Annotated in this window: 51 protein-coding genes and 2 pseudogenes (1 of these 53 running past the window's edge); 40 read left to right on the forward strand and 13 right to left on the reverse strand. The window is 63.9% G+C overall.

Annotated features, from left to right (window positions below):
• From RLDS_RS31645 to RLDS_RS0127625, 25 genes are all read left to right on the forward strand, one after another.
• Nucleotides 1–513 (forward strand): MFS transporter (locus RLDS_RS31645; RefSeq protein ID WP_021224519.1); only part of this gene is annotated, 513 nt, incomplete at its 5' end.
• 79 nt (nucleotides 514–592) lie between these two features.
• Nucleotides 593–1,801, forward strand: coding sequence for a hypothetical protein (locus tag RLDS_RS31650; RefSeq protein ID WP_009824059.1), 1,209 nt, complete (start codon nucleotides 593–595; stop codon nucleotides 1,799–1,801).
• Nucleotides 1,802–2,009: 208 nt separating this feature from the next.
• Nucleotides 2,010–4,532: a nitrite reductase large subunit NirB gene (gene nirB / locus RLDS_RS31655; RefSeq protein ID WP_009824060.1), complete on the forward strand. Its 2,523-nt coding sequence runs from the start codon at nucleotides 2,010–2,012 to the stop codon at nucleotides 4,530–4,532.
• Between the two features lie 5 nt (nucleotides 4,533–4,537).
• On the forward strand, nucleotides 4,538–4,873 hold the full coding sequence (gene nirD, locus RLDS_RS31660) for a nitrite reductase small subunit NirD (protein ID WP_021224520.1): 336 nt from the start codon (nucleotides 4,538–4,540) through the stop codon (nucleotides 4,871–4,873).
• Nucleotides 4,873–7,482: a nitrate reductase gene (locus RLDS_RS31665; protein ID WP_009824062.1), complete on the forward strand. Its 2,610-nt coding sequence runs from the start codon at nucleotides 4,873–4,875 to the stop codon at nucleotides 7,480–7,482. Before nirD ends, RLDS_RS31665 begins: the two co-directional genes overlap by 1 nt.
• Nucleotides 7,469–8,257: a uroporphyrinogen-III C-methyltransferase gene (gene cobA, locus RLDS_RS31670; RefSeq protein WP_009824063.1), complete on the forward strand. Its 789-nt coding sequence runs from the start codon at nucleotides 7,469–7,471 to the stop codon at nucleotides 8,255–8,257. The genes RLDS_RS31665 and cobA overlap by 14 nt, the downstream gene beginning before the upstream one ends.
• Before the next feature lie 9 nt (nucleotides 8,258–8,266).
• Nucleotides 8,267–9,484 carry a molybdopterin molybdotransferase MoeA gene (locus RLDS_RS31675; RefSeq protein WP_009824064.1) on the forward strand — a complete coding sequence of 406 codons (1,218 nt, stop codon included), beginning with the start codon at nucleotides 8,267–8,269 and terminating at the stop codon, nucleotides 9,482–9,484.
• A gap of 1 nt (nucleotide 9,485) precedes the next feature.
• Nucleotides 9,486–10,007: a molybdenum cofactor guanylyltransferase gene (locus tag RLDS_RS31680; RefSeq protein WP_009824065.1), complete on the forward strand. Its 522-nt coding sequence runs from the start codon at nucleotides 9,486–9,488 to the stop codon at nucleotides 10,005–10,007.
• A 420-nt stretch (nucleotides 10,008–10,427) separates the two neighbouring features.
• Complete coding sequence (locus tag RLDS_RS31685; protein ID WP_021224521.1) at nucleotides 10,428–10,853, forward strand: MASE1 domain-containing protein; 426 nt, start codon at nucleotides 10,428–10,430, stop codon at nucleotides 10,851–10,853.
• Between the two features lie 36 nt (nucleotides 10,854–10,889).
• A complete protein-coding gene (locus tag RLDS_RS31690; RefSeq protein ID WP_021224522.1) occupies nucleotides 10,890–11,168 on the forward strand; it encodes a hypothetical protein in 279 nt (92 codons plus the stop codon).
• Nucleotides 11,169–11,257: 89 nt separating this feature from the next.
• Complete coding sequence (locus RLDS_RS31695; protein ID WP_021224523.1) at nucleotides 11,258–11,674, forward strand: PaaI family thioesterase; 417 nt, start codon at nucleotides 11,258–11,260, stop codon at nucleotides 11,672–11,674.
• Nucleotides 11,675–12,029: 355 nt separating this feature from the next.
• Nucleotides 12,030–14,069, forward strand: coding sequence for a conjugal transfer protein TraG (locus tag RLDS_RS31700; RefSeq protein WP_021224524.1), 2,040 nt, complete (start codon nucleotides 12,030–12,032; stop codon nucleotides 14,067–14,069).
• Between the two features lie 14 nt (nucleotides 14,070–14,083).
• Nucleotides 14,084–14,485: a ribbon-helix-helix domain-containing protein gene (locus tag RLDS_RS31705; RefSeq protein ID WP_021224525.1), complete on the forward strand. Its 402-nt coding sequence runs from the start codon at nucleotides 14,084–14,086 to the stop codon at nucleotides 14,483–14,485.
• A complete protein-coding gene (gene trbB, locus RLDS_RS31710) occupies nucleotides 14,482–15,459 on the forward strand; it encodes a P-type conjugative transfer ATPase TrbB (RefSeq protein ID WP_021224526.1) in 978 nt (325 codons plus the stop codon). Before RLDS_RS31705 ends, trbB begins: the two co-directional genes overlap by 4 nt.
• 3 nt (nucleotides 15,460–15,462) lie before the next feature.
• Entirely contained in the window at nucleotides 15,463–15,792 is a 330-nt protein-coding gene (locus tag RLDS_RS31715; RefSeq protein WP_021224527.1) for a TrbC/VirB2 family protein, read from the forward strand.
• A complete protein-coding gene (locus tag RLDS_RS31720; RefSeq protein WP_021224528.1) occupies nucleotides 15,792–16,094 on the forward strand; it encodes a VirB3 family type IV secretion system protein in 303 nt (100 codons plus the stop codon). Before RLDS_RS31715 ends, RLDS_RS31720 begins: the two co-directional genes overlap by 1 nt.
• Nucleotides 16,088–18,580, forward strand: a complete 2,493-nt coding sequence (trbE, locus tag RLDS_RS31725; protein ID WP_021224529.1) for a conjugal transfer protein TrbE — start codon at nucleotides 16,088–16,090, stop codon at nucleotides 18,578–18,580. The genes RLDS_RS31720 and trbE overlap by 7 nt, the downstream gene beginning before the upstream one ends.
• Entirely contained in the window at nucleotides 18,577–19,299 is a 723-nt protein-coding gene (gene trbJ, locus RLDS_RS31730; RefSeq protein ID WP_021224530.1) for a P-type conjugative transfer protein TrbJ, read from the forward strand. The genes trbE and trbJ overlap by 4 nt, the downstream gene beginning before the upstream one ends.
• Before the next feature lie 11 nt (nucleotides 19,300–19,310).
• A complete protein-coding gene (gene trbL, locus RLDS_RS31735; RefSeq protein WP_021224531.1) occupies nucleotides 19,311–20,645 on the forward strand; it encodes a P-type conjugative transfer protein TrbL in 1,335 nt (444 codons plus the stop codon).
• Nucleotides 20,646–20,650: 5 nt separating this feature from the next.
• Nucleotides 20,651–21,499, forward strand: a complete 849-nt coding sequence (gene trbF, locus RLDS_RS31740) for a conjugal transfer protein TrbF (protein WP_021224532.1) — start codon at nucleotides 20,651–20,653, stop codon at nucleotides 21,497–21,499.
• On the forward strand, nucleotides 21,496–22,473 hold the full coding sequence (trbG, locus tag RLDS_RS31745; protein ID WP_021224533.1) for a P-type conjugative transfer protein TrbG: 978 nt from the start codon (nucleotides 21,496–21,498) through the stop codon (nucleotides 22,471–22,473). The genes trbF and trbG overlap by 4 nt, the downstream gene beginning before the upstream one ends.
• Nucleotides 22,470–23,771, forward strand: coding sequence for a TrbI/VirB10 family protein (locus tag RLDS_RS31750; protein WP_021224534.1), 1,302 nt, complete (start codon nucleotides 22,470–22,472; stop codon nucleotides 23,769–23,771). Before trbG ends, RLDS_RS31750 begins: the two co-directional genes overlap by 4 nt.
• A 12-nt stretch (nucleotides 23,772–23,783) precedes the next feature.
• Nucleotides 23,784–24,005 (forward strand): DUF2274 domain-containing protein, encoded by a 222-nt coding sequence (locus RLDS_RS31755; protein WP_021224535.1) that lies wholly within the window; start codon nucleotides 23,784–23,786, stop codon nucleotides 24,003–24,005.
• Nucleotides 24,002–24,361, forward strand: a complete 360-nt coding sequence (locus tag RLDS_RS31760; RefSeq protein ID WP_021224536.1) for a DUF736 family protein — start codon at nucleotides 24,002–24,004, stop codon at nucleotides 24,359–24,361. The genes RLDS_RS31755 and RLDS_RS31760 overlap by 4 nt, the downstream gene beginning before the upstream one ends.
• The gene (locus tag RLDS_RS0127625) at nucleotides 24,354–24,575 is read left to right on the forward strand and encodes a helix-turn-helix transcriptional regulator (RefSeq protein ID WP_031297364.1); all 222 of its coding nucleotides are present in this window, start codon (nucleotides 24,354–24,356) and stop codon (nucleotides 24,573–24,575) included. Before RLDS_RS31760 ends, RLDS_RS0127625 begins: the two co-directional genes overlap by 8 nt.
• Before the next feature lie 46 nt (nucleotides 24,576–24,621).
• Here RLDS_RS0127625 and RLDS_RS31765 read toward each other — a convergent pair whose 3' ends face one another.
• A complete protein-coding gene (locus RLDS_RS31765) occupies nucleotides 24,622–25,089 on the reverse strand; it encodes a Gfo/Idh/MocA family oxidoreductase (RefSeq protein WP_236616786.1) in 468 nt (155 codons plus the stop codon).
• A 25-nt stretch (nucleotides 25,090–25,114) separates the two neighbouring features.
• Entirely contained in the window at nucleotides 25,115–26,515 is a 1,401-nt protein-coding gene (locus RLDS_RS31770) for an aldehyde dehydrogenase (RefSeq protein ID WP_021224539.1), read from the reverse strand.
• A 127-nt stretch (nucleotides 26,516–26,642) separates the two neighbouring features.
• Here RLDS_RS31770 and RLDS_RS31775 point away from each other — a divergent pair, with 127 nt between their 5' ends.
• The 6 genes from RLDS_RS31775 to RLDS_RS55065 all read left to right on the forward strand — a co-directional run bounded on the left by RLDS_RS31775 (nucleotide 26,643) and on the right by RLDS_RS55065 (nucleotide 35,184).
• Complete coding sequence (locus RLDS_RS31775; RefSeq protein WP_021224540.1) at nucleotides 26,643–29,501, forward strand: TonB-dependent receptor domain-containing protein; 2,859 nt, start codon at nucleotides 26,643–26,645, stop codon at nucleotides 29,499–29,501.
• A gap of 81 nt (nucleotides 29,502–29,582) precedes the next feature.
• Nucleotides 29,583–30,497, forward strand: coding sequence for a hypothetical protein (locus tag RLDS_RS31780; RefSeq protein ID WP_021224541.1), 915 nt, complete (start codon nucleotides 29,583–29,585; stop codon nucleotides 30,495–30,497).
• A 49-nt stretch (nucleotides 30,498–30,546) separates the two neighbouring features.
• Entirely contained in the window at nucleotides 30,547–31,473 is a 927-nt protein-coding gene (locus RLDS_RS31785; protein WP_021224542.1) for a ketopantoate reductase family protein, read from the forward strand.
• A gap of 38 nt (nucleotides 31,474–31,511) precedes the next feature.
• A complete protein-coding gene (locus RLDS_RS31790) occupies nucleotides 31,512–33,212 on the forward strand; it encodes a thiamine pyrophosphate-requiring protein (RefSeq protein WP_021224543.1) in 1,701 nt (566 codons plus the stop codon).
• A complete protein-coding gene (locus RLDS_RS31795) occupies nucleotides 33,209–34,585 on the forward strand; it encodes an MFS transporter (RefSeq protein ID WP_021224544.1) in 1,377 nt (458 codons plus the stop codon). Before RLDS_RS31790 ends, RLDS_RS31795 begins: the two co-directional genes overlap by 4 nt.
• Before the next feature lie 104 nt (nucleotides 34,586–34,689).
• The gene (locus tag RLDS_RS55065; protein ID WP_084514635.1) at nucleotides 34,690–35,184 is read left to right on the forward strand and encodes a MarR family winged helix-turn-helix transcriptional regulator; all 495 of its coding nucleotides are present in this window, start codon (nucleotides 34,690–34,692) and stop codon (nucleotides 35,182–35,184) included.
• A gap of 343 nt (nucleotides 35,185–35,527) precedes the next feature.
• Here RLDS_RS55065 and RLDS_RS56840 read toward each other — a convergent pair whose 3' ends face one another.
• Nucleotides 35,528–35,977, reverse strand: coding sequence for a plasmid pRiA4b ORF-3 family protein (locus RLDS_RS56840; protein ID WP_236616787.1), 450 nt, complete (start codon nucleotides 35,975–35,977; stop codon nucleotides 35,528–35,530).
• Nucleotides 35,978–36,408: 431 nt separating this feature from the next.
• Nucleotides 36,409–39,750, reverse strand: a complete 3,342-nt coding sequence (locus tag RLDS_RS31805) for an autotransporter domain-containing protein (RefSeq protein ID WP_031297370.1) — start codon at nucleotides 39,748–39,750, stop codon at nucleotides 36,409–36,411.
• A 321-nt stretch (nucleotides 39,751–40,071) separates the two neighbouring features.
• On the opposite strand from RLDS_RS31805, the pseudogene RLDS_RS55070 reads away from it, so the two are divergent.
• A pseudogene (locus tag RLDS_RS55070) lies at nucleotides 40,072–40,509 on the forward strand (Ppx/GppA phosphatase family protein); the annotation flags it as partial.
• Here RLDS_RS55070 and RLDS_RS31810 read toward each other — a convergent pair.
• Nucleotides 40,502–40,703 (reverse strand): annotated as a pseudogene (locus RLDS_RS31810) (GcrA family cell cycle regulator); the annotation flags it as partial. The pseudogenes RLDS_RS55070 and RLDS_RS31810 sit on opposite strands and share 8 nt — an antisense overlap.
• Before the next feature lie 118 nt (nucleotides 40,704–40,821).
• On the opposite strand from RLDS_RS31810, the gene RLDS_RS31815 reads away from it, so the two are divergent.
• Entirely contained in the window at nucleotides 40,822–41,670 is an 849-nt protein-coding gene (locus RLDS_RS31815; RefSeq protein WP_021224549.1) for an ABC transporter permease, read from the forward strand.
• 3 nt (nucleotides 41,671–41,673) lie between these two features.
• Here the strand turns inward: RLDS_RS31815 and RLDS_RS57165 are convergent, their stop codons facing one another.
• Both RLDS_RS57165 and RLDS_RS31820 read right to left on the reverse strand, forming a co-directional pair.
• Entirely contained in the window at nucleotides 41,674–41,796 is a 123-nt protein-coding gene (locus RLDS_RS57165) for a hypothetical protein (RefSeq protein WP_021224550.1), read from the reverse strand.
• Nucleotides 41,796–43,115, reverse strand: a complete 1,320-nt coding sequence (locus RLDS_RS31820; protein ID WP_031297371.1) for a UDP-glucose dehydrogenase family protein — start codon at nucleotides 43,113–43,115, stop codon at nucleotides 41,796–41,798. The genes RLDS_RS57165 and RLDS_RS31820 overlap by 1 nt, the downstream gene beginning before the upstream one ends.
• 168 nt (nucleotides 43,116–43,283) lie before the next feature.
• Between RLDS_RS31820 and wecB the strand changes: the two genes are divergently transcribed.
• Nucleotides 43,284–44,396, forward strand: a complete 1,113-nt coding sequence (gene wecB / locus RLDS_RS31825; RefSeq protein WP_031297372.1) for a non-hydrolyzing UDP-N-acetylglucosamine 2-epimerase — start codon at nucleotides 43,284–43,286, stop codon at nucleotides 44,394–44,396.
• Nucleotides 44,397–44,434: 38 nt separating this feature from the next.
• Here wecB and purQ read toward each other — a convergent pair whose 3' ends face one another.
• The 6 genes from purQ to sppA form a co-directional block, all read right to left on the reverse strand.
• On the reverse strand, nucleotides 44,435–45,109 hold the full coding sequence (purQ, locus tag RLDS_RS31830) for a phosphoribosylformylglycinamidine synthase subunit PurQ (RefSeq protein WP_021224553.1): 675 nt from the start codon (nucleotides 45,107–45,109) through the stop codon (nucleotides 44,435–44,437).
• A 3-nt stretch (nucleotides 45,110–45,112) separates the two neighbouring features.
• Nucleotides 45,113–45,346, reverse strand: a complete 234-nt coding sequence (gene purS, locus RLDS_RS31835) for a phosphoribosylformylglycinamidine synthase subunit PurS (protein WP_021224554.1) — start codon at nucleotides 45,344–45,346, stop codon at nucleotides 45,113–45,115.
• Nucleotides 45,347–45,470: 124 nt separating this feature from the next.
• A complete protein-coding gene (locus RLDS_RS31840; RefSeq protein WP_236616788.1) occupies nucleotides 45,471–47,522 on the reverse strand; it encodes a GumC family protein in 2,052 nt (683 codons plus the stop codon).
• Nucleotides 47,523–47,596: 74 nt separating this feature from the next.
• On the reverse strand, nucleotides 47,597–48,298 hold the full coding sequence (locus tag RLDS_RS31845) for a polysaccharide biosynthesis/export family protein (RefSeq protein WP_052034067.1): 702 nt from the start codon (nucleotides 48,296–48,298) through the stop codon (nucleotides 47,597–47,599).
• A gap of 123 nt (nucleotides 48,299–48,421) precedes the next feature.
• Nucleotides 48,422–49,717, reverse strand: coding sequence for a UDP-N-acetyl-D-mannosamine dehydrogenase (wecC, locus tag RLDS_RS31850; RefSeq protein ID WP_031297373.1), 1,296 nt, complete (start codon nucleotides 49,715–49,717; stop codon nucleotides 48,422–48,424).
• Between the two features lie 104 nt (nucleotides 49,718–49,821).
• The gene (gene sppA / locus RLDS_RS31855; RefSeq protein WP_021224558.1) at nucleotides 49,822–51,705 is read right to left on the reverse strand and encodes a signal peptide peptidase SppA; all 1,884 of its coding nucleotides are present in this window, start codon (nucleotides 51,703–51,705) and stop codon (nucleotides 49,822–49,824) included.
• 169 nt (nucleotides 51,706–51,874) lie between these two features.
• Between sppA and gpmA the strand changes: the two genes are divergently transcribed.
• The 6 genes from gpmA to ileS form a co-directional block, all read left to right on the forward strand.
• A complete protein-coding gene (gene gpmA, locus RLDS_RS31860) occupies nucleotides 51,875–52,561 on the forward strand; it encodes a 2,3-diphosphoglycerate-dependent phosphoglycerate mutase (RefSeq protein WP_021224559.1) in 687 nt (228 codons plus the stop codon).
• Nucleotides 52,562–52,651: 90 nt separating this feature from the next.
• Complete coding sequence (gene purE / locus RLDS_RS31865) at nucleotides 52,652–53,137, forward strand: 5-(carboxyamino)imidazole ribonucleotide mutase (RefSeq protein ID WP_021224560.1); 486 nt, start codon at nucleotides 52,652–52,654, stop codon at nucleotides 53,135–53,137.
• Nucleotides 53,138–53,159: 22 nt separating this feature from the next.
• The gene (locus RLDS_RS31870; RefSeq protein WP_021224561.1) at nucleotides 53,160–54,230 is read left to right on the forward strand and encodes a 5-(carboxyamino)imidazole ribonucleotide synthase; all 1,071 of its coding nucleotides are present in this window, start codon (nucleotides 53,160–53,162) and stop codon (nucleotides 54,228–54,230) included.
• Complete coding sequence (locus RLDS_RS31875) at nucleotides 54,227–54,715, forward strand: dihydrofolate reductase (RefSeq protein ID WP_021224562.1); 489 nt, start codon at nucleotides 54,227–54,229, stop codon at nucleotides 54,713–54,715. The genes RLDS_RS31870 and RLDS_RS31875 overlap by 4 nt, the downstream gene beginning before the upstream one ends.
• 61 nt (nucleotides 54,716–54,776) lie before the next feature.
• Nucleotides 54,777–55,703, forward strand: coding sequence for a bifunctional riboflavin kinase/FAD synthetase (locus tag RLDS_RS31880; RefSeq protein ID WP_021224563.1), 927 nt, complete (start codon nucleotides 54,777–54,779; stop codon nucleotides 55,701–55,703).
• Between the two features lie 163 nt (nucleotides 55,704–55,866).
• Nucleotides 55,867–57,671, forward strand: the 5' portion of a protein-coding gene (ileS, locus tag RLDS_RS31885) for an isoleucine--tRNA ligase (protein ID WP_021224564.1). The gene runs 1,123 nt beyond the window's last position; the window shows 1,805 of its 2,928 coding nt (coding positions 1–1,805); the start codon lies at nucleotides 55,867–55,869; its stop codon lies beyond the right edge, outside the window.

Below are 57,671 nucleotides of genomic sequence, written 5' to 3' on the forward strand. Positions count from 1 at the left end.
GCCGCCAGCCTGCCCATCTATTTCACCGACCAGTTCGGCCTGACGCCGATCGTTGCGGGTTATTGCACCGCAGGCTGCGTTTTCGCCGGATCGCTGGTGCGGCCGTTGGGCGGCGCGCTTGCTGACCGGATCGGCGGGGTCAAGGCGCTGACGATCGTCTATATCGTCGCGGCACTGGCGCTGGCGGGCGTGGGCTATGCCACGACTTTGGCCGGTGCGCTTGGCCTGTTCGTCCTCGCCATGCTGGCGCTGGGCACGGGTAACGGCTCGGTCTTCCAGCTCGTCCCGCAGCGTTTTCAGCCGGAAATCGGGGTGATGACGGGTCTGGTGGGCATGGCCGGCGGGATCGGCGGCTTCTACCTCGCCAGCTCGCTGGGTCTGGCAAAGCAGATCACCGGCAGCTTCGCGCCCGGCTTCCTGATCTTCGCCGGACTTGCGGTTCTGGCGGTGCTGGGCCTGACGGCGGTGAAGGCCCGGTGGCGCGCGACCTGGAGCACCGGAGCGCGCATCTGACGATCTGAAACCGGGGGCGGCGCAGCTTTTGCCGCCCCCGGTTTCATCGCTTCACCATTCGTCCGGGGGGACGCATCCCATGAAGGTTTTTATCGTAACCGCGGCCGCGCTGGTCGTCGCACGCCCCGCTTGCGCCCAGACAATTGCCCTGAAGCCGCTCGCGGAAGCACGACTGCGCTACGAGCATGTCGATCAGGATGGCTTGCCGCAAGAGAAGGCCGATGCCCTTACGGTCCGCGCCCGCGCCGGACTTACCGCGAGCAGCGGCGCGCTGTCCGCCTCCATCGTCGGGCAAGGGACGCTGGCGATCGTCGATCATTATTATGACGGCCTCAATGGCGCGCCGACACGGCCGATCGTCGCCGATCCGGAAAATGTCGCGCTCTACATCGCGCAGCTTCAATATAAGACGAAGGCGGTCGCCCTGACGGCGGGACGCCAGAAGATCGTGCTCGATGACGAACGCTTTGTCGGCAATGTCGCCTTCCGCGACAATGCGCAGACGTTCGATGCAGTGCGGGCCGAACTCACGCCGGTAAAGGGCCTGAAGCTGGACGTCGCCTATGCCTGGAGCGTCAGGTCGATCTGGGGCGTTCAGGGGACACGTGCCCGGCAGCAGGCGGTGAGCGGCGACAATATCCTCGCCAATCTTTCCTACACGACGCCCATCGGCACGATGACGGGCTTTGCCTATCTGGTAAATCAGGATGAGGCGGCGGTGCAGGCATATCGCCTGTCGAGCCAGACCTACGGCGTGCGGCTCGCCGGCGCGAAGGCGCTGTCGAAGGCGGCGAAGCTCAGCTACCAGCTCAGCTATGCGCGCCAGTCCGACTATCATCGCAATCCCAACGACTATAGCGCCGATTACTGGCTGGCGGACGCCACGCTGGACGTGAAGGGGTGGAAGCTCAATGGCGGCTACGAAGTGCTAGGCGCCGACAACGGACGACCCTTCACCAGCTTTCAGACGCCGCTCGGCACCAATTTCAAGTTTCAGGGATGGGCCGACAAGTTCCTGACCACGCCCGCCAACGGCGTGCGCGACCTCTATGTCGGCGGCGGCTATGACTGGAAGAAGTGGGGCAGGTTGTCGGCCATCACCCTGACGGCAAGCTGGCACAGGTTCGACAGCGATAGGCTCGACCAGCATTATGGCAATGAGGTCGATCTTCTGGCGACCGCGAAGGTGAAAAAGACGGCTCTGTCGGTGCGCTACGCCCATTATGATGCGCGAGCGCTGGCGACCGACACGAACAAAGTCTGGCTTCAGGCGGACTGGGCCATCTGATTTGAAAGCATCGCGACGAATCGCTTGAGCCACCTAGCGATTCGTCCTATGCTGCGACGCAAGGGACAAGGATGTCCTCCTTCACATAGCCGCGACGATCCACAGACGGGTCGGCAAGGCACGATATGATGGCAAAGCCGCCATCCAGACTCTCGGTTCTCACCGATGGTCCGGATGGCGGCTTTTTTGTTTTCCGAAAGGCACTGGGATGGAATTTCAGCGTGAGACTGTTCCGGTCGCGGAGCGCGTTGACGATCTTCTCGTCACCTCCCCCGACCCGCGCGAACATCTGGTTGTGGTGGGCAACGGCATGGCGGGATGCCGTGCGGTCGAAGAACTGCTGGCGCGCGACGCGGGGCGCTATCGCGTCACGATCTTCGGCGCCGAACCGCATGTGAACTACAACCGCATCATGCTGTCGCCGGTTCTGGCGGGGGAAAAGACTTTCGAGCAGATCGTCATCAACGATGCCGCCTGGTATGCCGACAACGCCATCGAGCTGATCTCGGGCGACCCGGTGACGGCGATCGACCGCACCGCCAAGCGCGTGACGGCGCAGAGCGGGCGCAGCGTCTCCTATGACAAGCTGCTGATCGCGACGGGGTCAGACCCCTTCATCATCCCGGTGCCGGGCAAGGATCTGCCGGGCGTCATCAGCTTCCGTGACATGAAGGATGTCGACACCATGCTGGCGGCGGCGGAAGCCGGGAAGGCCAATGGCGGCGGCAGCGCGGTGGTGATCGGCGGCGGCCTTCTGGGACTGGAGGCGGCGCATGGCCTGACCCTGCGCGGTATGAAAGTGACGGTCATCCACCTCATGGACACGCTGATGGAGCGGCAGCTCGACGAGGCGGCGGGCTGGCTGCTGAAGACGGCGCTGGAGGCGCGCGGCCAGACGATCCTGACGGGCGCCAATACCGAAGCCATCTATGGCGACGGCAAGGTCGAGGGCGTCCGCCTGAAGGACGGTCGCGAAATCCCCGCCAGCCTCGTCGTCATGGCGGTGGGCATCCGCCCCGCGACGGCGCTGGCGCGCGAGGCGGGCCTCACCGTCAATCGCGGCATCTGCGTCGACGATCATATGGTGACGAGCGATCCCGACATCCTGGCGGTCGGCGAATGCGTCGAACATGACGGCAATGTCTATGGCCTCGTCGCGCCGCTGTGGGACATGTGCCGCAGCCTTGCCGATGGCCTCACCGATCAGCACAGCGGCTATCGCGGCTCGGTCACATCCACAAAGCTCAAGGTCGCGGGCCTTGACGTGTTCTCCGCTGGCAACTTTTCGGGCGGAGATGGCTGCGAGGACATCGTGATGCGCGACGCATCGCGTGGCATCTACAAGCGCGTCGTGGTGAAGGACGACCGCGTCGTCGGCGCCGTGCTCTATGGCGATACCGTCGATGGCGGCTGGTATTTCGACCTGCTCAAACGCGAGGAAAATGTCGCGGATATTCGCGACATGCTGATCTTCGGACAAGCCTTCGCCCAGGGAGGGGGCGCGCTGGACCCTAAGGCGGCCGTTGCGGCGCTCTCGGACGATGCCGAGATTTGCGGCTGCAACGGCGTCAGCAAGGGGCAGGTCGTGGCGTGCATCGGGGCGGGCAATGCCAGCCTCGACGCCGTGCGCGCGACGTGCAAGGCGTCGGCCAGCTGCGGCAGCTGCACCGGCCTTGTCGAAAATCTGCTGAGCGTCGTGCTGGGCGATGATGTGAAGTCCGGTCCCAAGACGATGTGCAAATGCACCAGCTTCACTCATGACGACGTTCGGCGCGAGATCGTGGCGCAGGACATGCGCTCCATCCCCGAGGTGATGCAGAAGCTGCACTGGTCGACGCCCGATGGCTGCTCGTCGTGCCGCCCTGCGCTCAACTATTATCTGCTGTGTGCGCTGCCCGGCGTCTATCACGACGATCAGCAAAGCCGCTTCGTCAATGAACGGATGCACGCCAACATCCAGAAGGACGGCACCTATTCGGTGGTCCCGCGCATGTGGGGCGGCCTGACCAACCCGCGCGAGCTGCGCGCGATCGCGGATGTGGTCGAGAAATATAACGCGCCGATGGTCAAGGTCACGGGCGGTCAGCGGCTCGATATTTTCGGGATCAAGGGCGAGGATCTGCCCGCCGTCTGGGCCGACCTCAACGCCGCGGGCATGGTTTCGGGCCACGCCTATGGCAAGTCGCTGCGGACGGTGAAGACCTGCGTCGGGTCCGAATGGTGCCGCTTTGGCACGCAGGATTCGACCGGCCTTGGCGTCAAGGCCGAGCGGATGACCTGGGGATCGTGGATGCCCCACAAGTTCAAGATCGCCGTGTCGGGCTGCCCCCGCAACTGCGCGGAGGCGACGATCAAGGACTTCGGCGTCGTCTGCGTCGATTCAGGCTATGAGCTGCATGTCGGCGGCAATGGCGGCATCCACGTTCGCGCCACCGACCTTCTGTGCAAGATTTCGACCGAGCAGGAGGCGCTGGATTACTGCGCCGCCTTCATCCAGCTCTATCGCGAAGAGGCCCGCTATCTCGAACGCACCGCGCCGTGGATCGAGCGCGTCGGCGTCGACTATGTAAAACAGCGCATCGTCGAAGACGCCGCCGGTCGGGAAGCCCTGCGCGCCCGCTTCCTCTATGCCCAGAGCTTTTCGCAGGACGATCCTTGGGCAGAGCGCGCCGCTGGCCAGCACGCCGAACTGCACCAGCCCATCGCCCCCTTCGCCATCGCAGCAGAGTGAACGACATGACCACATGGATTGACATCGGAACGCTGGACGACATCCCCCAGCGCGGTGCCCGCACCGTCCAGATCGCGGGGCAGAAGGATCTTGCGGTGTTCCGCACAGGTGATGATCATGTCTTCGCGCTGGTCAACGAATGCCCGCACAAGAAGGGGCCGCTCAGCCAGGGCATCGTGCATGGGCACAGCGTCGCCTGCCCGCTGCACAACTGGAACATCGCGCTCAGGACCGGGCAGGCGCAGGGTGCGGACGAGGGATGCACGCCTGTCATCGAAGTGCGTCAGGAGGGCGGCCGCATCCTGATCGCGCAGCCCGACGCCATGCAGGCGGCCGCCTGATGCAAGAGGCGGTCCGCACCACCTGCGCCTATTGCGGCGTCGGCTGCGGCATCGTCGCGACGCCGACCGGCCCGCGATTGGTTTCTGTGAGGGGGGATGAGGCGCACCCGGCCAACGGCGGGCGCCTCTGTTCCAAGGGCACGCATCTGGGCGAGACGGTCGGTCTTCAGGGGCGGTTGCTGCATCCGATGATCGGGGGCAAGCGGGCGGGCTGGGACAAGGCGCTCGACCTTGTGGCAAAGCGCTTCAGGGACGCGATCGATCGCCACGGCCCCGACAGCGTCGCCTTCTACGTCTCCGGCCAGTTGATGACCGAAGACTATTATGTCGCCAACAAACTGATGAAGGGCTTCATCGGGTCGGCCAATATCGACACCAACAGCCGCTTGTGCATGTCGAGCGCGGTCGCGGGGCATAACCGCGCCTTCGGCGAAGACATCGTTCCGGCAAGCTATGACGATCTCGACGCGGCGGACCTCATCGTCCTGGTGGGATCGAACACCGCCTGGTGCCACCCGATCGTCTATCAGCGGATACAGGCGGCGCGGGCGGCACGCGGCACGAAGCTGGTCGTCATCGACCCGCGCCGCACCGAGACTTGCGAAGGCGCGGACCTGCACCTGCCCATCCGCCCCGGAACCGACGTTGCGCTTATGAACGGGCTGCTGGCCTGGTGTAATGCGACATGGACGATCGACCGGACGTTCATCGAGCGCTCGATCACCGCGCCAGAAGGCTTCTGGGAGCATATCCGGAACGGTCATGACCTTTGGACGACGGCGCAGACATGCGATGTCGAGCCCGCGCTCATCAAGCAGTTTTTCGAAATGTTCGCCGCGACACCGCGCACCGTCACACTGTTCAGCCAGGGCGTGAACCAGTCGATCCGCGGGACCGATCAGGTCAATGCGATCATCAACGTCCATCTTGCCACCGGCCGCATCGGCAAGCCGGGCGCGGCACCCTTTTCGATTACCGGGCAGCCCAATGCGATGGGCGGGCGCGAGGTCGGCGGCCTTGCCTCGACCCTTGCGGCGCACATGGACTTTGCGCCGGACAATGTGGCGCGCGTGGGCCGCTTCTGGGCCGCGCCCAACATGGCGACCAAGCCGGGGCTGAAGGCCGTCGATCTGTTTCGCGCAGTGGACGAAGGGCGGATCAAGGCGCTGTGGATCATGGCGACCAACCCCGCCGTATCGATGCCCGACGCAGGCCGCGTACGCGACGCTTTGGCCTTTGTCCCCTTCCTCGTCGTGTCGGACATCATGGCCAACACCGACAGCAGCACGCACGCCCATGTCAGCCTGCCCGCCGCCGGATGGGGGGAGAAGGACGGCACGGTCACCAATTCGGACCGCACGATCAGCCGCCAGCGTCCCTTCATGGCGCTGCCGGGTGAGGCAAAGCCCGACTGGTGGATCGTGAAGGAAGTGGGCCGTCGCATGGGGTGGGCCAACGCCTTCGCCTATGACCGGCCCGCCGACATATGGCGCGAACATGCGCGCCTGACCGCCTATCAGAATGACGGGCAACGATTGCTGAACCTTAAGGACAAGGCGACGATCGGCAACGAAGCCTATGAGGCGATGGAGCCGTTCCGGTGGGGCGGTCGGCCTTTTGCCGATCGCTCGTTTGCCACGCCCGAGGGCAAGGCGCGACTGGTGCTGACCAGACAAATGGACGTGCAGCCGCCGCTCAAGGACTGGCCGATGACGCTCAACACCGGGCGCTATCGCGACCAGTGGCACACGATGAGCCGCACCGGCCTGTCGCCCAAATTGTCGCGGCATCGTGAAGAGCCGCTCGTGGAAGTCCATCCGCAGGACGCGGCGGCGCTGGGGCTTGCCGATGGCGATCTGGCGCGGGTCGATACTGCGCAGGGGAACAGCGTCTTTCGCGTCGCCCTGAACGAAGGGCAGCGTGTGGGTGAGATTTTCACGCCGATCCACTGGACCGATCGCACGAGCAGCGGCGGGCGCACCGGGCTCCTGCCGCGTCCGCTGGTGGACCCACATTCGGGGCAGCCGGGCTTCAAGTCCACGCCCGCCAGCGTCACGCGGGTCGAGACCGAATGGAAGGGCTTCCTGATCCTGCGGGGAGAGACCTTCCCGCACATCCCCTGCCTGTGGGCCACCAAAATCACCGTGCCGGGGGGCGCCCTGTTCGAAGTAGCCGGGAACGGCGATCCCGCTCGGCTCGAGGCATTGCTTCCTCATGGCGAGCGGGTCGAGGCGCTGGACCGGGCGAAGGGCACGCGCCGCGTCGCCAGCATCAACGAAGGCCGTTTGCAAGCCGTCCTGTTCGTGACGCGCACCGGCCTCCTGCCCTCCCGCGACTGGCTGATCGCGCAGTTGGAAGCGGTCAACGTGGGTGGTTCGGTGCTCGCGGCACGTGGTCCGGGCAGTCAGCCCGACAAAGGCGCGACCGTGTGCGTCTGCTTCGACATCGGCCTCAACCAGATCGTCGCTGCGATCCGCGACCAGCATCTGATGGATGTCGCCGCTGTCGGCGCCGCACTTGGGGCGGGCACAAATTGCGGATCGTGCCGCCCCGCGATCGCGACCATCTTTACCCAGACCATGCAGGAGACGCTTGATGCCGCGGAATGACCTGATCGCGCCCGGAGACGTGTGGCTGGTGGGGGCTGGCCCCGGCGATCCCGACCTTCTGACGCGAAAGGCCGAGAAGCTGATCGCAGCGGCAGAGGTCGTCTTCTATGATGCGCTGGTCGGGCCGGGCGTGGTGGACCTGATCCCCTCCAGTGTCGAGCGGGTAAGCGTAGGCAAACGATCCGGCCGCCATTCGAAGGATCAATTGACGATCGACCAGATGTTGGTCGCCGCATCGCTGGCGGGCAGGCGCATCGTGCGCCTGAAGGGCGGCGACCCAGCCATGTTCGCCAGAGCAGCCGAGGAAATGTCCGCCCTGCGTGCGATCGGCGCGCGCGTTCGGATTTGCCCCGGCGTGACGGCCGCCAGCGCGGTGGCGGCGTCGGCGGGCGTGTCCCTTTCTCTCCGGGGTATCGCCCGCCGCGTTCAGTTCGTCACCGCGCACAGTCGGCGTGGGCAGGCGCTCGATCTGGACTGGAATGCGCTGGCCGATCCGACCAGCACGCTAGCGGTCTATATGGGCCGGGATGCCGCGCCCGAACTCAGTCGCGCCCTGATCGCCGCTGGCTTGCCCGGGTCGACCCCAGCGCTCATCACGTGCGACGCGTCCCTGCCGCAAGAGCAGATGCTGCGAACCCGGCTGGACCTGCTGCCTTTGGTGATCGAGTCCTTTGCCCAGGATCGCCCGACGCTGATCCTGATAGGAAAAGCGGTGGCGCAACCCGATCTGACCGTCGTAGCCGGGGCGGTTGCCGACAATGTCATGACGCACTAGGGCCGCGTCATGACCGCAGCAACCAGCATTGCGTGCGCCGCGACCATTGGCTTCGATGAAGCGCAGGCGATCGTGCGGAAGAGTTGCGTGCCGCTAGGTTTTGAGTTCGTGCCTCTTGGCAAGGCAGGCCGGCGCGTCCTTGCCAGGGATGTCGTCGCCGGGATTGATTCGCCACGGCGGGACTGCGCGGCTATGGACGGATATGCCGTGCATTCCCGCGATCTTGCGCAAGGGGTCATCCGGTTTCGCCTCTCCGGCGAAAGTGGCGCCGGTGGACCGCTTCCAGTGCCGTTGCCACCCGGCACGGCGGTTCGAATATCGACCGGCGCGCCGATGCCTCCGGGTGCCGACCGTGTCGTCATGCGCGAATATGCGATGATCGACGGGAAACATGTCATACTGACGGACAGGGGTGGCAAGGGCCATGTCCGCAGGCGCGGCGATGATTTTGCGCGAGGCCAGACATTGCTGACCGCAGGCACCCGCATGGATGCGCGGGCCATGGTCGTGACCGCCGCCGCCGACGTAGAGGGTGTGACCGTATGGCGCCGGCCGCGCGTGCATGTCATGACCAATGGCGACGAACTGGTCGAACCCGGCAAGGCCGCAATGCAGGCCGATACCGTTCCTGATAGTCTAAGCGAAGCTTTGACGCTGATAGCGCGGCAATGGGGCGGCAAGCTGACCGGCATGTCACGCGCGACCGACCGGATCGACAGCCTGCGCGATGCCGCGCAGGCCGCGCTTTCCGAAACCGACATTTTGGTGCTGGCGGGGGGCGCATCGCATGGACATCGGGATCTGGCCCGCGCAGCGCTCCTGCCGCTCGGCCTGCGCCTCGCCTTCGCGGGCGTTGCCATGAAGCCGGGCAAGCCTCTGTGGTATGGCAGAATCGGCAGGACTCACATTCTGGGCCTACCAGGAAATCCGACTGCCGCCCTGACGACCGCGCGTCTGTTTCTGGCGCCGATGATCGCGGCCATGTCAGGCGCCGGTTTCGCCTCTGCCTTGCGCTGGTCCAGCCATGCGTCGTCCCTTGCTTTGGAGGAAGGCGGCGACAGGGATCAGTTCTTATGCGGGGTGACGCAGGGCAATACCGTTCGAACTATTGAACGCCAGCAGGCGTCGGCGCAGATGATGCTGGCGCAAGCGGATGTCCTCGTCGAGCGACGGGCAGGTGTGCCTGCCGGTCCGGCAGGTTCCGTTCTACAATGCCTGCGCTTCTGACATGGCCCTGCTGGGAGCGATCATTGGAGGTGGCATGTCGCGGCGCTTCGGCTCCGACAAGGCCATGGCGCGGATTGATGGCGTTACGCTTCTGGACCACGTCCATGCCGCCTTGCAGCCTCAGGTCGACGATATCGTCTTGTGCGGGCGTAGCTGGCTGGAGTGGACCTCCATCCCGGACGTGCCGGGCCCGGGCCTTGGGCCGTTGGGGGGCATGGCCGCGGCCTTGGAATATGGCCGCCGTAACGGCTTCGACGCTGTTCTGACAGTTCCGTTAGACACCTATCCACTTCCAAGTGACCTCGCTCGCTCGCTCGGAACTGGGCCAGTTTGTTTCGCTGACCAGTATATGGTGGGTATTTGGCCAGCATCGCTATGTGCTCGCTTGAACGCGCATATTGTCAGCGGCCACCGGTCCGTGCGGTCATGGATCAGCGCCTCAGGCTGTCAATTAATAAAAGTCGATAATCTCGCCTGGAGAAACATTAATGTAGCTACAGATCTACATGAAATTTTTGAATAATCACAACATCATCTCGAAGGGATTCTTAAACTGCTAATCGCAGAGTTGACTGGCCACTTAGATGTGGCCTGATCAGAATCGCGCGCTTTCGGCGATGTTTAATCTTTTTAATAGTTCCTGGACAGGTGAGGCGGGCCCGTGGGGTGCACCCTTTCAATAATTTTATCGCCAGGGTCTTGCTGGGCCGCCAGCCTCTCCGCCAAGGCTGCCCGTTTCAAAGAGCAATGACGGTAAAATTACCGATGTCTGTTTCCAAACCAAAACCTGCCGCTCGCAAATACAAAACTGAATGGCAGGTTTGTCCCAGGCCCAGTCATAATCGGGCGGTCCGCTTTCAAGCATCGTAATATTGCGGTCGAACGGCTTGAGTGGGCGCAGTCCGGACAACTCACGGCAGCATCCACCGGCGCATTCCAGCCAATGGCGCTTTCCAGCTTGGTATTTGGACTTGGCTGGAAGGTCGCCATGCCGCTGGCGATCACAAATGTCGGCGAAGCCTTCGCCGCGGCGTGGATGGTCCGTCGTGCCTATCCCCGTTTCGGACAATTCTTGTCCGCTCGCGAGATTCTCTGGTTTGTAGCCGTTGCCGGCATCGCCGTTCCGCTGGTCGTCGCATTTGTCGGGGCCTTGTTCGTCCATATCGCCGGCCGGGCGCCCTATTGGACGACGTGGCGTGATTGGTTCACCGCCCATGCAGTGGGCGTGATCGCATTCGGCCCGCCGATGATCCTCCTGCTTGGAGGGTACATCAACAGGTGGATGAAACGCGTCGACCGGATCAGGGCGATAGAGGCATGGGCGATCATGCTGGCTGTGTGCGCCGTGGCGACTGTCACGTTTGGCTAGGGCCAGATCCCCCTTCTCGCGTTGCCCTTTCTGCCGATGATGCTGGCAACGCTACGACTTGGGCGTTTCGGTGCAGTCACCTCCATCGTCATCCTCGTCACCATCGCCAGCATTTTCTCCCTGTCCGGCGTGGGGCCCACGACGATGATTTCGGGCGGAATGGGCCTGCGCCTCCAGATCCTTCAGGCGTACTTCGCCACCGTCGTGATGGTGATCCTGCCAACCGCCGGCGCGCTCAAGTCAAGAGGGCGCCTGTATGAATTGAAGAGAGCCGAACGCTGGCTAGCGGCATTCCAGATGCCACCCTTTCGATAATCGAAGAAACGGGGTACCTCATTCCGTTGGAACAACCTCAACCGCTAATGAGCGTCTTGAAGGCCAAACTTTTCAATTGATTGGATGCCATGAATCCCTGTCTGTCATTAAGCGAACTTGCCGAGTTTCTCGATGGCGCATTTCCGAGCGAAACGCGCGCGTCCCTTGGCGCTGTGGTCGATGTTCAAGCTGGGCATGTCCGCATGACCCTCGATCCGAACTCAAGCATGGGTCGGCCCGGAGGGATCGTATCGGGGCCAACGCTCATGGCACTTACCGATGTTGCAGCCTATGCGGTGATTATCGCTCACCATGGGCGAAAGGAGATGGCAGTAACAAACGGTCTGTCCATCTCCTTCCTCCGCGCCTGCAAAATGGAGACGATCATTGCAGACGCCCGATTATTAAAGCTGGGCCGCCGACTGGCCACGGTCGATGTGCGGGTCTGGCAGGGGAATGAGGACCACCTTATCGCCCAAGCCACTGTCGGTTACGCGCTCCCGTAGCTTGGGCTTCAACGCGCCGCTGACGGAGGATCTGATACGCTCGTAAGCCAGGAATGTCCTCTGTCAGCGAAAGCGGGCGGTCGGGTGGCGAGCTTGGAACGACTGATTAGTCCCACACCAGTCAAATCCGAATGTCCGATTCTGGGCGGGAGCATAATGCTGCCAAACGGCTTGAATGGGCGCCGAGCTGCTGGACCGCTTATGAGGAACCAACGTCATTTGCCCGTCGGCGGTTGAAAGGACGTCTTAAGCGGGTTGGACTGAGCGTAACCGATGTAACGCTCTCGAACTGGCCTGATCCACCCTTGGTTTCACTTGCGCTGCCGTGATGGCCGGCGAGTCGGAGCCAAGGCACATGACCCCCACCAAGCTGCTAGTCGGGCAGATTTTCATCGTTTTCGCGATCGTCCTGCTGGGCGTATGGGCGGGAACCCAATGGGCCGCCGCCATGCTGGGCTATCAGGCGCAGCTCGGTGCGCCTTGGACGATCGCGTGCGGCATCCCGGTCTATCGGCCATGGCAGCTGTTCGGATGGTGGTATCATTACGAGGCTTATGCGCCCGAGGTCTTCGACAAGGCTGGCGCGCTGGCCGGGGCTAGCGGATTTCTCGGATGCGCTGCGGCCATCGTCGGATCGCTTTGGCGCGCGCGTCAGAACCGCCACGTCACCACTTATGGCTCGTCACGCTGGGCGTCGCAGCGCGAGATCGCTAACGCGGGCCTGCTGCGCGATGCCGGTGTCTTTCTCGGCCGGCTCGGCTCCGACTATCTGCGTCATGACGGCCCTGAGCATATCATGGCCTTTGCGCCGACCCGCTCGGGCAAGGGCGTCGGCCTCGTCGTGCCGTCTCTCCTGTCCTGGACCGGCAGTGTCGTCGTTCACGACATCAAGGGCGAGAACTGGACACTGACCGCCGGCTGGCGCTCGCGCTTTTCGCACTGCCTGCTGTTCAACCCGACCGATCCGCGCTCGGCCCGGTACAATCCGCTTCTGGAGGTTCGCAAAGGCCCGGACGAAGTGCGCGACGTGCAGAATATCGCCGATATTCTCGTCGACCCGGAAGGCGGGCTGGAGCGGCGTTCGCACTGGGAAAAAACCAGTCACTCATTGCTGGTCGGCGCCATTCTCCATGTCCTCTATGCCGAGGAAGAGAAGACGCTGGCGCGCGTCGCCACCTTTCTCTCCGATCCCCAGCGCAGCTTTGCCAGCACCCTGCGCCGCATGATGGCGACAAATCATCTGGGCACGTCCAAGCATCCCCAGGTCCATCCCGTCGTCGCCAGCGCCGCGCGCGAAGTGCTGAACAAGAGCGAGAACGAGCGGTCCGGCGTGCTCTCCACGGCGATGTCGTTCCTTGGCCTCTACCGTGATCCGACCGTGGCGCAGACGACATCCGCTTGCGACTGGCGCATCGCCGATCTCGTCGATGCCAGGGCGCCGGTGTCGCTCTACCTCGTCATTCCGCCCTCGGACATCTCGCGGACCAAGCCGCTGGTCCGGCTGGTCCTGAACCAGATTGGCCGCCGCCTGACCGAGCGGCTGGAGGGCGATCCCCGTAAGAGCCGCAAGCACCAGTTGCTGATGATGCTGGACGAATTCCCGGCACTGGGCCGCCTCGACTTCTTCGAGACCGCGCTCGCCTTCATGGCCGGCTATGGCATCCGCGCCTACCTCATCGCGCAGAGCCTGAACCAGATCAGCAAGGCCTATGGCGAGAGCAACGCCATCCTCGACAATTGCCACGTCCGCATCGCCTTCAGCTCGAACGATGAACGCACGGCCAAACGGATCAGCGATGCGCTCGGCACCGCGACCGAACTGCGCGCGCAGCGCAACTATGCCGGGCATCGGCTCGCGCCCTGGCTCAGCCATGTCATGGTGTCGCGACAGGAGACAGCCCGGCCGCTGCTGACGCCCGGCGAGGTCATGCAACTGTCGCCCGCCGATGAACTGGTGATGGTCTCGGGGCTGGCGCCGATCCGGGCAAAGAAGCTGCGCTACTATGAGGACCGCAACTTTGCCGCGCGCGTGATGCCGCCGCCAGTGCTTAGTGATGGCCCCTATCAGGATCGGCCGGAATCCCGCGCTGACGACTGGGGAATCGAAGTCCGCAGTCCCCATGATGGCCTCGCTGCTGCATCCACGGACGATGCCGATGCTTTCGCGGAGGCGGAGGGTGGTCTTCAGCGTGAGCGCCATCCCGGCCTCGCCGAGGAGCAGGCCCCGGCCCCGGATGAGACGGAGCGCGATGCCGCCCCCGGCACCGACGACGAGAGCGACGAGGTCGCCGACCGACGCGCCATGGACCGTCTGCGCAATCTGAACCCGGTCCAGCGTGCCTATGGCATTAACGAGAGCACGGATCGCGGCGACGATCTGCTGCCGAACTTCTGACGGGGAGAACGGCAGTGAAACCACGCCATCATCTCTATCTCGACGAGGAACTTACCGCCCGTCTCGACATGCTGGCATCGAAACCGGGCACGTCGAAGTCCGCGATCATCTCCGACGCCCTGCGCGAATATCTCAATCGCCGCGCCACCCGCGAAGTCGATGACCTGCTCAAGCACCGGCTCGACCGGCTCAGCAATCAGCTGGGACGTATCGAGCGCGACGCAACCGTGCTTCTCGAAACCCTGTCGCTGTTCGTCCGCTATCAGCTGACTGTGACGGCGCCGCTGCCCGAGGCGGACAAGGCTGCACAGGTGGTCGGGCGCGAGCGCTTCCGCCGTTTCGTCGATCAGGTGGGACGACAGCTTGCGACTGGTCGGTCGATCGACACTCCGGCTGGCGATGGTGAGCCGTCATGAGCGGCGCGCTTGGGGCACAGTCACGCGACCGTCGCAGCGCCATGCTGCGCACCGCCATGGGACCGGCCATTGCCGCCGCGCTCGCCGATCCGCTTGTCATTGAGATCATGGTTAACCCGGATGGCGTGCTGCGGCTCGACCGTCTTGGCGAAGGCCGGATCGAGACCAGCGCCCGGCTGGAAGTGGCCGAGGCAGAGCGGATCGTGCGTCTCGTCGCCAGCCATGTGCGCGCAGAGATCCATGCCGACGCGCCGATCATCAGTGCCGAACTACCTGACGGTGGCGAACGCTTCGAAGGTCTGCTCCCGCCGGTAGCGTCGGCGCCATGCTTCGCCATCCGCAAGCCGGCTGTCCGCATCCACCGCCTCGCTGACTATGTGGCCGACGGCATCATGCGTGCTGAAGTCGCCGTGGTGCTCGCCAAAGCCGTCGTCGACCGGCGCAACATCCTCATCGCGGGCGGCACCTCGTCGGGCAAGACCACGCTGGCGAACGCGCTGCTGGCCGAAATGGCTCAACTCGACGAGCGGGTGATCCTGATCGAGGATACGCGCGAGTTACAATGCGCCGCGCCCGATACAGTGGCGCTGCGAACGAAGCCCGGCGCCGTGACGATGGCCGATCTCGTCCGCTCGACCTTACGGTTGAGACCCGACCGCATCATCGTTGGCGAGGTCAGGGGCGGCGAAGCCCTCGACATGCTTAAGGCCTGGAACACTGGCCATCCCGGCGGCATCGCCACCGTCCATGCCAACAGCGCGCGATCCGCGCTCTACCGCATCGAACAGCTGGTGGCGGAAAGTGTCGTCACCGTGCCGCGCCGCCTGATCGCAGAAGCGATCGACATGGTGGTGCTCATCTCCGGCCGAGGCATCGGCCGCAGGATCGAGACCGTTGCCGAGGTCGGCGGGCTCGATGAGGGCGGCGATTACGCCGTCACTGACCTCGTCATCCCCCACAGCACTGGAGACTGATCCATGTACGCATCACGTTCGTTCGTCCCCGCGCGCCTGTCGCGCGCCACGCTCATCGCTGCCGCTCTGCTGCTGCCCGTCACTGCCATGGCGTCCGGTTCGGGGATGCCGTGGGAGGAACCGCTTCAGCAGATTCTGGAGTCGGTACAGGGGCCGGTCGCCAAGATCGTCGCGGTGATCATTATCATAACCACCGGCCTGGCGCTGGCGTTCGGTGAGACCTCCGGCGGTTTCCGCAAGCTGATCCAGATCGTTTTCGGCCTCTCGATCGCCTTTGCCGCCTCCAGCTTCTTCCTCTCCTTCTTCAGCTTCGGCGGCGGGGCATTGGTCTGATGGCCGGGCCTGGCTCCATCGCCGACGGCGGGCATAGCGGCAGTGCTCGTATCGAGGGCTTCGAGGTGCCGCTGCATCGCTCGCTGACCGAGGCGATCCTGCTCGGCGGCGCGCCGCGCGGGATCGCGATCCTCAACGGCACGCTCGCCGCCGCGATGGGGCTGGGCCTCCAGCAGTGGATCGCAGGCCTGCTGCTCTGGCTCGCCGGGCACAGCCTCGCCGTCTTTGCGGCCAAGCGCGATCCCGATTTCGCGCCCGTGCTGGCCCGACACCTCCGGCAGAAGGTCTATCTCTCATGCTGAACCTCAAGGAATATCGCAGCACGGCCGACCGGCTGGCCGACCATCTGCCATGGGCCGCGCTGGTGGCGCCGGGCGTTGTGCTCAACAAGGACGGCAGTTTCCAGCGCACCCTGCGTTTTCGTGGTCCCGACCTCGAAAGCGCGACCGAGGCCGAGCTGCTCTCGGTCTGTGCCCGTGCCAACAATGCGCTGCGGCGCCTCGGATCAGGCTGGGCCTTTTTCTTCGATGCCGAACGGATCGAGGCAATGGATTATCCCGACAGCACGTTCCCCGATGCAGCCTCCTGGCTGGTCGATGAGGAACGGCGGGTACATTTCGACGGGCGCAAGGGACAGCATTTCGAGAGCCGGACCCACCTTACGCTCTGCTACCTGCCGCCCGCCGATCAGGTCAGCCGTGCCGAGCGCGCGTTGCTGGAGCGCGATGCGCCCCAGCAGGATCGCGACTGGCGCACGGAACTGCGGGCCTTCATCGCCGAGACCAACAGGGTGCAAGACCTGCTCTCAGGCTTCATGGCAGAGGTTCGCGCGCTCGACGATCGCGAGACGCTGACTTTCCTGCACAGCTGCATCTCGCCCCGGCGTCACGTTGTCGGACTGCCGGAGACGCCGATGTATCTCGACGGCCTGCTGGTCGATACGCCGTTGTCGGGCGGGATCGAGCCGATGCTGGGCGACCGGCATCTGCGCACCGTCACCGTGCTGGGATTTCCCAACGCGACCCGGCCTGGCATTCTCGATGCCCTCAACCATCAGGACTTCGCCTATCGCTGGGCGACCAGGTTCATTGCGCTCGACAAGACGGCAGCGACCAAGGCGCTGACGAAGATCCGGCGCCAGTGGTTCAACAAGCGCAAGTCCATTGCCCAGCTGATGCGCGAGGTGATGATGAACGAGCCGGTCCCGCTGATCGACAGCGATGCAGACAACAAGGTGGTCGATGCCGACCTCGCGCTTCAGGCGCTTGGCGGCGATCATGTAGCTTTCGGTTACTACACGTCGACAATCACCGTCAGCGATGCGGATCGGGGACGCGCCGAAGAAAAGGTCCGCATCGTCGAGCGGATCGTCAATGGTCTGGGCTTCACCTGCATCCGCGAGAGCGTCAATGCGGTCGAGGCCTGGCTCGGATCGCTGCCCGGCCATGTCTATGCCAATGTCCGGCAGCCGCTGGTCCATACGCTCAACCTCGCGCACCTGATGCCGTTGTCGTCGGTCTGGGCTGGCCCGGCTTGCAACCGGCACCTCGGCGGACCTCCACTGCTTTATGCCGAGACCAGCGGTTCGACGCCGTTCCGCCTGTCCACTCATGTCGGCAATGTCGGTCATATGCTGATCGTCGGCCCGACTGGCGCGGGCAAGTCGGTGCTGCTGGGGCTGCTCGCGCTTCAGTTCCGCCGTTATCCCGGTGCCCAAGTCTATGTCTTCGACAAGGGCTTGTCCGCCCGCGCAGCGGTGCTGGCGATGGGCGGCGAGCATCATGCCTTGGGAAGCGGCGGCGAAACCGGAGATGCGCTGGCATTCCAGCCCCTGCGCAATATCGACGATGATGCCGAACGCACGTGGGCGGCCGAATGGATCGCGGCGCTCCTGACTGCCGAGCGCATGGAAGTGACCCCCGAGATCAAAGAGGCGCTGTGGTCGGCGCTGACCAACCTTGCCGGCGCTCCGCCCGAACAGCGCACACTGACGGGCCTATGCCTCCTGCTCCAGTCCAATGCGCTGAAGGCAGCGCTTATGCCCTACACTTTGGAAGGGCCGTTCGGCCGCCTGCTCGACGCGGTCGAGAATGCGTTGGCGTTGGGTGATGTGCAGTGCTTCGAGACCGAGGCGCTGATGCACAGTGCAGGCGCGGTCGCTCCGGTGCTGACCTATCTTTTCCACCGGCTGGAAGAGCGGTTCGACGGGCGGCCGACCCTGTTGGTGCTCGACGAGGCCTGGGTCTTCCTCGACAACCCGCTCTTCGCCGCTCGCATCCGCGAATGGCTGAAGGTTCTGCGCAAGCGCAATGTCAGCGTGATCTTCGCGACCCAGAGCCTTGCCGACATTGCCGACAGCAGCATCGCGCCCGCCATCATCGAAAGCTGCCCACAGCGCATCTTTCTTGCCAACGATCGGGCCGTCGAACCGCAGGGCCGCGCCGCCTATGAGCGTTTCGGCCTCAACGAGCGGCAGATCGAGCTGATCGCCCGTGCGACGCCCAAGCGGCATTATTACCTACAATCGCGCGCGGGGAACCGCCTGTTCGAACTGGCGCTGGGGCCGATCGCCCTTGCGCTGTGCGGTGCCTCCGATCCCGGCAGCCAGAACCTGATCGACCGGCTGCTCGATGAGCATGGGCGCGACGGTTTCACCGCTGCCTTCCTGCTCTCCCGCGGGCTCGACTGGGCAGCGGCGTTGCTCGCCGGCTTCGATGCCGTGCCCGATGCCGGCGCCGACCCTACCGCGACCGCTTCTCACCCCCAGCAAACGGAGCTTGATCTATGAAATCCCGTTTTCTCGCCGCCCTGATGGCCGCCACCGCCACGGTGACTGCCGCCGTCGTGCCCGTCCCACCGGCCTATGCGCTGCTGGTGTTCGATTCCTCCAACTATGCGCAGAACGTCCTGACCGCCGCGCGCACGCTTCAGCAGATCAACAACCAGATCCAGGCACTCCAGAATCAGGCGACGATCCTGACCAACATGGGCAAGCATCTCCAGCGGCTCGACTTCTCTTCCCTGAGCGAGATCAGCCGCTCGATGCAGCGGATCGGCACTCTGATGAATCAAGCCGAGGGCATCGCCTTTGATCTTGCCTCCACCGACGAAGCCCTGCGCAAGCAATTCCCCGCTGCATTCGATACCGCGCTCTCAACCAACGAGATCATCGCGCAGGCGCGTGCCCGCTATCAGGCATCGATGCAGGGTTACCGCCAGACCATGCGGGTGCAGTCGCAGGTGGTGGAGAATATCCAGTCCGACGCGACGCTGCTGACCGAACTGGTCAGTCAGAGCCAATCCGCCACCGGCAGCCTTCAGGTCAGCCAAGCGACCAACCAGTTGATCGCGGTCTCCACGCGCCAGCAGCTCCAGATCCAGCAGATGATGGCGGCGCAATACCGCGCCGATGCACTGGAGCGTGCCCGCGAGCAGCAGGCGATGGAGGCCGCGCGCGAGCAGAGCCGCCGCTTCATCGGCACCTCTACCCTCTACACCCGCCGCTAGGAGAACAGGCGATGGACCCCGACATTGGCGGGCTCGACCTCAATATCGTCGACGCGTTTCTCGACACCTTCCTCACCTATATCGACAGCGGCTTTGGCCTGCTGTCCGGCGACGTAGCCTTCCTGACTACGGTGCTGATCGGCATCGATGTCACGCTCGCCGCCCTGTGGTGGGTGATGGATAACGATCAGGATATGCTCGGGCGGCTGGTCAAGAAAGTCCTCTATGTCGGGGCCTTCGCTTATATTCTCGGCAATTTCTCGCGGCTTGCCGACATCGTCTATCGCAGCTTTTCGGGGCTGGGCATCACGGCGGGCGGCGGCGGCCTCTCCGCGGACGATCTCCTTCATCCCGGCAAGATCGCGGGCACCGGATTTACCGCCGCCTATCCGTTGATCGCCAAGGTCAACGACCTGATGGGCTTTCCCGAATTCTTCGGCAATTTTCTCGCCATCGCGGTGCTGCTGATCTGCTGGCTATTGGTGGTGCTCGCCTTCTTCATCCTCGCCATCCAGCTTTTCGTCACCATCGTCGAGTTCAAGCTGACCGCCTTGGCAGGCTTTGTGCTCGTGCCGTTCGCACTCTGGAACAAGACCAGCTTCCTAGCTGAACGGGTGCTGGGCAACGTCGTCTCGTCGGGCATCAAGGTGATGGTGCTCGCCGTCATCATCGGCATCGGCACCAACTATTTCGACCAGATGACCAGCCTTGTCGGCGATGATCCCGGTGTCTCCGAAGCGCTTACTCTACTGATGGGCGCGCTGACGCTGTTCGGTCTCGGCATCTTCGGCCCCGGCATTGCCTCCGGCCTAGTATCCGGTGCGCCGCAACTTGGTGCGGGCGCCGCCATCGGCACGGCGGCAGGCGCGGCGATCATGACTGGCGGCGCTGCCTTGCTCGGCGCACGCGGCGCGATGATGGCCGGGCGCGGCGGCATGGGCGCGATCCGTGCCGGGACGGCAATGGGTTCGGCGGCCTCGACCGCCTACAAGCTGGGCCAGGAAACCTCTGGCAGTGCCCGCGTCGGCGCAGGCCTCGGCGGTATCGCGACCGCAGCAGGCGGCGCGGCATCGCAGGTAGCCAGAGCGACGGCATCGCGTATCGCCGCCCCCGTGCAGGCCAGCGCCGCCGCAGGGCAGCAAGCAGCCTGGAATGCCGGGCGGACATCGCCAGCACCTGCCGCGCCCTCCGCCAACACCGCACCATCCGATCCGGCACCGGCCTGGGCGCAGAGCCTCCGGTCCCAGCAGACAGCACGGCACCACCGGCACATGGCGATGCAAGCCGTGAAGGACGGCGATCGACCCGGCGGCTCCGCCAATCCCGACCTCAGCGAAAAGGGGTGAAAGCCATGATCTTCAAGCGATCCATCCAGCGCTATGGGCAGACGCCCGCTCCGGAAACCCCATGGCAGCGCGCCGGGCAGCTATGGGATGAACGCATCGGCTCTGCCCGCGTTCAGGCGCGCAACTGGCGATTGGTCGCCTTCTCCAGCCTGGGCCTCACCGGCATCCTCATCGCCTCCAATGTCTGGCAGTCGATGCAGAGCCGGGTCGCACCCTATGTCGTGGAGGTGGATCGGCTTGGTGAGGCGCGCAGCGTTGCTCCGGCGATCCAGAACTACCGGCCGACCGATGGCCAGATCGCATGGCATCTGGGCCGGTTTGTTTCCAACGTCCGCTCGGTCTCGACCGATCCGGTGCTGGTGAAGCGCAATTGGCTCGATGCCTATGACTTCGCCACTGACCGGGCGGCGATCTTCCTCAATGACTATGCGCGATCCAATGACCCGTTCGCCGGGATCGGGCAGCGCAGCGTGTCGGTGCAAGTGACGAGCGTGGTCCGGGCATCGGACAGCAGTTTTCAGGTCAAATGGACCGAGAGCATCTTCGAGCGCGGCAGCCTTGCGAAGACCGAGCGCTGGACGGCCATGCTGACCGTCATCATGCAGCCGCCCAAGACCGCCGATGCGCTGCGAAAGAACCCGCTCGGCCTGTTCGTCAACGCCATTGACTGGGCGCGCGAACTGGACGGCCCATCCTCCGCAGCAGGGCGGCAGGCTGGCCGTGCTCAGGTGCCGACAGATAATCTGCCGACTGCCGAACACGCAGAACTTCCGAGCGAGCCGACGGCCGCCCCCATGTCAGCAGTTGCGCCGGCACCAGTCCCCACCACCGATGAGAAGGGAGATCGCCCATGATCCGCCTGTCCCTGCTGCCGCTTCCGATCCTGGCCCTTGGCGCTTGCGCTGGCGCGACGCCGCCTCCGGCCATCGCGCTCGATGCCGCCCGGTTCCAGCCTGCCACCCGTGAAGCAGAACCGCCCAGGCCCGTCGAGATCGTCACCGTTCCGCAGCCGCTGCCCTTGCCGGGACAGATGCTGCCGCCGCCATCCGCGACGAAGGAGACCGGCGCCCCTACCGCGCGGGTGGAAGCCGCGAACAGAGCGGCAACCCGTGAGCCTTCGAGCGCAGGCTATATCAACGCGATGCAGGTCTATCCCTGGACCGACGGCGCGCTCTATCGTCTCTATGCCGCGCCGGAGCGGGTAAGCGATGTCACGCTCCAGCCCGGCGAAAAGCTGCTGGCCGTTTCGGCGGGCGATACGGTGCGCTGGGTCATCGGTGACACCACCAGCGGCTCGGGCGACGATGCCCGTGTGCATGTGCTGGTGAAGCCCTTTGCCCCTGGGCTTGTCACCAACATGGTCATCGCGACCGACCGGCGCGCCTACCATCTGGCACTGGAGAGCACCGACCGCACCGCGATGGCAGCGATTAGCTGGACCTATCCGCAGGACAGGCTTCTGGCCTTGCAGCGGCAGAACCAGCTTGCCGAGCAGGCCAAGCCGGTTGCGTCCGACATTGTGCTGGCCGACCTGCGCTTTGCCTATGCCATCACCGGCGACAATCCGCCGTGGCGCCCGGTCCGGGCATGGGACGATGGTCGCAAGGTCTATATCGAGTTCCCGGCCCGGCTCGATCAGGGCGAAGCTCCGCCATTGTTCGTCGTTGGCCCGAGTGGTGGCAGTCAGCTCGTCAATTATCGCGTGAGCGGCAATCACTATATCGTCGATCGGCTCTTCGGTGCCGCCGAACTGCGACTTGGTGAAAAACCGCAGCAGGTCGTCCGCATCAGTCGGACCGACGCCGGGGTTGAGGGGAAGCGCAAGTGAGCGCGGGCGAAAATTCTCCCGCCAACGGCGCACGGGCTGACGATGTCGTTGCCGCTGAACCGGAGGCGACGTCAGCGCCGCAGAAGGTCGCACCAGAGGGACTGGTGCTGCGTGCCAGCCCCCGCCGCGTTGTCCGTTTCCGGCGCGGCGTCATCATTGGTGGGGCGGCGCTTGGCTCGCTGGCGATTGCCGGCGTGACGTGGATGGCGCTCGGGTCGAAGACGCTGCACATCGTCGAGGCGGGCAGCGAGAAGGCCGTCAGTGACCGCCGCACGCCGGCCGACGCCGTTGCCGATCTGCCCGGCGATTATAGCAAGGTCAAAGCCGGGACGCCGGTGCTGGGGCCACCGCTGCCGGGAGACCTTGGCCGTCCGATCCTTGAACATCAGCATGGGCTCGCCAATCAGGGAGATGGTCCCGGCGCCGGGCACACGGCGTCGACTGCCGCCGAGCAGGCAGCCGAAGCCGAACGCCAGCGGATCACGTCGCAGGCGCATCAGGCCCGCGAGGCCGGCGTGATGGTGCAATCATCGGCACACGTTGCGACTAGTTCGGCGAGCGATGCTGCCGGGGCCGCCGTCGCAGGACAACCAGTGGCGACCGGCGAGGCCGGGCGTCTGGCTCTCGATCCCGATAAGGACCAGAACAACCAGCAGCGCAAGATCGACTTCATGGCGCAGCAGGCAACCGGGGGAACGGCCAGTGTCCACCGGCTCGAAACACCGGCATCGCCCTATCAGTTGATGGCGGGAAGCATCATTGTCGCCAGTCTCGTCACCGGGCTGAACTCGGACCTGCCCGGCATGGTCGTCGCGCAGGTGACGGAGCCGGTGTTTGATACGGTCACGGGCCGGACCTTGCTGATACCGCAAGGCTCGCGGTTGATCGGCAGCTATGACAGTGTCGTTGCGTTCGGGCAGAAAAGAGCGCTGCTCGCATGGCAGCGCATCATACTGCCCGATGGCAGCTCGATCCAGATCGACAATCTGCCAGCGACCGATGCGGCGGGTTATGCGGGCCTTGCCGACAAGGTGGATTTGCACAGCTGGCAACTGCTGAAAGGCGTGGCGCTATCGACCCTGCTGGGCGTCGGCACGCAGCTTTCGCTCGGCAGTGATGAGAGCGATCTTGTCCGCGCGATCCGCCAGTCCACGCAGCAATCCGCCAATCAGGCGGGACAGCAGATCGTCTCAAAGAACCTCAACATCCAGCCCACGATCACGGTCCGCCCCGGTTGGCCGCTGCGCATCGTCGTCCACAAGGACATCACCCTGCGGCCCTGGGGCGGCGCTCGCTGAAAGGAGGAAACCATGCTCAAGCTGGCAAAACTGCCCGACCGTACCCCGATCAAGATCGGGCTGACGGTGACGCCCGATCTTGCAAAGGCGCTGGGCGACTACACCGCGATCTATAATCGCACCTATGGCGACAAGGCTGAGATGGCTGATCTCATTCCGGCCATGCTGGAGGCATTTCTTGCCAGCGACCGGGTGTTCGCCAGGGCGCGCAGGGATGGGGAGGGAGGGCCATGAGGCGATACATCGTGATCGGTCGGCTAAAGCATAGCTTTCAACGTGGCTGGGAAGGCAAGATCAACACCCTTACCCTTCGCCGACAGATCCGTTTGGTGCCGAACGATGATCGTGGAAGCAGTCATGCCCCCGCTTCCCGCATCACGCTGGGATGGCAGCACATTGAGAAAGCATGGGAAAGCGAGACCTGCAAGCAGCCCTCGCGAACCTATCTGCACCTTCCGATTGAGGATCCGCATTGTCCGTTAGATGCCTTCCTCTTTCCGGATGCGGACGCCGATTGCGCAAGCCTGATTATGGACTGTGGCAGGAAGGCGCCATCCGGCCATCCGACCAGGGAGGATTCGGATGGCTGAAGCTGAGCCAGTTCCGGAGCGGTTGCTGAGGTTGGATGAGGTAATGCGGCGCGTCGGCCTCGGAAAGTCGATGATCTATCGTCTGATCTCTGAGCGACGCTTCCCGCCGCCCTACAAAATTTCTCCCTTTGCCTCTCGCTGGAGCGAACGTGAGATTGTCGGCTGGATCGCGGATGTCAAAGACGGGTTTGAAGGCAAAAAGCGATCGATCTGAGCTACATTGATAGTTCCTAGCCTCGCAATGTCCTGAAATCCGCGTCTCACCGGCGATTATGAAAAGCGGTGACGATGCGCCCGATGCGCTCCGCTGCTGCGACGACCCGCCGCGCATCACCAAGCGAGGCAGCGAACGGCTTATTGATCACCACATGTTTGCCAGCATCAAGTGCTTGCACCGCATGATCCGCATGAAGATGGTCGGGGCTGGAGACGACCACGAGCTCGATGTCGGGCAGCGCCAGCATCTCCTCCACGGTCGCCGAGACAGCGACGTTTGCAATGTCGGCGTGAACCTTGCCCTGATCGCGTGATACGACGGCGCGCAACGACAGGTCGCGCGCAGCTCGGATATAGGGTGCGTGAAAGGCACGCCCACCAAGGCCGTACCCGATCAAGCCAACGCCAATGGGTTTGCTATGGTCAGTTTCTTTCGTGGTCTGCGGGTATTCTCGCTGCCAACGAATGCAACGCATCAATGTCCTTGAATGCGCCAGCAGCAAAGGTTGCATGGCCCTCTGCTGCTGGCGCTAAGCTTCAAATGGGATAGTGACCGGGCTGGGTTTCGATCGTGACCCACCGGGTCTCGGTAAAGCTGTCGATGCCCTGCCGTCCGCCAAAGCGACCATAGCCCGATGCTCCAACTCCGCCGAACGGCATCTGGGCTTCGTCATGAACGGTGGGACCATTGATATGGCAAATGCCGGACCGAATGCGCCGCGCGACCGCCAGACCCCGTGCCGCATCCCTGGTAAAGATCGCAGAAGACAGGCCGTATTCGCTGTCGTTCGCCAGTTCTATCGCATGATCCGCATCGCGCGCGCGGATGACGGCGACGATCGGGCCGAAACTTTCATCGCGGTAAAGTTTCATGGTCGAAGTGACTTCTGCAACAATGCTGGGCTGGATAACGACGTCGCTGGCCTTGCCCCCGGTCACGACGGTTGCGCCCTTGGCAACAGCGTCGTCGATCAGATCGTTAAGATGGTCGACGGTTTTGCGATCGACCACTGCACCAAGCGGCGTTGCGCTATCGCGAGGGTTGCCCGCACGCATCGACCCGACCTTGTCGGTGAATTTCTGCAGGAACGCATCCGCAACCGACTCGACAACGATAATCCGTTCGGTCGACATGCAGATCTGCCCCTGATTCATGAACGCGCCGAAAGCCGCCGCCTTCACGGCTTCGTCCAGATCCGCGTCGTCCAGCACCAGAAACGGCGCCTTGCCGCCGAGTTCCAGAAGGCAGGGCTTTAGGTGTTCGGCAGCCCGGCGGGCAATGATCTTTCCGACGGTAGTAGATCCGGTAAAATTGATCCGCTTTACCTCAGGAGCGTCGATCAGAGCGCCCACCACGTCCCCGGCATCCCGCGGGGCATTGGTGACGATGGACAGCACGTCAGCCGGGAGACCTGCTTCCTCGAACGCCTCGACTATGAGGCTGTGAGTCCGAGGGCAGAGTTCGCTCGCTTTGAGAATGACGCTGTTGCCGCATGCGAGCGGGACCGCGACGGCTCGGACCCCCAGAATGATCGGCGCATTCCATGGTGCGATACCGACTATCACGCCAACCGGTTCCTTCATCGCCATCGCGACGCATCCAGGTTTGTCGGATGGGATTACCTCGCCAAGAATCTGCGTCGTAAGCGCCGCGGCTTCCCTGACGATGCCTGCAGCCAGAGCAAGATTGAAGCGCGCCCAATTTTCAGCGGCGCCTACCTCGTCCATCATGGCGGTGACGAACGCGCTCTCCTTGGCCATGAGTGCATCGGCTGCCCTGTTCAGAACGGCGCGCCGCGCATTGGGGCCGAGCGCAGCCCAAGCGGGAAACGCGTCGCCCGCGCGCGTGGCGATCGCGCGAACGGCATCGACGGTCATGGCCTCAGCTCGCGACGCAACTTCGCCGGTAATGGGGTTCAAGCGTTCGAATTCCGGCATTTTCTCTCTCTCCTGTTTCTAACCTCGTGAACCCGTAGCAAATAATAGTTGGACATCCAACTATTATTTGCTACGGGGAGCGGGACGGCGCTCCCAAGACGCCGGGCCAGGAGAGGGAAGGAAAAAGATGGTTTACCCCCGCATCGCAAAGATTTGCTCGGTAAGCGTGATGGCATTGGCCAGCGCGAGCCTGTGGCAGCCTATGGCGCAGGCGCAAACGACTGCAGATACGCAGGATGCTGCCGCGACCACCGACGCTAGTACCCCCGCCGAAGCCGATATCGTGGTCACCGGATCGCGCCTGGCGTCGACCGGTATGGCGCAACCTACGCCGGTTACGGTCATGAGCGCTGAAAACCTGCAAGCGGCCTCGCCCAAGGGACTGGCTGAAGGCGTTCTGCAGTTGCCGAGCTTCAACGGCTCCAATTCACGCACGGCTGGCGGCGCCGCCGCCAATGCTGGCCATAGCTATCTCAACCTGCGCGGGCTCGGCATCAACCGCAACCTTGTGCTTCTTGACGGTCGCCGCGTCGTGGCGACCCAGGATACCGGTGCGGTCGATATCAACCTCTTTCCCCAACTGCTGATGAAGCGGGTGGAGGTCGTGACTGGCGGCGCATCGGCTGCCTATGGTTCCGATGCGGTGGCGGGCGTCACAAACTTCATCCTCGACGATCGCTTCTCTGGCATCAAGGGTCTCGCATCGCAGGGCATCAGCCGATATGGCGACAGCAAGACCACACGCCTGTCTCTTGCGGGCGGCGCGTCGTTCCTCGATGGCAAGCTGCGTGTCGTCGGCAGCTTCGACTTTACCCGTGATACGGGCGTCGAAGGCTACGCCATCGGTGGTAAGCGCCGTGCCTGGCAGGAGCGGGGGCGCTTTCTGATCAACAACCCAGGAGTGACCGCCGCCAACCCGGCCTCGCCCAGCAATCCTACGTTGATCGTTGGCGATGATGTTCGGTTCCCATTTGCGACAGATGGTGGCCTCATCACCTCAGGGCCGTTTGCTAACACGCAATTCCTACCCGGCGGCGCGACCGCGCCGATGGTTTACGGTGCGAACCGCACAGGTAGCACGATGTCGGGCGGAGACGGCGCGACCGCAGCGGGAACGGGCACTCTGTCCACACCGCTGAACTCCAAGGTCGCCTTTGGCCACGTGGCTTATGGTGACGCGCAAAGCGTCGAGGTCTTCGCCGAGGGCATGTTCTCGCGAACCTATGCGACGAATAACGCCGGCGCCAACAGCTACGGCTTCAACGCCACGGCCTATCGCATCTTCGGCGACAATGCGTACCTGCCGGCAAATATCCGGGCGGGCATGGCGCCTGGCGACAGCTTCACCATGGGTCGATGGAACGCGGACCTCGGCATTTATCAAAAGCAGGTTCTGACCAAGGTGTATCGTGGCGTAGTCGGCGCCCGTGGCAAATTGGGCTCAGCCTGGGACTGGGACGTCTATTATCAGCACGGCACGACCAAGGGCGACTTCACCGGCGGCAACGGCATCATCACGGCCAATCTCTACAATGCCGTCGATGCGGTGGTGAACCCGGCCAATGGCCAGATCGTCTGCCGTTCCACGCTCACCAATCCAGGCAATGGATGCGTGCCGATCAATCTGTTCGGCGTGAATTCGGCGTCGCAGGCGACGAGAGATTATGTGTCGGGTGACCCGTTCGCCTACCAGACGCTCAAGCAGGACGTGGCGGCGGCGACCTTGCGCGGATCGCCTTTCTCGACGGCCGCCGGGCCGGTCCAGTTCGCGCTGGGCTATGAGCATCGGCGCGAAGGCCTCAAGCAGGTGGTGTCGCCCTTGTCGACCATCAGGCAGGATGGAGGCGGCGCACGCGGCTTCCCCGCCAGCCTGATCGGCGTCCAGGGAGGATATTTCCTTGGCAACTCCGCTCCGGCAAATGCGAGCTACAACGTCAATGAGGCCTTTACCGAAGTCCAGGTGCCACTCGCACGGGATCAGGCCTGGGCACATTCGCTGGAATTCAATGCTGCGGGCCGTGTCACGCATTATTCCACGGCCGGCACAGTTTGGACCTACAAGGTTGGACTGGACTATGCCCCCGTGTCGGACGTCCGCTTCCGCGGCACCCTCTCGCGAGACATTCGGGCGCCCAGCCTTGGAGAGCTTTACCTGCCGCAGGCTCAGACCATCGCTGCCGTGCTCGATCGTCAGAATAACAATGCGGCCGTTACTGCTACGATCCAGTTGCCCGGCAATCCCAATTTACGTCCGGAAAAATCCGATACGAAAACGGTCGGTATTGTCCTCACCCCGACCTTCCTGCCAGGGTTTAGCGCCTCGGTCGATTATTACGACATCAAGATCAACGACGCTATTGGGCGCTTGTCCAACCAGCTGACGGTCGATCAGTGCGCAGCAGGCAATGCCGATGTGTGCAACCTCATCACCCGCAGCAACGGCGCTATTTCGTTGATCTCTACGCCAAATCTCAACCTTGCGACGCTCAAGACGCGTGGTCTGGACGTTGAGGCGAACTATAGCTTTGGTCTGGGCACTCTCTTCGGCGCTCCATCAAGAGCCTCAATTCGCGCCTTGGGTTCCTATGTGGCGAAGCTTGAGACCACGACGCAGGGGTCCGCGCCGGTGGATCGTGCCGACCAGACCCCGTTCCAGACGACGCTGAGCGCTAATTTCGACATCGGACGCTTTTCAGCGCTGCTTCAGGAGCGCCGGGTCGGGCCCCGCGAAATTGACACCACCTATTCCCCATCGTTCATCGGGCGAAACCGGATCGGCGCCGTGTGGTACACCGATCTCAACATCACCTATCGCCTCGGCGGCGCGCTCGAGGGCGTCGAGATATTCGGCGCAGCTAATAATCTGTTCGACCGTAATCCTCCCACGGGCAATGTTCCCTATGGTGTCGGAGGCGCGCCGACGCTCGTCCAATTCTATGATGTGGTCGGCCTCTATATGACCGGAGGTATTCGCTTCAAATTCTGAGCTTCTTCAGGCGTGGCCGCGACAAGCCTCGTTGCCGCCGCGCCCGAAGATCAAAAAGATACTTGGGACAGGAGACCTTTCATGAGCAACTCTTTGAAGAAAATGATCGCTGGTTCGCTGCTCGGCTTGAGCGCATTGGGGAGCCAAGGTGCTCTTGCCCAGTCCTGCGATCGTGCATGCCTGACTGGCATCATGAACAGTTACCTTGATGCTTTGCCGCTTCATGATCGCACAGCCTTACCGATCGCTGCCAATGCGCGGGAGACCGTTAACGGGCGGGAATCGAAGGCTGAGTCCGACTATCTTTGGCAGTTAATCGACGGCGTTCCCTACCGGCAGATTTCGGCCGATCCCACCACAGGTGAAGTTGCGTTAGTGGGCGTGGTGACTGAAGGCGGCGCGCGCGGCCCTTACTGGCTGCGCCTGAAGGTGCAGAATCGCAAGGTCACGGAGATCGAGCAGATCGTTGGCGCGCGCACCGCTGGCGGCGTGCCTGGGCTCGCCGCGCCCAATCCCTATTTCGAAGAGGTGTTGCCCAAAGAGAGCCGCTCCACGCGCGAGCAGCTGATCGCAATCGCCGACAGCTATTTCGAAGGGCTGGAAAAGCATAGCGGTGTCGGCGTGCAGACGGCGCCCAATTGCCGCCGTTTCGAAAACGGTAACCAGACGTCGCTGAATCCACTCGGCAACAACTGGCCGTGTGACGAGATGGACGATTACGTCTACATGGACAAGATCAAGGAGCGACGTTTCCCGATCGTGGACGTTGAGCGCGGGGTTGTAGTCGGCGCTATGGTCATCGAGGTTTCTAAACCCAAGGCTCCGGCAGTCCCAATCCCTAATCCTGGAACCGGTCCGAACCCGCAGAGCATCCCCTTGTTCAGCCGTCCGCATGACACGATGATTCAGGAGGTCTTCAAGATTTCCAACGGCAAAATTCAGGAAATCAACGTGATCAGGCACGACATGCCCTATCGTTGGGGCAGCGGGTGGTGATCTCCTATTGCAGCTGTATCGACCCAGAAGGGCCAAGGGGCATGCAACCATGAAGGTCGCGGTCGTGGGCGCGGGCGCTATGGGCATGTTGTTCGGCGGCCGCCTGGCCCGAGCTGGACACGACGTCATGCTGATCGATGTGGACGCCGCCCGCGTCTCTGCGATCGACGCGCACGGCGTGACCGAGAATGGCGCCGCCGTGTCATGCCGGGCGTTCCTGCCGGGGACCGCGCCGCGATCTATGGCTGACTTGTTGATCGTCTTCACCAAGGCAACACATACCGTGCCCGCCATCCGCCAGAATGCCGCACTGCTGCGCCCTGGGGGCGTGGTGCTGACGGTTCAGAATGGGCTCGGAAATGGCTCAGCCATCGCGGCGGAGGTTGGAGCGGATCATGTGCTGGTAGGCATTACCAACTGGCCCGCCGATCTCGAGGGGCACGGCGAAATACATGTGAGCGGAAGCGGCATGGTAAAGCTGTGGAGTTTCGATGGCGAGGATCGCCCCGTCGTTCATTCCATCGCGGATGCGCTGGAGGATGCGGGGCTGAATGCCTCAGCCGAGCCATCGGTCGATTCCGCGATCTGGACAAAAGTAATCTTCAACGCGACGCTCAACGGTATTGCCGCGCTCACCGGACTCACGGTGGGCCAAATTGGCGATATCGAACCCACACGCGCACTGGCGATGCGTCTGGTCGCTGAAGGTGTGGCGATTGCCGGGGCGAGCGGGATTACGATCGACGAAGAGGAGGTTCGCTCCTCCGTTGCGTTCGCTTTGACCCATCATCGCGATCACAAACCGTCTATGCTTCAGGACGTGGAAGCTGGCCGGCGAACCGAAGTCGACGCAATCCAGGGTGCGCTGGTGAATGCGGCTTATCGCCACGGCATCGCGGTTCCGGCCCTTGAAACCTGCGCAGCCCTGTTGCGGGGTATTGACGCGCGCAACGCGCCCGCCTCGCTTCAACAATGATTCCCCTGTCTGCTGCCGCATGGCCGCTGGAGTAAAGAATGTATACTAGCGCTACAGCCTTCCTCGAAGCCCTCGTCGAACAGGGGATCACCCACGCGTTCGTCAATTTGGGCAGTGATCATCCGGGCCTGGTTGAAGCGATTGCAAGAGCGCGGGCTCTGGGCAATCCCGTGCCGCGCATGATTACCTGCCCCAACGAGATGGTCGCTCTGAGCATGGCCCAGGGCTACGCACAAGTCAGTGGTCAGCCGCAGGCGGTCATCATCCATGTCGAATGCGGGACGCAGGCGCTTGCGGGCGCTGTTCACAACGTAGCGAAGGGCCGTGTGCCCGTCCTTATTTTCGCTGGCTCCTCACCCTTCACGCAGGAAGGGGAGATGGTCGGTAGCCGCAACGAGTTCATCCAGTGGATTCAGGATGTCCACGATCAGCGTGGACTGGTCCGTGGTTATATGCGCTACGATAACGAAATTCGTACTGGCGCGAATGTGAAGCAGATGGTCCACCGGGCCATGCAGTTCGCTAAATCCGATCCGAAAGGGCCGGTCTATCTGATGATGGCGCGCGAAGTGATGGAGGCGGAATGCGAGCCACGCGACATCGATATGGATCGGTGGCAGCCACTGGAGCCCACCTCACTCGGAGCCAGTAATGCTCGGAAGCTGGTCTGTGCTCTTGCAACCGCCAAACGGCCTTTGATCGTTACCTCCTACGTGGGCCGCAACGCTGATGCGGTTGATGCACTGGCCGAATTGAGCATGCGCCTTGGTATTGGGGTCATCGAGTCGGTGCCGAGCTACGTCAATCTTCCGCATGACCACCCCATGTATCTCGGCAATTACTGGAATGAGCCGAGCCGCAATATCGCTCTTGCGGAAGCCGACCTTGTCCTTGTGATCGACAGCGACGTTCCGTGGATTCCTACAAAGAATAGTCCGGCGGACGACGCGCGTGTCTATCATATCGATGTCGATCCCCTGAAGGAACAGATGCCGTTATGGTACATCGAGCCCCATGGCAGCTTTCGTGCGGACGCGGGTACCGCTCTGGCGGAGATGCTTCACGCACTAGATGATACTGCCTTGCAGGACACCGACGTGGAGGAGCGTGCGGCGCATTATCGCGCCATGGCTGCGGAGCGACGGCGCGCGCTGGAAGACAGGGAGCAATCGGGCGGTGGGCTGTCTATCGGCCGGCTCATGGCGGCGCTGCGGCAGCATGTGGATGCCAACACGATCCTCCTTAATGAAGGTATCACTAACTATCAGCCTGTCTTCGACCATTTGGCGCCCACGCAAGCGGGTACGATGTTTGCGAGCGGTGGCGGTTCGCTGGGTTGGAACGGGGGCGCGGCGCTGGGAGCCAAGTTGGCCCGGCCGGATGCGACCGTCGTGGCGGTGACGGGCGATGGCTCCTACATGTTCACGACACCGTCGAGCGTTCATTGGATTTCCCGCCGATACAATGCGCCCTTCCTACAGGTCGTTCTCAACAATGACGGGTGGAACGCGCCGCGACACTCCGCGCTCGCCGTCCACCCCAGCGGCTATGCGAGCCAGGCGGACGATCTCGATCTCAGCTTCTCGCCGGCACCCGATTATGGCGGCATCGCAGCTGCCTCTGGCGGGGCAGCATCTTTCGTTATCGACGCCGACAGTGATGTTGATGTGATATTGCACCAGGCGTTTGAAGCGTTGGAGCAGGGCCTTTCCGTCGTAGTAGAGGCGCGGCTGTCATGATCCTCAGCGGGGCGGACCCGGTAGGCGGCGATGACCGTGCAACCAACATCGGCGCCCTGATTGATAGAGCGCCTTGGAGTCCGTATCAGAAGCTTCTGCTTTGTCTCGTCTCGCTGGCCATTCTGCTGGACGGGTTCGACAATCAGGCGCTCGGGTTTGCCTTGCCGCATATTCTACGCGACTGGAAATTGGCCAAGGCTGACCTCTCCATGGCGCTTGCCGCTGCGCAGCTCGGGATGTTCTTCGGCGCAATCGGCGGCGGCCTCATCGGCGACCGGCTCGGACGAAAATCTGCTCTGGTGGGCAGCGTCCTGCTTTTCGGGGTCGCTACTGCGTTGATCGGGCTGGCTGACGGTCCCGGTACGCTTGCTGCTCTACGCCTTTGCGCCGGTATCGGTCTCGGCGCAGCTTTTCCCAATGTCGCCGCGCTTGCGGCGGAATTCACGCCCGCGAGACGCCGCAGTCTTGCCGTGGTCATCACCATTGTATGCGTGCCCCTCGGCGGGGTGATTGGCGGCACTGCCGCATCATTTATCATGCCGCTTCTGGGATGGCGCTCGCTCTTTGTCGGTGCGGGCGCGGTGACGCTTGCGATTTGCGGCCTAATCGTCATCGCATTGCCCGAATCTGTCCGCTTCCTTGCGCGGTCACCCAAAAATGCCGATCGGGTCGCAGCCATCCTGCGTCGAATGGGCATTGATCCGTCAGACGGCCTGCCTCTGCTGATGTCCGAGGGATGCACCGTTTCAGAGAAGCGGCATTCGGAAGGGTCGATCTTTGCATCCAGTCTGAGGCTAGACACACTTCTCCTGTGGACCGCGTTCTTCTTCTCGCTCATGTCCGTCTATGCAGCCTTCAATTGGCTTCCTACGCTGCTAGCGGACGACGGTCATGACATCGTGGTTGCCAGCAGAGGACTTGTAGCCTTCAACCTTGGCGGGGTTGTAGCGGCATTGTGCGGCGGCTGGGCCATCAGTCGTTTCGGCTCGAGGGTGACTATGGTGACGATGGCGTTTGCCGCCATCCTGTCGGCTGTCGCCCTCGCTTTTATGCCGACCGCCACCCTTTCATTGCCCATGCTCTTCACCTTGCTTGCGCTTGAGGGCGGCTTCATCAACGGCGTGCAGACGACGCTCTATGCGCTTGGATCAGCAATTTATCCGACGTCACTTCGCGCATCTGGTGTGGGGGCCGCCACGGGCATCGGCAGGGTTGGCGCAATCGCCAGTTCCTTGCTCGGAGCTATGGTAATTGGCTGGGGTGCGGCGGCGGGCTTCCATTGGTCAATAGCCATTGTCATGTTCGTAGTCGCTCTTGCTCTACTTGGGATCCGGAACCATGCTCGGCCCGCAGTCGTGACTCGCGCATATTGAGTGCAGTGCAGCGGAAATTTCTCTACCCCTCAGCTTTATGGTACAGCGGCATCAATGGCGTTTGATACGCCGCAGAACCGTATCGTTTAAAGCAAGGTAGATAGATGGACGTCGAACCCTCGGCAGAGCTGAAATATGAAGACGGAGGGGACAGTTCGACGCGGGCTACTGAAGGTCTTGCTAATGTCATCGGCTACCACCTGCGTCTAGCACAGGAGGCATCGTTCGCAGCCTATGCGCGGCGGGTCGGAGACACCCACATATGGCCCGGCTGGTATTCACTGTTGCGGATCATCCACGACAATCCAGGCATTAACCAGACAGAGCTCAGTATCGCTGCGGGACGCGACAAATCAACCCTTACAACGTCACTGCGAGAACTGGGCAAAGCCGGCTTGGTAGTAAAAACGCGGGACGGCAGTGACCGTCGTAATCTTCGACTTTCTTTGAGCGCGAACGGGGAAGAACACCTGGCGCGGCTGGAAAATCATGCTTTGGCACATGATGCGGAGATCGATCGTATCGTGGGCAGCAATGAACGCGCGAGATTCCTGGATACTCTGAAACGGCTAGCATCCGAACTAGCGAACCAATGTTGAACCGCAGTGAGTAAACTGAATGGTGTTAAAGTATTGCTGATTGCTTCCTTACTACTGCACAACCCGCGCGGGTTTTTCATTTAGGGACACAAGTGTTGATTGCCACTGAGATGTGACCCGGGGTTTCCATTGAGAATTGGCTCTGACTCACTTTTGCTGGTGGTTAGCCTCATGTTGCCCCTACCAATCGGGCCTCGAGCAGATCGAGCTTTGCCCGGCCATACATCTGTCGCTTGATAAGTTTAAGACGCGTGATCTGTCCCTCGGTCTGGCCGTTCGACCATGGTGAGACGATTGCGTTTCGGACGTAAGCGCCGACGGAAGGTGGCGTTGACGCGGCTTGTCAGGCTTTCCGGCGTGTCCGCGGCGCCCATTTTTTCGCGAGCGCTTCCAGCCTTGCCTCGATCAAGGGGATATCGGGCTGGGCGTTGGGATCATGGTCGTCGCCGAGAGTATCGAGCGCTTCTTCATCATATTCATGCTGAGGGTCGCCGAGCGCTTCGAGCTTTTCGGCATAGCCCCATGGCCCGCCACAGTCCTCCGGCGGGCGCATGCCTACTGCATCGAGGATGAGCGGATATGTCAGGTGCGGGCTGGCCGCGCTGACGCGCTCGATCTTGACGCTATGCTCGATTTTAGCCCACAAGTCTTGCAAATGTACGGTGGGTTCGATAGAGAGACCCTCCGTCGAACTCAGGTGACAAGTATCTGTTTTCAGGCGAAAATGTCGATGTGGTACTTTTCGTGGCATTTGGGTCAGTAGTTTCGAATATAGGCTCTGTATATCAGTCACTTAGCCGTTGAGTGCGAATCCCTCCCTCTCCGCCAATTTACATCGACGCATGTCTGGCGATTGCCGTGTCTGAGCTGTGAGCCGATGCCAGGCGATCTGCCATTTATGCGGCTATCCGGGTTTTTCCTGGTTTCCACGATACATGCCCGCCAGCTTGAGCGTGTTCATGGGCAGACCGAAGATACCGCTTTCAAACTCGTGGCGATACAATCCTGCGAGATGGAGACTCGCTCAACGCGCGGCCTCAAGCTCCTGATGAAGGTGATGTCGACACAGGGGGCGTGGAGGCGCCCCGCCTCATGCGCGCGTTTTCCCGGATGGGAATGCAGATAGGTTGATATAGTCTGCGGCCGTCGCCAGTCTGATCCGGGCGTCCATAGAAAAAGGCCGCCCCAGCGTGGGAGCGGCCTTTCCTTTGTTCAAATGGCGACTCAGAAGCGGAATTTCAGGCTTGCGCGATAGCTCTGATATTCCACGTCGCTGCGCCAGGCGGTCGTATCCGCCGACAGGCTGATGTCGACATTGCCGGTCGTGACGGTCAGGCCACCACCGATTTCCGCCCAGTTCTTGTCCTGACCGCCCAGCGCGAAGGGTGCGAGCGGGCCGGTGCCGCCGATCAGGTTCGCCTGCAGGAAGGCGGGCTGATCGCGGAACTCGTGGACGTAATTGGCGGTCAGATAGGGGCGGAAACCGCCGCGATCGGACTTGACCGTGGCGCCCAGGCGGCCCTGCGCGCTCTGGATCGCCTTGCGCTGGATGACCAGCGCTGCATCCCCGCCATATTCAGCCAGATTGCCCGAGCTGATATAGGCGCCACGCAGCGCCGCGCGCGGCACGATGCTAAATGCGTCGGTGCCCAATGCCTTGCTGAGGCCGATTTCACCCGACAGCGCCAGTTCCTGGTCGCTGCCATAGAGGGTGTAGGGCGTCGTGCCGACCGAGAAGGACCGGCGCGAGCGCGTTGCCATGGTGCCTGCGCTGCCGACCGCGTCGAGCTTCAGCCCGCCAAGGTCGAACGCGCCATAGACGGTGCCCTGATACAGGCGCGCCCGGCCCCAGTCGCTGGCGGCCGTCTTGCCCTTCAACTCGCTGAACGAGGCGGAAAGACCAACGACGCCATTGTCCCCGAACGCCTTTTCCACACCCAGCGCGGCATACCAGCCGTCGAACGTGTCGCGGCCCATCGGCATGATCGAGCGCATCGGCTGCGCTTTGCCGTCGATATAGCCGCCCGCAAGGAACGCGCTCATGTCGTCGGGCAGCACGCCTTCGCGCGTCACGCTTTCATTACCGCCCTGGTCCATGCCGAGGTCGATATTGTTGAGGCTTGCGGCTGCCAACTGCATCGGCTGGCCCGTCATGGTCAGCGTGCCGCCCATGGCTCCGCCATCCAGCTTGGTCAGGCGGTCACGATAGAAACGCGCCATATTATCGTTGAGCACTTCGCTCATCGACGTCTTGAGCGTTTCGGTGCGCGGCGCCATCGCCTCCAGCGTCGCCTGGATGCCCTCGACGCTCAGCAGGTCCGCCTCGCCATAGAGATTGGCGTAGTTGGCGTAGAGCGACCGGTTCTGGTCGAGCAGCTGGGCAAAGCTGGTCTGCGTGACCGATGCGCCATTGACGACATCGGCATAGAGCCCGGCGTCGATGCGCATGGAAACGGCATTGTCGCTGTAGCTCAGCACGGGCTTGAGGATCGCGGTCAGCTGCGCGGGCTGTTCGAAGCTGCCCTCGACACCGCCTTCGGCCGTGACGAAAGTATAGCTGTCGCCATAGCGCGGGCGGGTGCCGCTGGTGGCGCCGATGGCCACGCGGCCACCGACCGAAGCGACGCCGTCATCGCCCGCTTCGCTGGTCTTGACCGCCAGCACGTCGGACGTGCCATTGGGGCCGATATCGATGTGCAGGGTGCTGCCGGACGTGAGGATCGCATTGCCCTCGACCGTCAATGTGCCGACCGTGCCGACGCCGCCGGGCGCGATCGTGCCCATGACGTTGGTGAGGAAGGGGGTGCGCACCGTGCCGCTGCCAGATAGCAGGCCCGACAGCAGGAAGTAATCGCCGGTGCTGTTGAGCGCACCATCGACATTCACGCGGCCGGCCAGATGGGCTACGTCCATCTCGCTGGTCAGCGATCCTTCGCTGGTGATGTCGAGCGCGGCTTCCGTGCCCGAAATCGTGAAGCGATCAATGGTCACGTCGGTGTCGAGCGTGGTGGTGCCCGCCGCGCTCAGCGTCACGTCATAATAGCGGCCGATGATGCCTTCCGACGCGACCGGATCGATATTATTGGGGACAAATCCGCTCGCGCCGGGCAGGCCGTTGGCCAGCGTCGCGTCGGGCAGGGCCGTCGCGGTGACGTCGCCTTCCGCCTGCGGCTGCGCGGTCGTATCCAGCGATACATTGGCGGCGGTGGGGCTGCGCTCGGCGATTTCCACCTTGCCCTTGTTGTTCGTGACGGTCTTGCCGCCCGTGCTGGTGGCGGTTTCCGTCCCGTCCGTCACCGGTTCGCCATCGACGATCAGCGTCTGCGTGCCGACATCATAGCAAATGTCCGACGAGCCGTCGGTCGGCTGATAGCAGAGCTGGCCGAACTTCTGCGCGTCATCCTGGCCGAAGGCGCCCGCGCCCGGCGAGGTCGGAACGCCGTTCACCAGCGAACCGGTGCTGTCGATGATCCGGTAATTGGGGTCGAGCGCCGTCACCCAGTGATCGGCGTCGCTCCAATTGCCATCGCCCGCCTTGGCGGTGGCGTAGCGATACGGGTTGTTTTCCGCGATCCAGTCCCAGAACAGGTAGAGCGGCTGATAGAAGGACGTGCCGCCATAGGAGCTTTCGGGCTGGTCGAAGAAATAGCGGCTGCCGCCCGACAAAACACCCAAAATCGTCTTTTCATCGAACGTCTGATCCAGGATCAGCGGGCCGCCTGAGTCGCCGCCCGCCGTATTGCCTTCATTGGGCAGCGCGTCATCCTTGAACGCGTTGAAGTCGAACGGATTTTCGCGATCCGGATCGTCGAAATCCGTCTGGTAGAGATTTTGCGTATAGCCGCCGGCCGAGCCGAACAGGAAGCTGTCGACATCATCCAGCGAGCCAAGCATGCCGAGGAAATTCTCGGCCGTCTTGCGGCGGAAATCGATGCCGCCGCTATTGCCGGTCGTGCCGCTGCCGGTGCGGCCATAGCCGGTGATGGTGACATGATAGCCGGTGCCGGCCGTTTCGCTGATCGCGTCGGGCGCGGGCAGGGCGGAAAACAGCATCGTCCATGTCGGCACATCGGCGGCGGGCGTGTCCAGCGTCGCCATCGCGACGTCGCCATAAAGGAAGCTGAGCGCCGGCGGATCGAGCGAGTCGGGATGATAGGCGATATTGTTGACGTTATAGACGCTAAGCGATGTGTTGGTGCGATAGCCGTTCGAAATCCAGTCGATCAGGCCCGGACGGGCGTCATTCTGGAAGGCGAAGGCCACGGGTACGCCGCCATTGACCGTGCTGTAATCAGGCGTCGTCAGGTCGTTCACGCAGTGGGCCGCGAAGATCACGGTCCGCGGATTGATCAGCGTGCCGGTGCACACAAATCCGTCGTCGCGATACATGATGCCGACGCCGTTCACGTCGCTGCCGTCGACAATGTCGTCCGGAGTCAAATTGTCGTTCGGCACGACCGCCTGTGCGGCAGGTGCGATGCTCAGCGCTGCGGCAGCGACGGAGGCAAAGAGGCTGGAACGACCGGCGCGCGCCAGCATCCCCGCCCCATTCTTACGAATGTGCATGATAAACTCCCCATAGACCGGAGGCGAAGCTAACCAACGGAATTGGCGAAGACAATTGGCGGGGCAAATAAAGTTTATGCCTGTCGTAAATTAGTCACTGTGCTGCCGATCGACTTTCATCGGGACTGGCCGTCTCTGTGCCGCTGGTCCATCTCGTCTGTCTTTCGCCTATCACGTCTTTGCCCTGCTTGCGTCGCTGACTGTTACGCGCACGTTCCGTCCATCTGGTCCTGCCTTGCGTATCGCGGCTCTTCTGCTTAAGCATGAGGGCAAGTTCCGATCCCAAACGGGGTCGGCGATACAGAAGAAGCGAGTTACGGCATGGTGCAGCAGAGCCGCCCATCGCCGCAGAGTTCCGGCCCGTCCGGCGGTTATGTGGGCAAGCATGCCCGTTCCGGATCGGGCAATGGGAGCAAGGCTGCGGCCATTCCTCCCCCGGCAAAGCAGCGGGGCTTTTCGTCCGCGGGCGCGCGTGACCGGCGATCCTATGCCGCCATTGATCTGGGCACCAATAATTGCCGGCTGCTGATCGCCAAACCATCGGCTGACGGGTTCATCGTCGTCGATGCCTTTTCGCGCATCGTCCGGCTGGGCGAAGGATTGGCGTCGTCGGGACGGATCAGCGACGCGGCAATCGACCGGGCCATCGCGGCCCTCTCCGTCTGCGCCGACAAGCTGCGCCGCCGCCATGTGACGCTTGCGCGATCGGTCGCGACCGAAGCGTGTCGCCGCGCATCCAACGGATCGGAATGCTTGCGGGTGGGTGCGGCGGCGCGCTTGGGCGTCTCGTTCGCCTTCACCGGGGACGGGCGGGATTGCAGGCCAAGGCGATGCGCCTTGCCGATCACCGCGTTGCGGCTGACGCCGCCCAGTTCCTCGGCAATCTGGCTGGCGGTCAGGCCGCGTTCCCACATCGCCTTGAGCTGGTCGATGCGCTCGTCAGTCCAGGACAATGAAAAACTCCTTACAGATTTGGGATCACTCCCCATATGGGAAGCCCGCGCATCAGGTTCAAATCCTTTGGACCTGAACCCTTGCAGCACAACGGACCAGCCGATAGTCGATCCCACCATGAACGACCAGCCCAAAATTGCCGCCGACTCGCCCTTTGCCGAGCCGGGCGTCCCGCAAATTCGCAACGTGAACTGGGCCGGGACCTGGGCGCTCTACCGCAAGGAGGTGCGCCGGTTCCTGAAGGTGCAGTTGCAGACGGTATGGGCGCCGGCGATCACGACGCTGATGTTCCTCATCATCTTCATCGTCGCATTGGGCGGGAGCGGGCGAACGGTATCGCTGCGCGGCGAGGCGGTGGCCTTTGCCGATTTCATCGCACCGGGCCTCATCATCATGGGCATGATCAACGCCTGTTTCGCCAATGCCAGCTTTTCGCTGATGGTCGGCAAGGTGCAGGGAACACTGGTCGACTATCTGATGCCGCCGATTTCGGTGGGGGAATTGCTGTTCGCGCTCGCGGCGTCCTCGGTGACGCGCGCGGTGTTCGTGGGCTGCGCCCTGTGGCTGGCGATGGCCATGTGGCCGGGCGTGCATGTGACGCCGGCGCATCTGTGGGCGGTGCTGTGGTTCGGATTGCTCGGCACCAGTTTCATCGCGTTTCTGGGCGTGCTGACCTCCATCTGGGCGGAAAAGTTCGACCATGGCGCGGCGATCACCAATTTCGTGATCGGGCCGCTGGCGCTGCTGTCGGGCACTTTCTATTCGATCGACCGGCTGCCTGCCTTTTTTCAGGGAATCAGCCACGCCAACCCGTTTTTCTACATTATTTCGGGCTTCCGCTATGGCTTCGTCGCGGCGGCGGATACCAATGTCGTGGTGGGCAGCGCGGTGCTGCTGGGGCTGAACCTGCTGTTCGGCGGGCTGTGCTATACGCTGTTGCGGCGCGGGTGGAAGATCAAGGCCTGATCGTCAGAGGAAGGCCGCGAATAGTGGCCCCGCGAGCATGAGGATGAACAGGATCGCGGCGGCCAGCATCCAGTGATGCAGGCGGGGAGGGCGTTCGCGCGCCTCCCCATCCTGCGGCAGACGCATCAGGCCGTCGCCCCGCTGCCACCGACACGGGTCAGGGTGAAGCCGGCGTCCTGGGCTTCGGCGAGGGGATAGATGTTGCGCAGGTCGATGAGCGCCTTGCCGGCCATGGAGGCGGCGATGCGCTTCAGGTCCAGCGCGCGGAAAATGTCCCATTCGGTGACCAGCACCAGCGCGTCGGCGCCGTCGGCGGCCTCATAGGCGTCGCTCGCCATCGTGACCGACGGCATCATCGGCGCGGCGACCTCCATGCCTTCGGGATCATAGGCGACGATGGTCGCGCCGGCATCCTCGAGCGCCTGGACGATGGCAAGGCTGGGGGCGTCGCGCATGTCGTCGGTATTGGGCTTGAAGGTAAGGCCCAGCAGCGCGACTGTCTTGCCGCGCGCGTCACCGCCCAGCGCCTTCACGATCTTGCGGCCCATGGCCCTTTTCCGAAGGTCGTTGACCTGCACCACCGTTTCCACGATGCGGATCGGCGCGTCATGATCCTGGCCGGTCTTGACCAGCGCCAGCGTATCCTTGGGGAAGCAGGAGCCGCCATAGCCCGGCCCTGCATGCAGGAACTTGCCGCCGATGCGATTGTCGAGGCCGATGCCGCGCGACACGTCCTGCACTTCCGCGCCCACCGCCTCGCACAGGTCCGCCATCTCGTTGATGAAGGTGATCTTGGTCGCGAGGAAGGCGTTGGCGGCATATTTGATGAGTTCGGCGGTGCGGCGGCCGGTGAACATGAGCGGCGCCTGGTTCAAGTTGAGCGGCCGGTAGATCTGGCTCATCACCGCGATCGCGCGCTCAGAGCCGGTGGTGCCCACGACCACGCGGTCGGGCCGCTTGAAGTCGCCGATTGCCGCGCCTTCGCGCAGGAATTCGGGGTTGGAGACGCACTGGATGTCGAGATCGGGGCGCAGCTCGCGCGCGATCCGCTCGACCTCGTCGCCGGTGCCCACGGGCACGGTCGACTTGGTGACGATGACGGCAGGGCCATCGAGCGCGCCGACGATTTCCCGCGCCGCAGCATAGACATAGGAAAGGTCCGCATGCCCGTCGCCCCGGCGCGAGGGCGTGCCGACCGCGATGAAGATCGCGTCCGCGCCCTTGACCCCGGCGGCGAGATCCGTGGTGAAGGTCAGGCGACCGGCCGCGGCATTATTGCCCACCAGCTGATCAAGGCCCGGCTCGAAGATCGGCATGCGGCCGGATTCGATCGCCGCGATCTTGCCCGCATCCTTGTCGACGCACACCACGTCATGCCCGAAATCCGCAAAACAGGCCCCCGACACAAGGCCAACATAACCCGTGCCGATCATCGTGATTTTCATGCGATCTTCCCCGCTCCACCCTTGAGAATAAGCCCAAGCGGCGCGACAGTCCCATAGCATGTCGCCCGTGCCGCTTGCTGCATTGCAGCGCGGAAATACACAAGATGTTCAGTGGCTGTATACCAATTTCTGCGACAGGCGGTACAGGACATGATGAGGGAGCGTGATGTGAAGGTGGCCATTGTGTTCGGGACGCGGCCCGAAGCGATCAAGATGTTCCCGGTCGTCCATGCGCTGCAAAGGCGTCAGGGCATTGATACGCGTGTGATCGTAACTGCGCAGCATCGCGGCTTGCTGGATCAGGTGCTGGAGATTGCCGGGATCGTGCCGGATATCGACCTGGACGTGATGGTGCCCAACCAGACGCTGGACGGGTTGACGGCGAAGCTGATCGTCGAACTGGGCAAGGCGTTCGACGCGGAAAAGCCCGACCGGGTGGTGGTGCATGGCGACACGCTGACGACGATGGTGGCGAGCCTGGCGGCCTATTATCGCAAGATTCCGGTCGCGCATGTCGAAGCGGGGCTGCGCAGCGGCGACATTCATCATCCCTGGCCCGAAGAGGTGAACCGGCGGGTCGTCGCCTGCATCGCCGACATGAATTTCGCGCCGACGCAGGCCGCGGCGGATGCGTTGCGGAAGGAAAATCGCGATCCCGCCTCCATCCACATCACCGGCAATACGGTGATCGACGCGCTGCTGGCGACGCGCGACCGGGTGCGCGCCGCGCCCGACATGGCGCGGGGGCTGGACGATCTGGCGGCGCGCTTTGCGGGCAAGCGGATCGTTGCGGTGACGACACACCGGCGCGAGAATTTCGGCGGCGGCATGGAATCGATCGCCGGCGCGATTGCCGATATCGCTACGCGGCCGGATGTGGCGGTGATCTTTCCGGTCCATCCCAATCCCAATGTCCGCCCGGTCATGGATGCCGTGCTGGGCGACCTGCCCAATGTGGCGATGATCGAGCCGCTGGATTATCCGCATTTCGTGCGGCTGATGGACATGAGCCATCTGGTGCTGACCGACAGTGGCGGGGTGCAGGAGGAAGCGCCGTCGCTCGGCAAGCCGGTGCTGGTCATGCGCGAAACGACCGAGCGGCCCGAGGGCGTCCACGCGGGCACGGCGCGGCTGGTGGGCGCGGATCGCGAACGGATCGTGCGCGAAGTGCTGGCGCTGCTGGACGATGACGCCGCCTATCAGGCGATGGCGCGGGCGCATAATCCGTTCGGCGACGGGGAAGCGGCCGAACGGATCGCGGCGGTGATCGGCGGGGCGTGATGGGGCGGCCGGGCCGATGCCCGGTCGCGAAATGCGCCTCAGGCGCGGGCCATCAGTCCTTCGACCAAGCCATCGAACAGGCGCTTGCCATCGGTCGACCCATGGGCGGGTTCGATGACGCGTTCGGGGTGCGGCATCATGCCCAGCACATTGCCCGTATCGTTCAGGATGCCGGCGATGTTGCGCGCCGATCCGTTGATATTTTCCGCATAGCGCAGCGCGACGCGGCCATCGCCCTCCAGCCGGTCGAGCGTGGCGTCGTCGGCGAAATAATTGCCGTCATGATGGGCGACCGGATAGCGGATCGTCTCGCCGGCGGCATAGCGGCTGGTAAAGGCGCTTTGCGCATTTTCGACTGTCAGCGGGACGTCGCGGCAGACGAAATGCCCGCCGGCATTGCGCAGCAGCGCGCCGGGCAGCAGGCCGCTTTCGGTCAGCACCTGAAAGCCGTTGCAGACCCCAAGCACGAATGCGCCGCGCGACGCCGCCTGCGCCACCGCCTGCATCACCGGCGAGCGCGCGGCCATGGCGCCCGACCGCAGATAATCGCCGTAGGAAAAGCCACCGGGCACGCCGATCAAGTCGATGTCGGCGGGCAGATCCGTGTCCCGATGCCAGATCATGGCGGGCTTGATGCCGGTGGCCGCTTCGAACGCCACCGCCAGGTCGCGGTCGCAATTGCTGCCGGGAAAGACGATGACGGCGCTTTTCATGGCTCAGGCGACCTTTTCGATGCGATAATTTTCGATCACCGTGTTGGCGAGCAGCTTGCGGCACATGGCGTCGATATCCTCGTCGCTGGTCCCGTCGGCCAGATCGAGTTCGATGAGCTTGCCGGCGCGCACGTCATTGACGCCGCCAAAGCCCAGCCCTTCGAGCGCATGATGAATCGCCTTGCCCTGGGGATCGAGGACACCGCCCTTGAGGGTGACGAAGATGCGGGCTTTCATGGCGTGCTGCTCCTTGGGATCAAGCTGGGCCGCGCGGCGGGCGGCGGCCGATAATGCGGCACCCCCTAGGCCCGGCGCGCGCGCGAGGCAAGCATTATGCGTGGTGTGACGATAGGGCTTTGGCCTAGTCGCCGCGATGATAATCATAGTCGAAGGCGCGCCCCTGCTGCTTGGTCAGGATGGCGCCGATGATGACGCCGCCGGTTCGGCGCAGGCGGTCGACCGCCGTGCGCAGCCCGCCATGATGGTTGCGGCCCCACTCGACCACCATCAGCGTCGCCTGCGCGCGCGTGGCGAGCAAAGGCGTGTCACCAAGGCCCAGAATCGGCGGCGCGTCGATCAGGATCGTGTCATAGCGATCGCGCACCGACGCCAGCAGATCATCGAGCGCGGGGGTGGCCAGCAATTCGGTGGGGTTGGGCGGCACCGCGCCGCACGGCAGCAGCGAAACGCCGGCCACGCCGGTGGCGATGACCGCGTCGGCAGCGTTCGCCTGACCCGTCAGCACTTCGCTGATCCCCTTGCCGGGCGCGACGCGGAACAAGGCGTGCTGGACCGGGCGGCGCATGTCGCCGTCCAGCACCAGAACCGTCTTGTCGAGCGCGGCGAGCGCGCGGGCGAGGGCGTTGAGGGTGAGCGATTTGCCTTCCCCTTCCTGCGCGCTGGTGACGAGAATGGAGCGCGGCAGGCCCCCGGTGGAGGCAAGCAGCAGCGAACGGGCGATGGGGGCGAAGACTTCGGATGGCTGAGGATTGTCGCCCGTCACCGGCACGGCGCCCAGCAGCGGGAGGTCGACCCGCTCCGCCAGCGTTTCGGCCGATGTCACCGCATCGTCGAAGGCGTGGCGCGCGCCCACCAGCAGCAGGCCGAGCGCCAGCCCGCCAAGCGCGGCAAACAGCATCGTTTCCCCGACCTTGGGCGAGAAGGGGTTGTCGGGCGCGACCGCGCGGTCGAGCGGCTGGATGCGCCCTGCCTGAAAGCCGGCTTGCGAGGCCATGTCGCGATAGCGCTGGAGCAGGCTGTCGTGCAGCATGCGATAGGTTTCGACCGAGCGTTCATACATGCCCATCTGCACGCTGCGGCCGCGCGCGGCCTGCGCATCCTTTTCCACATCAGCGATCTCGTCGGCGATCTGCTTTTCGCCGCGGCGGGCAATGTCATAATCCTGCCGCAGCGAGGCGCGGATGCGATTGGCCATTTGTTGCGCCTGATCGTCGAGCGCGGCGAGCCGGGCGCGCGCTTCGCGCATTTCCGGGTGCGCATCCTTGCGGAATTGCCGTTCCTCAACCAGTTCGGCCCGCGCCTGCGCCCGCTGCGCCATCAATTCCTGCATCGCGCCATTACCGAGCACTTCGGGCAGGGTTTCGACCGAAGCGGCGCGCGCGCTTTCCCACCGCTTCTGCGCGGCGATGCGTTCGGCGAGCGCCTGGGCGCGCAGGCTGTTGAGCTGGGCCAGCCTGCTGTCGATTTCGGACCCTGAAGGGGAAGCGGGGCTGTTTGTCGAGGACGCTCCTTCCATGTCCGCGCCGGGCGGGATCGGGGCGCCGTTGCGCGCGGCATAGACCGCCAGTTCGCGCTCGGCCCGTTCCAGGTCGCGCCGTGCGCCGTCCAGTTCGCCCAGCAGGAAGCGCCGCGCCTGAACGCCGGACTGGAAGCCGCGCTTCAGGTCCGATCGGATCAGGCTGTCGGCATAGCCATTGGCGATTCGGGCCGAGAGCGCTGGATCGGCGCTGACGAAATGGATGCGGATGACGCGCGACTTGCCCGGCAGGTCGACTTCCAGATGGTCGCGCAGCAGGGTGATGGTCCGCTCCTCATCGGCCTGGCGCTGGCTCTGGCCGCCGGCGGCAAGTTTCGGGCGGCTGACGCCCATGCCCTGGAAGAAAGCGGGCGTGCCGACCAGCGAAAGGCTGCGCGCGACCTCTTGCGCCAGCGCGCGGCTGCGCAGCACTTCCAGCTGCGTCTGCATCAGCGTTTCGATGTCGTCGGTTCGGGACGGCGTGGGCGCGCCGGAGCCAGCCGCGCCGGCGGGCACATCCTGCACCTCGACCGAGGCGGTGGCGCGATAGTCGGGCGTGGAGAGCAGGATGTAGAGCAGCGCCGCAAGCAGACAGAGCGCCATGGTGACGAACAGGATGACCCGATGCCGGCGCAGCAGCAGCCCATAGTCCCGCATGCCGTGCGTCAACCGCGCGCCAAGGCCCAGGCGTTCCGGGCGGTCGTGCAGAGGGGGCTTCGTGGCGGCCATGGTCAATCTCCATCCAGCGCGATGAAGCCGGCGGCGAGCGCGGGCGCGGCGAGGAGCGCGCCGCCCAGGATCGCCTTGGCGCGCGACAGGCCGACGATCAGCTGATCGCCCGGCAGGATTTCAGGATCGGCCGCTTCGCCCTTGCGAATGGCGGCAAGGTCGAACATCGCCGCCTGCCGCTGCCCGTCGAGCCGGCGGATCACGACGATCTGGCGCATGTCGGCAAGGCGGCTCGGCCCCTTGCCCAGCGCAATCGCCTGCGACAGGGTGAGCCGCCCTTCGACCGGATAGAGGCCCGGTTCGCGGATTTCCCCGTCCAGCGTGATGCGGCGGCCGACCGCTTTCTTGACGAACAGGCTGACCTGCGGCGAGACGAGATAGCGTTCGCCCAGACGCCCGGCGATGACGTCGGCGGCTTCACTGGCGGACAGGCCCGCGACCGGCACCGCGCCGATCAGCGGCATGCGCACCATGCCCTGCGCATCGACGCGCGCATCCTCCAGCGACAGGTCGGGCTCGTGATAAACCTGAATGCGCAGCACGTCGTCGGGGGAAAGGCGATAGTCCATGCCGATAGCGGGCGGCGGAGGCATGATGGCATAGGCCTGCTCCCCGCGCGGGGCGTCCTCGACCGTGGCGCAGGCGGCGACGCTGCCCAGCACCAAGGCGGCGATGATCGCGCGTGGCGCAGGCTGTCGCATCATGCCTTATGTCCCCCGTCGGCCGTTGCTTTCGCACGTGCAATAATGCCGTGCCTGGCGGGGGTTAGCGGCGGGGCAGGGCGATGGCAACCGCGCGCGCGACGGGTTGCGTCTTCGCGGCCCCGGTCAGACCGCGATGCGCCCGCTGTTCGACGCTGCCTGCCGGCGGGGCTGATCGGGCCAGATTCCCCGCGTGTCATAGACAGCCTTGTCGGCGCGTTCGTCGACGGGGACGGATTTAAACATGTCATGATCGACCAGAATGACGAACACGCCACATTGTTCCAGAGCCGTATCGAGATCGATGAGGTCTGCGCCCGTGCCGGCAAATTCCATCGGCAGTTCCTGCGCATAGGGTTCGACCAGCTTGATGCGGCGGCCATAGCGGCGGGCGAGGCGGGCGGCGATCTTCACGGCCGGGCTTTCGCGGAAATCGTCGATATTCGCCTTGAAGGCGAGGCCGAGACAGGCAATGTCCTGACCGGCATGATCGTCGATCAGGTCCGACGCCTTGGCCACGACATAATCGGTCTTGCCGTCATTCACTTCGCGCGCGGTGCGAATGATGCGGGCATTTTCGGGATCGCCATGGACGATGAACCAGGGATCGACCGCGATGCAATGACCGCCCACGCCCGGGCCGGGATTGAGGATGTTGACGCGCGGATGGCGGTTGGCGAGGCGGATCACTTCCCACACGTCAATGTCCATATTCTCGGCGATCACCGACAATTCATTGGCGAAGGCGATGTTGACGTCCCGAAAACTGTTTTCGACCAGCTTGACCATTTCGGCGGCCCGCGCGGTGGTGGTGATACAGGCGCCGCGTACGAACTGGCGGTAGAAGCCCAGCGCCTTGCGCGCGCAACGGGGCGTGATGCCGCCGATGCAGCGATCATTGTCGATCAGCTCCACCAGGATGCGGCCGGGCAACACGCGTTCGGGGCAATAGGCGATGGCGACGTCGCCCTGCGCGCCCATGCCCGGCATTTTGAGGTCGGGCCGCAACTGCGCGAAAATGTCGCGCATTGCTTCGGTCGTGCCGACCGGAGAGGTGGATTCGAGGATGACGGTATCGCCGGCCTTGAGCACCGGGGCGACCGTGCGGGCGGCCTTGAGCACGTAGGAAATGTCGGGCGCGCGGTCCTCCGCCACGGGCGTCGGGACGGCGATGATGAAGACATCGCTTTCCTCCACCGTCAGGCTGGCGCGCAGATTGCCGCGTGCGACGACGCCCTGCACCAGGCCGTCAAGATCGACCTCCTCGATATGGACGCGGCCGGAATTGACGGTTTCCACGACATGGGGCGATACGTCGATGCCCACCACCTGGCACCCGCCGCGCGCGATGAGCGCCGCAGTCGGCAGGCCGATATAGCCCAGGCCGATGACGGAAACCTTCTGCTTGGTGTCGACGGGCATGGAGCGACAAATCCCTTGTTCAGCGGCAATGATTAGCGGCTTTTGGCCGAAATTGCTGAAGAATTCGGTAATGGCGGAATGGGGCGGCCGCGCCGCCCCATCCGTCAGCGCCAGAGCGTCGCCAGCATCGCCATCAGGCCCTGCTCGTCGGCGGCCTGGCGCGGGTGCGGCGCGCCATAGCCGCGACATTCCAGGCAGTCCGCCCGCACGCCCGCGCCCGAAACCAGCCCGCGCACGTCGCTGACCGCCTGTAGCGCCCAGCCGCGCTGGAGCCAGGCCTGACGCGCCAGCATGTCGCGCGGGGCGGTGGCGTCGTCGCTTTCCCGCTCAGCGAGGTCCTGCAACCATTCGGCCCATTTGTCGGGCTGTTTTTCGATGCGGAAGGCGCGGGCCTTGGCCGGGTCGATCTTCGCGCGGCGGGCGGCTTCGGCAATCGCGTCCTCCAGCCCGCCAAAGCGGTCGACCAGGCCCAACTGCCGTGCGGTGCCGCCATCCCAGACGCGGCCCTGCGCAATCTGGTCAATCTGTTCGGGCGTCTTCTTGCGGGATTTGGCGACCAGGCCGACGAAGCGGCGATAGATATCCTCGACCCCCAATTGCATGATCTGGTCGAATTCGGGCGTGGTGCCGCCGACCAGATCGGGCTGGCCCGACAAAGGCGTGGTGCGCACCCCGTCCGTGGTTACGCCCATCTTCGCCAGCGTCCCTTCGAAGCTGGGCAGGATGCCGAAAACGCCGATGGATCCGGTGATGGTATCCGGTTCGGCAAAGATGACGTCGCCTGGCGTCGATACCCAATAGCCGCCGCTGGCCGCGACATTGGCCATCGACACGACGACGGGCAGGCCATCCTCCTTCGCCTGCATGATGGCGCTGCGGATTTTTTCCGACGCCATCACCGAACCGCCCGGCGAATCGACGCGCACGACGAGCGCCTTCAAATTGCCCTTGTCGAGCGCGCTCAGCAGCAGGTCCGAAATCGTGTCGCCCGCAGCGGTGCCGGGGCCAGCTTCACCATCGACGATGTCGCCCGCGACCGTCAGCACGCCGATCTGCCCGTCATTGGCCGGCGCGCGGGCCTTCACATAGGATCGCAAGTCGATGGCGGCAAAGCCGGTCGCATCGCCGGCGGCCGAATCCCCGGCAATATCGGCGACATGATCGGCAAAGGCGGTCGCGTCGCCCAGCTTGTCGACCAGCCCGGCGGCGAGCGAAGCCTTGGCAATATCGCCATTGGTGGCGCGGGCGGCGGCGGCGGGATCGCCGGCATAGGCCGCGACTTTCGCGCGGGGACGCGCCTTGGTCACATCATCCTGCCATTGCTGCCACAGGGCGTCGGCCAGCGCCTGATTGGCCTGGCGCGCTTCGGGCGATTGTTCGGTGCGGATGAAGGGTTCGACGAAGCTCTTATAGGTGCCGACGCGATAGACATGGGTATTGACGCCCAGCTTGTCGATCAGCCCCTTGTAATAGAGGTTGGAGCCGCCCCGGCCCAGCAGCGCCACGCCGCCGAGCGGATCGGTCCAGATTTCGCTGGCGTGGGCGGCAAGCTGATAGCTGTCGTCGCTGTAGAGCGTGGCATAGGCCAGCACGGGCTTTTTCGCCGCCCGCACCGCATCGAGCGCGGCGCCGATGCGGCCGAGCGCGACCTGTCCGCCGCCCATGAACCCGTCGAGGTTGAGCACCACCGCCTTGACCTTCGCATCGCCCTTCGCCGCTTCCAGCGCGGTGACGATGTCGGACAGGCGATATTCCTTCGACTCCGGCGCGCCGCCGCTCAGCAGCGCGGTCGGGCTGATTTCGGCGGGCTGTTCAACCACCGTCCCATTGAGTTCCAGCAGCAGTGCGCCGGTGCTGACCGCCTTTGCCGGCTTGGGCGAATAAGACAGGGCGGTATAGAGCGCGCCGAAGAAGAGCAGCAGGAACAGGAGGACGAGCCCGTCCTTGATCGCGACCAATATGCGCCATGCGCCCTTCACAAATGCCAAGTCGGCTGCTCCTTGAATGTCTGGACCCGCGATCCGTGCCTGTGGCGCTATCGCATCAACGCTCGCGCTGCAATGTGGGGCATGCGTCGCCCGCGACAAGCTTGCACGCGCAATTTTGCCCGTTATGGGAAAGCGCATCATTCGCCGCTATCGTGCAGGAGACGCGCCCATGCCCACCCTCGTCCTTATCCGCCATGGCCAGTCCGCCTGGAACCTGGAAAACCGCTTCACCGGATGGTGGGATGTGGACGTGACCGAAAAGGGCGTGGAAGAAGCGCGCGCGGCGGGTCGCCTGATGGCGGACAAGGGGCTGGATTTCGACCGGTGCTACACTTCGCTCCAGACCCGCGCGATCAAGACGCTGAACCTCGCGCTGGAGGAAATGGGGCGGCTTTGGCTGCCGGTGGAGAAGGACTGGCGGCTTAATGAACGCCATTATGGTGGCCTCACTGGCCTCAACAAGGCAGAGACGGCGGAAAAACATGGCGAGGAGCAGGTGAAGATCTGGCGCCGCAGCTTCGACACTCCGCCGCCTGCGATGGAGGCGGGCAGCGCATTCGACCTGTCGGCCGACCGCCGCTATGCGGGCATCGACGTGCCGATGACAGAAAGCCTGAAGGACACGATCGCGCGCGTTCTGCCCTATTGGAATTCGGTGATCGCGCCGGACCTCAAGGCCGGCAAGCGCGTGCTGATTTCCGCCCATGGCAATTCGCTGCGCGCGCTGGTCAAGCATTTGTCGGGCATTTCCGACGACGAAATCACCGGTCTGGAAATCCCGACCGGCCAGCCGATCGTCTATGAGCTGGCCGACGACCTGACCGCCACCGACCGCTATTATCTGTCGGAGCGTTAAGTCGCGGCGTCCGCAAAGCGCATTGCCCCGTAACGGTACGGCCGCTAAGGGGCTTTGCTTTCCGCGCCATCAGGGGACATCAGCACGGTCATGAGCGCTATCGACGTCGGCATCATCATGGGGTCCCGTTCCGATTGGGAGACGATGCGCCATGCCGCCGAGACGCTGGAGGCATTGGGCGTCGCGCATGAATGCAAGGTGGTGTCGGCGCATCGCACGCCCCAGCGGCTATATGACTATGCCAGTGGCGCGGCGGCGCGGGGGCTGAAGGTCATCATCGCGGGCGCGGGCGGGGCGGCGCATCTGCCCGGCATGGCGGCGGCGATGACGCGCCTGCCGGTGCTGGGCGTGCCGGTCGAATCCAAGGCGCTCAAAGGCATGGATTCGCTGCTGTCCATCGTCCAGATGCCCGGCGGCATTCCGGTCGGCACGCTGGCGATCGGCAAGCCCGGCGCGATCAATGCGGGCCTGCTGGCGGCGGCGATCCTGGCGACCGGGGATGACGCGCTGGCGCAGCGGCTGGACGATTGGCGCGCGCGGCAGACGCAATCCGTCGCCGATACCGTCGAAGACTGACCCAAACCAGAACAGGACCGCCATGACGACCATCCCGCCCGGTTCCACCATCGGCATCCTTGGCGGCGGCCAGCTGGGGCGGATGATCGCCGTTGCCGCCGCGCAGCTGGGCTATCGCACGCATATCTTCGCGCCCGAAGACAGCGGGCCGGCGGCGGACGTATCGCCCAACTGGACGCGCGGCGCTTATGCGGATGCCGCAGCCCTGTCCGCCTTTGCCGACAGCGTCGATGTCGTCACCTATGAGTTTGAGAATATCGACCCGTCCGCCGTCGATACGCTGGCGCGGCACGGGCTGGTGCGGCCGGGCGCGCAGGCGCTGCGCGTGGCGCAGGATCGGTTGGCGGAAAAAAGGTTCGTCTGTGACCTGGGCGGGCTGACCGCGCCCTTCGCCCCGGTCGACAGCCTGGACGATCTGGAGGCAGCGATCGAGACGATCGGCAGCCGCGCGATCCTCAAGACCAATCGCATGGGCTATGATGGCAAGGGGCAGACGCGCCTTTCCGAGCCAGGCGATGCGGTGGGCGCGTGGAATGCGATTGGCCGGCAGAGCGCGATCCTGGAAGGGTTCGTGACCTTTGCCGAGGAATTTTCCGTTATAATGGTGCGCGGCGCGGATGGCGCGGTGCGCTTCTGGGACTCGCCCGCCAATGTCCATGTGGACGGCATATTGTCGACATCGACCGCGCCGGCCGGGCCGCTGATCGAGGGGCAGGTCGATCAGGCGCGCGCGCTGGCCAAGCAGGTTGCCGACGCGCTGGACTATGTCGGCGTGCTGACGCTGGAATTTTTCGCGAGCGCGGACGGCCCGGTCTTCAACGAAATGGCGCCGCGCGTCCATAATAGCGGCCACTGGACCATCGAGGGCGCGGTGACGAGCCAGTTCGAAAATCATGTGCGCGCCATTTGCGGCCTGCCGCTGGGCGACACGGGGCTGGCTGCCCCGCGGATCGAGATGCGCAACCTGATCGGCGACGATGTGGCGGCGTGGGGGGAGATATTGTCCGACCCGGCCAACCATTTGCATCTATATGGCAAGCATGAGGCGCGACCCGGCCGCAAGATGGGGCATGTGACGCGGCTGGTGCTGTGAGCGAAATCACCCTGGTCCTCGCCCGCGCCGACAATGGCGTGATTGGCAGGGATGGCGACTTGCCCTGGCGTTTGCCGGCGGACCTCAAGCATTTCAAGGCGGTCACGGCCGGGCATCCGATGCTGATGGGACGCAGGACGTTCGACAGCCTGCCCGGACTGCTGCCTGGCCGCCGCCATATCGTGCTGACCCGCGACCGGGCGTGGCGGGCCGAGGGGGCGGAGGTCGCGCATGATGTCGAAAGCGCGCTGGCGCTGGCCGACGCAGCCACCGTCATGGTGATCGGGGGCGCGGAGATATATCGGCTGTTCCTGCCGATCGCCGATCGTATCGAACTGACCGAAGTGCATCTGGATGCGGAGGGTGACACCAGCATCGCTTACCCCGATGCGGCGGACTGGCGCGAAGTCGCGCGGGCGGATCATCCTGCGACAGGCGGGCGTCCGGCCTACAGTTTTGTGACCTTTCATCGGCGAACGCTGTGATGATGGGACGGCCCAAGCGGCTCCATTGCCAGTTTTTCGTCCTGTCCCTATAGCGCGGCGCATGGAGCGGCTTTCCAGCAGCGCCCCGGTCCCGCCGCATCTGCGCGGGAGCGTCATGGCGCTCGGCAATTTCGATGGCTTTCATGCCGGGCATCAGGCGGTGGTGGGCCGCGCGATCGCGCGCGCGCGGGCGGAAGGGCGGCCGGCGATCGTCGCGACATTCGATCCGCATCCCATGCGGCTGTTCCGGCCCGATGCGCCCAGCTTTCGCCTGACCACGCTGGACCAGCGAGAGGCCTTGTTCGCCCGCGCCGGCGCGGATGCGATGATGATATTCGACTTCACGCCCGCATTGGCGGCGCTGGAGCCGGCAGACTATGTCCGCCTGCTGATCGAGGATATGGGCGTCGCGGCCGTCGTGACGGGCGAGGATTTCACCTTCGGCCGCGCGCGCAGCGGCACGATCGACAGTTTCGCGGCGCTGGGCCTGCCGGCACAAGCGGTGGGGCCGGTCAGCGACGCGCAGGGCGTCATTTCCTCGACCCGCGTGCGCGAGGCGCTGCGTGCGGGCGATTGCGAGACGGCGAGCCGGCTGCTGACGCGCCCCTTCGCCATTCGGGGCGTGGTGCAGCATGGCGACAAGCTGGGCCGCACTATCGGCTTCCCTACCGCCAATATCGACATGGGGCCATATTTGCGGCCGGCCTATGGCATTTATGCGGTGCGCGGTATACTGCCCGATGGGCGAGTGCTTAACGGCGCGGCGAACCTGGGCATCCGCCCCAGTTTCGATCCGCCCAAGGAATTGCTGGAGCCGCATTTCTTCGACTTTGCCGAAAGCCTCTATGGCCAGGAGGTGGAGGTGCAACTGATCCGCTATTTGCATGGCGAGCGCAAATATGACGGGCTGGACGCGCTGACCGCCGGTATCGCGCAGGACTGCGCCGACGCGCGGCAAATCCTTGCGGGAACGCCCATGCTCGCGTAGGGCACGCTTTCCATTCACCCCGTTCGTCCTGAGTGGCCATTGAGCGAAGTCGAAATGGCGTATCGAAGGACTGGGCCTTGGCGCGAATGCTTCGATACGGGCCTTCGACAAGCTCAGTCCCAACTCAGCACGAACGGTTTTGCGTTTTAGTGCCGGACCCATCATGACCGACCAGCCTGCCCAGAAAACCGAAGACTATAAGTCCACCGTCTTCCTGCCCCAGACCGACTTTCCGATGAAGGCGGGGCTGGCGGCGAAGGAGCCGGCCATCGCGGCGCGGTGGGAGGCGATGGACCTTTATGGCAAGCTGCGTGAGAAGCGCGCGGGGCGCGAACGCTTCATCCTGCATGACGGCCCGCCCTACGCCAATGGCGACATCCATATGGGCCATGCGATGAACAAGGTGCTGAAGGACATCATCGTCCGCAGCCAGTCCTTGCTCGGCAAGGACGCGCCCTATGTGCCCGGCTGGGACTGCCACGGCCTCCCGATCGAATGGAAGATCGAGGAGGAATATCGCAAGAAGAAGCTGAACAAGGACGAGGTGCCCGCCGCCGAGTTCCGCGCCCAGTGCCGCGCCTATGCCGACAAATGGGTCGATGTGCAGCGCGAGCAGTTCAAGCGGCTGGGCATCATGGGCGATTGGGAAGACCCCTATCTCACCATGAAATTCGATGCAGAAGCGACCATCGTCGGCGAACTGCTGAAATTCGCCGAGAGCGGCCAGCTCTATCGCGGCGCCAAGCCGGTGATGTGGTCGCCGGTCGAAAAGACCGCACTGGCCGAGGCGGAAGTCGAATATGAGGATGTCGTGTCGACCCAGATCGACGTGGCGTTCGAGATCGTGGAAGCGCCCCATGCGCCGGAGCTGGTCGGCGCGCATGCGGTGATCTGGACGACGACGCCCTGGACGATCCCGGTGAACCAGGCTTTGGCTTATGGGCCGGAGATTGAATACGCAGTCGTCACCTATCCCAATTGTCGATTTCTGGTGGCGCGGGAGTTGGCCGCAGAATTTATCAACCGCATTGGTAGCGCGCCGCAGGGCGATCCGATTGCCCCCTTCCCGGAAGCGGACATGTGGGATGCAAAGCTCCATATTGTTAAGGGCTCCGATCTTGCCGGGGCAGTCGCCCGCCACCCGATGCACGCGCTTGGCGGCTTCTTCGCCAAGCCCCGCCCCTTCCTCCCCGGCGATTTCGTCACGACCGATGCGGGCACCGGCCTCGTCCACATGGCCCCCGACCATGGTGAGGACGACTTTGCCCTCTGTAAAGCGAACGGTATAAACCCCGTCTTCGCGGTCGAGGGCGACGGCAAGTACCGCGCCGACTGGGCTTGGCTTGGCGGGCAGGGGAGCGTCATCAACCCCAAGTTCGTGAGCAAGGACGGGCCGATCTGCACCGACCTGCGCGAAGCCGGGGCGCTGCTCGCCGCGTCGGACGACTTCAGGCACAGCTATCCGCATAGCTGGCGGTCGAAGGCGAAGATCATCTTCCGCGCGACGCCGCAATGGTTCATTCCGATGGATGCACCCCAGAACGTCATGCCAGCGAAGGCTGGCATCTCAAGCGGCGGCGCACAAACGCCCGAGACCCCAGCCTCCGCTGGGGTGACGGCAATGGGTGGCAACGGCGCCACCCTCCGCGAAATCGCCCTCGACGCGATCGCCCACACCCGCTGGGTGCCCGAGCGGTCGACCAACCGCATCCGCTCGATGGTGGAGGGACGCCCGGACTGGGTCATCTCCCGCCAGCGCGCCTGGGGTGTGCCGATCGCGCTCTATGTCCATCGCAAGAGCGGCGACTATCTGGTCGATCCGGCGGTCAATGCCCGCATCGTCGAAGCCTTCAAGGCCGGCGGCGCAGACGCATGGTTTGGCGCGGACCATCAAGCGCTGCTCGGACCGGACTATGACCTTGCCGATTATGAAGTCGTGAACGACATTCTCGACGTGTGGTTCGACAG

Source organism: Sphingobium lactosutens DS20, assembly GCF_000445105.1.
GTDB lineage: Bacteria > Pseudomonadota > Alphaproteobacteria > Sphingomonadales > Sphingomonadaceae > Sphingobium > Sphingobium lactosutens.

Bases quoted from the DNA above. Each gene is read 5' to 3' on its own strand.
- RLDS_RS31650 (WP_009824059.1), top strand. From the start codon at position 593: ATGAAGGTTTTTATCGTAACCGCGGCCGCGCTGGTCGTCGCACGCCCC.
- nirB (WP_009824060.1), top strand. From the start codon at position 2,010: ATGGAATTTCAGCGTGAGACTGTTCCGGTCGCGGAGCGCGTTGACGAT.
- nirD (WP_021224520.1), top strand. From the start codon at position 4,538: ATGACCACATGGATTGACATCGGAACGCTGGACGACATCCCCCAGCGC.
- RLDS_RS31665 (WP_009824062.1), top strand. From the start codon at position 4,873: ATGCAAGAGGCGGTCCGCACCACCTGCGCCTATTGCGGCGTCGGCTGC.
- cobA (WP_009824063.1), top strand. From the start codon at position 7,469: ATGCCGCGGAATGACCTGATCGCGCCCGGAGACGTGTGGCTGGTGGGG.
- RLDS_RS31675 (WP_009824064.1), top strand. From the start codon at position 8,267: ATGACCGCAGCAACCAGCATTGCGTGCGCCGCGACCATTGGCTTCGAT.
- RLDS_RS31680 (WP_009824065.1), top strand. From the start codon at position 9,486: ATGGCCCTGCTGGGAGCGATCATTGGAGGTGGCATGTCGCGGCGCTTC.
- RLDS_RS31685 (WP_021224521.1), top strand. From the start codon at position 10,428: ATGGCGCTTTCCAGCTTGGTATTTGGACTTGGCTGGAAGGTCGCCATG.
- RLDS_RS31690 (WP_021224522.1), top strand. From the start codon at position 10,890: ATGATGCTGGCAACGCTACGACTTGGGCGTTTCGGTGCAGTCACCTCC.
- RLDS_RS31695 (WP_021224523.1), top strand. From the start codon at position 11,258: ATGAATCCCTGTCTGTCATTAAGCGAACTTGCCGAGTTTCTCGATGGC.
- RLDS_RS31700 (WP_021224524.1), top strand. From the start codon at position 12,030: ATGACCCCCACCAAGCTGCTAGTCGGGCAGATTTTCATCGTTTTCGCG.
- trbB (WP_021224526.1), top strand. From the start codon at position 14,482: ATGAGCGGCGCGCTTGGGGCACAGTCACGCGACCGTCGCAGCGCCATG.
- RLDS_RS31715 (WP_021224527.1), top strand. From the start codon at position 15,463: ATGTACGCATCACGTTCGTTCGTCCCCGCGCGCCTGTCGCGCGCCACG.
- RLDS_RS31720 (WP_021224528.1), top strand. From the start codon at position 15,792: ATGGCCGGGCCTGGCTCCATCGCCGACGGCGGGCATAGCGGCAGTGCT.
- trbE (WP_021224529.1), top strand. From the start codon at position 16,088: ATGCTGAACCTCAAGGAATATCGCAGCACGGCCGACCGGCTGGCCGAC.
- trbJ (WP_021224530.1), top strand. From the start codon at position 18,577: ATGAAATCCCGTTTTCTCGCCGCCCTGATGGCCGCCACCGCCACGGTG.
- trbL (WP_021224531.1), top strand. From the start codon at position 19,311: ATGGACCCCGACATTGGCGGGCTCGACCTCAATATCGTCGACGCGTTT.
- trbF (WP_021224532.1), top strand. From the start codon at position 20,651: ATGATCTTCAAGCGATCCATCCAGCGCTATGGGCAGACGCCCGCTCCG.
- trbG (WP_021224533.1), top strand. From the start codon at position 21,496: ATGATCCGCCTGTCCCTGCTGCCGCTTCCGATCCTGGCCCTTGGCGCT.
- RLDS_RS31755 (WP_021224535.1), top strand. From the start codon at position 23,784: ATGCTCAAGCTGGCAAAACTGCCCGACCGTACCCCGATCAAGATCGGG.
- RLDS_RS31760 (WP_021224536.1), top strand. From the start codon at position 24,002: ATGAGGCGATACATCGTGATCGGTCGGCTAAAGCATAGCTTTCAACGT.
- RLDS_RS0127625 (WP_031297364.1), top strand. From the start codon at position 24,354: ATGGCTGAAGCTGAGCCAGTTCCGGAGCGGTTGCTGAGGTTGGATGAG.
- RLDS_RS31765 (WP_236616786.1), bottom strand. From the start codon at position 25,089: ATGCAACCTTTGCTGCTGGCGCATTCAAGGACATTGATGCGTTGCATT.
- RLDS_RS31770 (WP_021224539.1), bottom strand. From the start codon at position 26,515: ATGCCGGAATTCGAACGCTTGAACCCCATTACCGGCGAAGTTGCGTCG.
- RLDS_RS31775 (WP_021224540.1), top strand. From the start codon at position 26,643: ATGGTTTACCCCCGCATCGCAAAGATTTGCTCGGTAAGCGTGATGGCA.
- RLDS_RS31780 (WP_021224541.1), top strand. From the start codon at position 29,583: ATGAGCAACTCTTTGAAGAAAATGATCGCTGGTTCGCTGCTCGGCTTG.
- RLDS_RS31785 (WP_021224542.1), top strand. From the start codon at position 30,547: ATGAAGGTCGCGGTCGTGGGCGCGGGCGCTATGGGCATGTTGTTCGGC.
- RLDS_RS31790 (WP_021224543.1), top strand. From the start codon at position 31,512: ATGTATACTAGCGCTACAGCCTTCCTCGAAGCCCTCGTCGAACAGGGG.
- RLDS_RS31795 (WP_021224544.1), top strand. From the start codon at position 33,209: ATGATCCTCAGCGGGGCGGACCCGGTAGGCGGCGATGACCGTGCAACC.
- RLDS_RS55065 (WP_084514635.1), top strand. From the start codon at position 34,690: ATGGACGTCGAACCCTCGGCAGAGCTGAAATATGAAGACGGAGGGGAC.
- RLDS_RS31805 (WP_031297370.1), bottom strand. From the start codon at position 39,750: ATGCACATTCGTAAGAATGGGGCGGGGATGCTGGCGCGCGCCGGTCGT.
- RLDS_RS31815 (WP_021224549.1), top strand. From the start codon at position 40,822: ATGAACGACCAGCCCAAAATTGCCGCCGACTCGCCCTTTGCCGAGCCG.
- RLDS_RS57165 (WP_021224550.1), bottom strand. From the start codon at position 41,796: ATGCGTCTGCCGCAGGATGGGGAGGCGCGCGAACGCCCTCCCCGCCTG.
- RLDS_RS31820 (WP_031297371.1), bottom strand. From the start codon at position 43,115: ATGAAAATCACGATGATCGGCACGGGTTATGTTGGCCTTGTGTCGGGG.
- purQ (WP_021224553.1), bottom strand. From the start codon at position 45,109: ATGAAAAGCGCCGTCATCGTCTTTCCCGGCAGCAATTGCGACCGCGAC.
- purS (WP_021224554.1), bottom strand. From the start codon at position 45,346: ATGAAAGCCCGCATCTTCGTCACCCTCAAGGGCGGTGTCCTCGATCCC.
- RLDS_RS31840 (WP_236616788.1), bottom strand. From the start codon at position 47,522: ATGCGGGACTATGGGCTGCTGCTGCGCCGGCATCGGGTCATCCTGTTC.
- RLDS_RS31845 (WP_052034067.1), bottom strand. From the start codon at position 48,298: ATGATGCGACAGCCTGCGCCACGCGCGATCATCGCCGCCTTGGTGCTG.
- wecC (WP_031297373.1), bottom strand. From the start codon at position 49,717: ATGCCCGTCGACACCAAGCAGAAGGTTTCCGTCATCGGCCTGGGCTAT.
- gpmA (WP_021224559.1), top strand. From the start codon at position 51,875: ATGCCCACCCTCGTCCTTATCCGCCATGGCCAGTCCGCCTGGAACCTG.
- purE (WP_021224560.1), top strand. From the start codon at position 52,652: ATGAGCGCTATCGACGTCGGCATCATCATGGGGTCCCGTTCCGATTGG.
- RLDS_RS31870 (WP_021224561.1), top strand. From the start codon at position 53,160: ATGACGACCATCCCGCCCGGTTCCACCATCGGCATCCTTGGCGGCGGC.
- RLDS_RS31880 (WP_021224563.1), top strand. From the start codon at position 54,777: ATGGAGCGGCTTTCCAGCAGCGCCCCGGTCCCGCCGCATCTGCGCGGG.